The sequence below is a fragment of the Pseudoalteromonas sp. H71 genome (assembly GCF_001468485.1).
Taxonomy (GTDB): Bacteria; Pseudomonadota; Gammaproteobacteria; order Enterobacterales; family Alteromonadaceae; genus Pseudoalteromonas.
Window position 1 is genome coordinate 1 of the sequence record NZ_LODI01000044.1, and the last position, 57,671, is coordinate 57,671.

The 57,671-nt window shown below is 40.2% G+C and carries 49 protein-coding genes, 2 tRNA genes and 3 pseudogenes (1 of these 54 running past the window's edge); 34 read left to right on the top strand and 20 right to left on the bottom strand.

Going from position 1 to position 57,671, the window contains the following annotated elements; all coding sequences use genetic code 11:
- Positions 1–210: pseudogene (locus ATS71_RS18640) on the top strand (IS3 family transposase); the annotation flags it as partial.
- 461 nt (positions 211–671) lie between these two features.
- On the opposite strand, the gene rsmF reads toward ATS71_RS18640, so the two are convergent.
- Positions 672–2,111: a 16S rRNA (cytosine(1407)-C(5))-methyltransferase RsmF gene (gene rsmF, locus ATS71_RS14415; RefSeq protein WP_058405450.1), complete on the bottom strand. Its 1,440-nt coding sequence runs from the start codon at positions 2,109–2,111 to the stop codon at positions 672–674.
- A 266-nt stretch (positions 2,112–2,377) separates the two neighbouring features.
- Here rsmF and ATS71_RS14420 point away from each other — a divergent pair, with 266 nt between their 5' ends.
- The 8 genes from ATS71_RS14420 (at position 2,378) to ATS71_RS14455 (ending at position 15,778) form a co-directional block, all read left to right on the top strand.
- Positions 2,378–3,064: a GntR family transcriptional regulator gene (locus ATS71_RS14420; protein WP_058405451.1), complete on the top strand. Its 687-nt coding sequence runs from the start codon at positions 2,378–2,380 to the stop codon at positions 3,062–3,064.
- A 122-nt stretch (positions 3,065–3,186) separates the two neighbouring features.
- Complete coding sequence (gene prpB, locus ATS71_RS14425) at positions 3,187–4,065, top strand: methylisocitrate lyase (RefSeq protein ID WP_058405452.1); 879 nt, start codon at positions 3,187–3,189, stop codon at positions 4,063–4,065.
- 48 nt (positions 4,066–4,113) lie between these two features.
- Positions 4,114–5,241, top strand: coding sequence for a bifunctional 2-methylcitrate synthase/citrate synthase (gene prpC / locus ATS71_RS14430; protein ID WP_058405453.1), 1,128 nt, complete (start codon positions 4,114–4,116; stop codon positions 5,239–5,241).
- A 77-nt stretch (positions 5,242–5,318) separates the two neighbouring features.
- The gene (gene acnD, locus ATS71_RS14435) at positions 5,319–7,925 is read left to right on the top strand and encodes a Fe/S-dependent 2-methylisocitrate dehydratase AcnD (protein ID WP_058405454.1); all 2,607 of its coding nucleotides are present in this window, start codon (positions 5,319–5,321) and stop codon (positions 7,923–7,925) included.
- Between the two features lie 15 nt (positions 7,926–7,940).
- Positions 7,941–9,107: a 2-methylaconitate cis-trans isomerase PrpF gene (gene prpF, locus ATS71_RS14440; RefSeq protein WP_058405455.1), complete on the top strand. Its 1,167-nt coding sequence runs from the start codon at positions 7,941–7,943 to the stop codon at positions 9,105–9,107.
- A gap of 568 nt (positions 9,108–9,675) precedes the next feature.
- Positions 9,676–12,729, top strand: a complete 3,054-nt coding sequence (locus ATS71_RS14445; protein ID WP_058405456.1) for a hypothetical protein — start codon at positions 9,676–9,678, stop codon at positions 12,727–12,729.
- Positions 12,730–12,793: 64 nt separating this feature from the next.
- Positions 12,794–13,885: a hypothetical protein gene (locus ATS71_RS14450; protein WP_058405457.1), complete on the top strand. Its 1,092-nt coding sequence runs from the start codon at positions 12,794–12,796 to the stop codon at positions 13,883–13,885.
- Between the two features lie 9 nt (positions 13,886–13,894).
- A complete protein-coding gene (locus ATS71_RS14455; RefSeq protein ID WP_058405458.1) occupies positions 13,895–15,778 on the top strand; it encodes a hypothetical protein in 1,884 nt (627 codons plus the stop codon).
- 85 nt (positions 15,779–15,863) lie between these two features.
- Here the strand turns inward: ATS71_RS14455 and moeA are convergent, their stop codons facing one another.
- Entirely contained in the window at positions 15,864–17,078 is a 1,215-nt protein-coding gene (gene moeA / locus ATS71_RS14460) for a molybdopterin molybdotransferase MoeA (protein WP_058405459.1), read from the bottom strand.
- A gap of 42 nt (positions 17,079–17,120) precedes the next feature.
- Here moeA and modA point away from each other — a divergent pair, with 42 nt between their 5' ends.
- The 3 genes from modA to ATS71_RS14475 are packed head-to-tail and all read left to right on the top strand — an operon-like array spanning position 17,121 to position 19,567.
- The gene (modA, locus tag ATS71_RS14465; protein ID WP_058405460.1) at positions 17,121–17,873 is read left to right on the top strand and encodes a molybdate ABC transporter substrate-binding protein; all 753 of its coding nucleotides are present in this window, start codon (positions 17,121–17,123) and stop codon (positions 17,871–17,873) included.
- Positions 17,860–18,537, top strand: coding sequence for a molybdate ABC transporter permease subunit (gene modB / locus ATS71_RS14470; protein WP_058405461.1), 678 nt, complete (start codon positions 17,860–17,862; stop codon positions 18,535–18,537). Before modA ends, modB begins: the two co-directional genes overlap by 14 nt.
- A gap of 1 nt (position 18,538) precedes the next feature.
- Positions 18,539–19,567 carry an ATP-binding cassette domain-containing protein gene (locus ATS71_RS14475; protein WP_058405462.1) on the top strand — a complete coding sequence of 343 codons (1,029 nt, stop codon included), beginning with the start codon at positions 18,539–18,541 and terminating at the stop codon, positions 19,565–19,567.
- 17 nt (positions 19,568–19,584) lie between these two features.
- Here the strand turns inward: ATS71_RS14475 and ATS71_RS14480 are convergent, their stop codons facing one another.
- Positions 19,585–20,343: a HesA/MoeB/ThiF family protein gene (locus ATS71_RS14480; protein WP_058405463.1), complete on the bottom strand. Its 759-nt coding sequence runs from the start codon at positions 20,341–20,343 to the stop codon at positions 19,585–19,587.
- 288 nt (positions 20,344–20,631) lie between these two features.
- Between ATS71_RS14480 and ATS71_RS14485 the strand changes: the two genes are divergently transcribed.
- From ATS71_RS14485 to ATS71_RS14540, 12 genes are all read left to right on the top strand, one after another.
- On the top strand, positions 20,632–22,101 hold the full coding sequence (locus ATS71_RS14485; RefSeq protein WP_058405464.1) for a NarK family nitrate/nitrite MFS transporter: 1,470 nt from the start codon (positions 20,632–20,634) through the stop codon (positions 22,099–22,101).
- 9 nt (positions 22,102–22,110) lie between these two features.
- Positions 22,111–23,850 carry a bifunctional protein-serine/threonine kinase/phosphatase gene (locus ATS71_RS14490; protein WP_058405465.1) on the top strand — a complete coding sequence of 580 codons (1,740 nt, stop codon included), beginning with the start codon at positions 22,111–22,113 and terminating at the stop codon, positions 23,848–23,850.
- A 9-nt stretch (positions 23,851–23,859) separates the two neighbouring features.
- Positions 23,860–25,053, top strand: a complete 1,194-nt coding sequence (locus ATS71_RS14495) for an alginate export family protein (protein WP_058405466.1) — start codon at positions 23,860–23,862, stop codon at positions 25,051–25,053.
- Positions 25,054–25,261: 208 nt separating this feature from the next.
- Positions 25,262–26,788 carry an FAD-dependent oxidoreductase gene (locus tag ATS71_RS14500; RefSeq protein WP_058405467.1) on the top strand — a complete coding sequence of 509 codons (1,527 nt, stop codon included), beginning with the start codon at positions 25,262–25,264 and terminating at the stop codon, positions 26,786–26,788.
- Positions 26,789–26,809: 21 nt separating this feature from the next.
- Positions 26,810–29,500: a nitrate reductase gene (locus tag ATS71_RS14505; RefSeq protein WP_058405468.1), complete on the top strand. Its 2,691-nt coding sequence runs from the start codon at positions 26,810–26,812 to the stop codon at positions 29,498–29,500.
- Between the two features lie 40 nt (positions 29,501–29,540).
- A complete protein-coding gene (gene moaA, locus ATS71_RS14510) occupies positions 29,541–30,512 on the top strand; it encodes a GTP 3',8-cyclase MoaA (RefSeq protein ID WP_058405469.1) in 972 nt (323 codons plus the stop codon).
- A 1-nt stretch (position 30,513) separates the two neighbouring features.
- Positions 30,514–31,140 carry a molybdenum cofactor guanylyltransferase gene (locus ATS71_RS14515; protein WP_058405470.1) on the top strand — a complete coding sequence of 209 codons (627 nt, stop codon included), beginning with the start codon at positions 30,514–30,516 and terminating at the stop codon, positions 31,138–31,140.
- Entirely contained in the window at positions 31,137–31,676 is a 540-nt protein-coding gene (gene moaB, locus ATS71_RS14520) for a molybdenum cofactor biosynthesis protein B (protein WP_058405471.1), read from the top strand. The genes ATS71_RS14515 and moaB overlap by 4 nt, the downstream gene beginning before the upstream one ends.
- Position 31,677: 1 nt before the next feature.
- The gene (gene moaC, locus ATS71_RS14525) at positions 31,678–32,148 is read left to right on the top strand and encodes a cyclic pyranopterin monophosphate synthase MoaC (protein ID WP_058405472.1); all 471 of its coding nucleotides are present in this window, start codon (positions 31,678–31,680) and stop codon (positions 32,146–32,148) included.
- Entirely contained in the window at positions 32,126–32,425 is a 300-nt protein-coding gene (locus ATS71_RS14530) for a MoaD/ThiS family protein (protein WP_058405473.1), read from the top strand. Before moaC ends, ATS71_RS14530 begins: the two co-directional genes overlap by 23 nt.
- Complete coding sequence (gene moaE / locus ATS71_RS14535; RefSeq protein ID WP_058405474.1) at positions 32,425–32,904, top strand: molybdopterin synthase catalytic subunit MoaE; 480 nt, start codon at positions 32,425–32,427, stop codon at positions 32,902–32,904. Before ATS71_RS14530 ends, moaE begins: the two co-directional genes overlap by 1 nt.
- Positions 32,905–33,549, top strand: coding sequence for an MOSC domain-containing protein (locus tag ATS71_RS14540; protein WP_058405475.1), 645 nt, complete (start codon positions 32,905–32,907; stop codon positions 33,547–33,549).
- A 72-nt stretch (positions 33,550–33,621) separates the two neighbouring features.
- Here ATS71_RS14540 and ATS71_RS14545 read toward each other — a convergent pair whose 3' ends face one another.
- The 4 genes from ATS71_RS14545 to nirB all read right to left on the bottom strand — a co-directional run bounded on the left by ATS71_RS14545 (position 33,622) and on the right by nirB (position 38,949).
- On the bottom strand, positions 33,622–34,881 hold the full coding sequence (locus ATS71_RS14545) for a nitrate- and nitrite sensing domain-containing protein (protein WP_058405476.1): 1,260 nt from the start codon (positions 34,879–34,881) through the stop codon (positions 33,622–33,624).
- 271 nt (positions 34,882–35,152) lie between these two features.
- Entirely contained in the window at positions 35,153–36,022 is an 870-nt protein-coding gene (gene cobA / locus ATS71_RS14550) for a uroporphyrinogen-III C-methyltransferase (RefSeq protein WP_058405477.1), read from the bottom strand.
- 10 nt (positions 36,023–36,032) lie between these two features.
- Positions 36,033–36,386 carry a nitrite reductase small subunit NirD gene (nirD, locus tag ATS71_RS14555; protein WP_058405478.1) on the bottom strand — a complete coding sequence of 118 codons (354 nt, stop codon included), beginning with the start codon at positions 36,384–36,386 and terminating at the stop codon, positions 36,033–36,035.
- Positions 36,373–38,949 carry a nitrite reductase large subunit NirB gene (gene nirB / locus ATS71_RS14560; RefSeq protein WP_058405479.1) on the bottom strand — a complete coding sequence of 859 codons (2,577 nt, stop codon included), beginning with the start codon at positions 38,947–38,949 and terminating at the stop codon, positions 36,373–36,375. The genes nirD and nirB overlap by 14 nt, the downstream gene beginning before the upstream one ends.
- Positions 38,950–39,944: 995 nt before the next feature.
- Here nirB and ATS71_RS14570 point away from each other — a divergent pair.
- The 3 genes from ATS71_RS14570 (at position 39,945) to ATS71_RS14580 (ending at position 42,202) form a co-directional block, all read left to right on the top strand.
- Positions 39,945–40,175 carry a DUF4842 domain-containing protein gene (locus ATS71_RS14570; RefSeq protein ID WP_058405481.1) on the top strand — a complete coding sequence of 77 codons (231 nt, stop codon included), beginning with the start codon at positions 39,945–39,947 and terminating at the stop codon, positions 40,173–40,175.
- A 20-nt stretch (positions 40,176–40,195) separates the two neighbouring features.
- Complete coding sequence (locus ATS71_RS19170; protein WP_235591501.1) at positions 40,196–40,339, top strand: hypothetical protein; 144 nt, start codon at positions 40,196–40,198, stop codon at positions 40,337–40,339.
- A 459-nt stretch (positions 40,340–40,798) separates the two neighbouring features.
- Positions 40,799–42,202 (top strand): sigma-54-dependent transcriptional regulator, encoded by a 1,404-nt coding sequence (locus tag ATS71_RS14580; protein ID WP_058405482.1) that lies wholly within the window; start codon positions 40,799–40,801, stop codon positions 42,200–42,202.
- 2 nt (positions 42,203–42,204) lie between these two features.
- Here ATS71_RS14580 and ATS71_RS19175 read toward each other — a convergent pair whose 3' ends face one another.
- The 3 genes from ATS71_RS19175 to ATS71_RS19185 form a co-directional block, all read right to left on the bottom strand.
- Positions 42,205–42,435 carry a glycosyltransferase gene (locus ATS71_RS19175; protein ID WP_327078261.1) on the bottom strand — a complete coding sequence of 77 codons (231 nt, stop codon included), beginning with the start codon at positions 42,433–42,435 and terminating at the stop codon, positions 42,205–42,207.
- 49 nt (positions 42,436–42,484) lie between these two features.
- A complete protein-coding gene (locus ATS71_RS19180) occupies positions 42,485–42,850 on the bottom strand; it encodes a hypothetical protein (protein ID WP_235591502.1) in 366 nt (121 codons plus the stop codon).
- Between the two features lie 80 nt (positions 42,851–42,930).
- Positions 42,931–43,203 (bottom strand): hypothetical protein, encoded by a 273-nt coding sequence (locus tag ATS71_RS19185; RefSeq protein ID WP_235591503.1) that lies wholly within the window; start codon positions 43,201–43,203, stop codon positions 42,931–42,933.
- A 21-nt stretch (positions 43,204–43,224) separates the two neighbouring features.
- On the opposite strand from ATS71_RS19185, the gene ATS71_RS14590 reads away from it, so the two are divergent.
- Positions 43,225–43,557 carry an Hpt domain-containing protein gene (locus ATS71_RS14590; RefSeq protein WP_058405483.1) on the top strand — a complete coding sequence of 111 codons (333 nt, stop codon included), beginning with the start codon at positions 43,225–43,227 and terminating at the stop codon, positions 43,555–43,557.
- Between the two features lie 61 nt (positions 43,558–43,618).
- On the opposite strand, the pseudogene ATS71_RS14595 reads toward ATS71_RS14590, so the two are convergent.
- Positions 43,619–44,341 (bottom strand): annotated as a pseudogene (locus ATS71_RS14595) (gluconeogenesis factor YvcK family protein).
- Between the two features lie 258 nt (positions 44,342–44,599).
- Here ATS71_RS14595 and ATS71_RS14600 point away from each other — a divergent pair.
- Positions 44,600–46,615: a response regulator gene (locus ATS71_RS14600; protein WP_235591504.1), complete on the top strand. Its 2,016-nt coding sequence runs from the start codon at positions 44,600–44,602 to the stop codon at positions 46,613–46,615.
- Positions 46,616–46,706: 91 nt separating this feature from the next.
- Here ATS71_RS14600 and ATS71_RS14605 read toward each other — a convergent pair.
- The 5 genes and pseudogenes from ATS71_RS14605 to ATS71_RS14620 form a co-directional block, all read right to left on the bottom strand.
- Positions 46,707–46,783 (bottom strand) — tRNA-Val (locus ATS71_RS14605).
- A gap of 205 nt (positions 46,784–46,988) precedes the next feature.
- Positions 46,989–47,065 (bottom strand) — tRNA-Val (locus tag ATS71_RS14610).
- Between the two features lie 114 nt (positions 47,066–47,179).
- Positions 47,180–48,241 (bottom strand): DUF3080 family protein, encoded by a 1,062-nt coding sequence (locus tag ATS71_RS14615; protein WP_058405485.1) that lies wholly within the window; start codon positions 48,239–48,241, stop codon positions 47,180–47,182.
- A partial coding sequence (locus ATS71_RS19190; protein ID WP_268801456.1) for an MATE family efflux transporter occupies positions 48,222–48,682 on the bottom strand: 461 nt, incomplete at its 5' end. The genes ATS71_RS19190 and ATS71_RS14615, both read right to left, overlap by 20 nt.
- A 1-nt stretch (position 48,683) precedes the next feature.
- Positions 48,684–49,574, bottom strand: a pseudogene (locus tag ATS71_RS14620) (MATE family efflux transporter); the annotation flags it as partial.
- Positions 49,575–49,702: 128 nt separating this feature from the next.
- Here ATS71_RS14620 and ATS71_RS14625 point away from each other — a divergent pair.
- Positions 49,703–50,329 carry a riboflavin synthase gene (locus ATS71_RS14625; protein WP_058405487.1) on the top strand — a complete coding sequence of 209 codons (627 nt, stop codon included), beginning with the start codon at positions 49,703–49,705 and terminating at the stop codon, positions 50,327–50,329.
- Here ATS71_RS14625 and ATS71_RS14630 read toward each other — a convergent pair.
- Entirely contained in the window at positions 50,326–50,529 is a 204-nt protein-coding gene (locus tag ATS71_RS14630) for a CPXCG motif-containing cysteine-rich protein (RefSeq protein ID WP_058405488.1), read from the bottom strand. The two genes, ATS71_RS14625 and ATS71_RS14630, sit on opposite strands and share 4 nt — an antisense overlap.
- Positions 50,530–50,665: 136 nt before the next feature.
- A complete protein-coding gene (locus ATS71_RS14635) occupies positions 50,666–51,526 on the bottom strand; it encodes a fructosamine kinase family protein (protein ID WP_058405489.1) in 861 nt (286 codons plus the stop codon).
- Between the two features lie 124 nt (positions 51,527–51,650).
- Here ATS71_RS14635 and ATS71_RS14640 point away from each other — a divergent pair, with 124 nt between their 5' ends.
- Positions 51,651–52,343, top strand: coding sequence for a hypothetical protein (locus ATS71_RS14640; protein ID WP_058405490.1), 693 nt, complete (start codon positions 51,651–51,653; stop codon positions 52,341–52,343).
- Between the two features lie 68 nt (positions 52,344–52,411).
- Here ATS71_RS14640 and ATS71_RS14645 read toward each other — a convergent pair whose 3' ends face one another.
- Complete coding sequence (locus ATS71_RS14645; protein ID WP_058405491.1) at positions 52,412–52,774, bottom strand: DUF3718 domain-containing protein; 363 nt, start codon at positions 52,772–52,774, stop codon at positions 52,412–52,414.
- Between the two features lie 251 nt (positions 52,775–53,025).
- Between ATS71_RS14645 and ATS71_RS14650 the strand changes: the two genes are divergently transcribed.
- From ATS71_RS14650 to ATS71_RS14660, 3 genes are all read left to right on the top strand, one after another.
- Positions 53,026–53,811 carry a hypothetical protein gene (locus tag ATS71_RS14650; RefSeq protein ID WP_058405492.1) on the top strand — a complete coding sequence of 262 codons (786 nt, stop codon included), beginning with the start codon at positions 53,026–53,028 and terminating at the stop codon, positions 53,809–53,811.
- A gap of 100 nt (positions 53,812–53,911) precedes the next feature.
- Positions 53,912–55,288, top strand: a complete 1,377-nt coding sequence (locus tag ATS71_RS14655) for an amidohydrolase (RefSeq protein ID WP_058405493.1) — start codon at positions 53,912–53,914, stop codon at positions 55,286–55,288.
- A 12-nt stretch (positions 55,289–55,300) separates the two neighbouring features.
- Positions 55,301–56,542 carry an amidohydrolase family protein gene (locus tag ATS71_RS14660; protein WP_058405494.1) on the top strand — a complete coding sequence of 414 codons (1,242 nt, stop codon included), beginning with the start codon at positions 55,301–55,303 and terminating at the stop codon, positions 56,540–56,542.
- 102 nt (positions 56,543–56,644) lie between these two features.
- Here the strand turns inward: ATS71_RS14660 and ATS71_RS14665 are convergent, their stop codons facing one another.
- Positions 56,645–57,671 carry the final stretch of an NADP-dependent isocitrate dehydrogenase gene (locus ATS71_RS14665; protein ID WP_058405495.1) on the bottom strand. 1,196 nt of this gene lie beyond the right edge of the window, so 1,027 of the gene's 2,223 nt are visible here — the last part of the coding sequence; the start codon falls outside the window, past its right edge — the gene reads right to left on this strand; the stop codon is at positions 56,645–56,647.

Here is a 57,671-nt window from a genome sequence, read left to right on the forward strand (position 1 = left end):
GATGAACATTTACATAGCGGTATTAAGTTTGTCACGCCAAATCAGCGCCATTTAGGCTTAGATAAAGCGATCCTAGCGAAGCGCCATCGGGTTAATGAAATGGCGAAATTACAGAATCCAAGTCGTTGGTCAGGAAAGTCTAGAGATTGGACGATGATCAAGGAAGTAAATTTGAATCCAGAGAAAAAAGAAGAAGTGCGGGCGGCATAAAATTTAACTTGATGCGACAACTAACTTGAAAAACACCGAATATGACCACCGAGAACACAGAGGCGCTGCGCGCTACACAGAGATAAACGTAGTTAAACCCAAATTATTTACCAGCTCTTAGATTACTTCTCCTTGTCTTCTCATTTTCTTCTCGGTGGTGATTAAATTACTTGATTACTAATTAATCACAGAGCGACCCTTTGTGAATTTTTATTTTATTTCACTGGTGTATTTAAGCAGGCAAAAAAATGCCCAGAGTGATTTAGGGAAACTCTGGGCTATAACGGGCTCTTTGGAGCCATGCGCTAACAAAAAACTTTCTAATTCATAGGGAGAAGTTGAAAGTATTTTAAGTATAGCCAAAGCTCTTAAAATTACATATTTTTTGGTTGTTTTTTATACTGCAGCAAATACAGTTACTTAACTATGTTGTGCACATTTTATACGCAATTTATGCTTATTTACTCCCACGTTATTAACTGTGTATTTTGAACCAGATCGCGTGGAAGTGAGTTTTTGATCTTATTTTTTTGCCACTTTCCTAGCCCAATGGGGCAGCCGCATAATGTTAATACTACTTCGCCTAGCTCTTTTGTGGGCTCGGCTAAGCGTACATCTTTACCATTAAAGTAGTCGTTTGCTTGCTCGCTATTAAGCGCGTATGTGTTGGTTTTGCACGCGTTACCTAACACGGTGGCAAATTCGTGGGTTAGCCTTACGCCATTTTTATGAATAATGCCTATTTGAATACCTAAGCGGGCATATTTAATTTTGTTTTGAATGGCATCAAACCCCTGTGGGAATAGCCACAGTTCTTTGTCGCGTTGCATTAATGTGCCGGGTAGGCTTGTTAAACCAAAGTGCTTTTTAAGCTCGCTCATAAACGCGGTTGTTGGTTTTGTATCAAACTCAGTAAACGGAAACGCGCCTTTTTTGACTGTTTGATTTGGATTGTTACAACTTGCATGCTTTTTAAATTTAGCAATAAAAAAGCCTTCGCTGTCGTATGTTTGCGGCCATACGTGCAAATAGCCCTCGGCCGTTGTTGCTTTGTTGGCCCCCGGGAATAGATCGCTGAGTGACTCGGGCGCTATAAATTCGCCAAATTCTTCAAGTAAAAATTCGCATACTTGCTGGTTTTCGAGCGGGGTAAGCGTACAGGTTGAATACACCAGCGTGCCGCCGGGTTTTAACGCGTAAAATGCGCTTTTTATTAAATCTTTTTGTACTTGGGCTATTTGAATATTTGATTCGATTGACCAATTTTTTAGAGCATCGGCGTCTTTACGTACCGTGCCTTCGCCAGAGCAGGGGGCGTCTAGCAAAATACTATCGAAACATTCAAACATGTAATTGCCAAATATAATGCCATCAAAGTGTGAAAGCGCACAGTTACCCACGCCCATGCGTTTTAAGGTGGCACTGAGTACTTTTAAACGCGACGACGAAAGCTCGTTTGCTACTAGCACGCCTTGGTTGTTCATAAGTGCTGCTAGCTGCGATGTTTTAGAACCCGGCGCCGACGCCATATCAAGCACGGTGTTACTTGTTTGTATACTTTGTTTGAGCGCGATTGGCGGTAGCATTGAGCTTGCCTCTTGCACGTACATTGCGCCGCTTAGGTGTAGGTCGGTATTGCCTAGGGCTAGGTTTTGCTCTTCACTAATTGGGCGCTCTAGCCAAAAGCCTTCGCTACACCAAGGAATTGGCGTAAGTTGCCAATTTTTTTGTTCTGCTTTTTTAATAAAGTCTTCTACGGTTATTTTTAATGTATTAACGCGGATAGATTTTCTGAGCGGGCGACGACACGCATTTATAAAGTCATCTAACTTTAGGTGATTTGGTAGGTAGGTTTTTACGTCGTCTATAAAGTGCTCAGGAATAAAAGTATTGGCGTTCACGCGCTAGCTCGTACATTAAAAATAAAGCGCGATATTAGCATTTAAATAACTAAATTTCAGTGATAAAAACACCTCGCTTGATTATATAGCGCTGTCGACACTTTGTGGTTTTCAGGTATTTATAAACTACTTTACTCATACTTTAGAATAATAGTGTCGACAATAAGGGTGTTTTTTAGGCTTTTTGTACAGTTTTAGGGTTGACATGTTTTTTTAATGCGCCCATTATGGCTATACACATTGTCGACAATCTAAAAAATTAACTTATGACAGACTCATTTTTAAACGAAGCGCCTATTACCACAGCATCCGATCAGGTATTTGTAAACATGCGCCGTGAGATTGTTGAAGGCACTATTGCACAAGGTAGTAAAATTTCGGAGCCTGAGCTTGCAAAGCGTTACGGTGTAAGCCGCGCAACCCTGCGTGAGGCGCTAAACCGCCTAGAAAGCTGCTATTTAGTAGAGCGTAAAGCCAATGTAGGCTGCCGTGTAGTTGCCCTTACCGCTGAGCGTTTAATTGAGGTTTACCAAGTACGTAGCTCGCTTGAAGGGCTTGCTTGCCGTTTAGCTGCCGACAATATGGAGCCTGATGAAATTAAAGGCTTAAAACAATTACTAAATCAGCATTTACAAACGCAGCGCGTTAAAGAAGGCGAGTCGTACTACCAAGAGGCGGGCGATTTAGATTTTCATTACCGCATTATTAAGGGCAGTAAAAACGCACATTTGATTCATTTGCTTTGTAACGACCTGTACCAATTAATTCGCATGTACCGCGTGCAAATGGGTATGGCGGGGCCGCGGGTATCAAAAGCGTTTGACGAACATTTAGCGATTATTAACGCGATTGAAAACCACGACGGCGAACTGGCCGAAATGCTAATGAAGCGCCATATCAGTGCGTCGCAAGCCAATATTCAAACCAAATTTGATTTATACCAATCTGAATAACTGTTTATTCATGCAGATTGGTACAAGCCGCTAAAAGCTAAGCAAAATAGTTAAAGCGTCATATACAAAGATTAAAAATATAAGTTACTCCACGTAGCAACCGTTCAAAGAGAGGAAATGACATGTCAGCAGGATATAAATTTAAACAAGCTATTGCTAATAACCGTCCGTTACAAGTGGTGGGTACTATTAATGCCTACACAGCAATGATGGCTGAAAAAATGGGCCACCAAGCTATTTACCTATCGGGTGCGGGTGTTGCTAATGCCTCTTACGGTATGCCCGATTTAGGTATGACCAGCCTTGATAACGTGCTGGAAGATATTCGCCGTATTTCGGGTGCCAGCGATTTACCTTTACTTGTTGACGCCGATACCGGTTGGGGCGGGGCATTTAACATTGCACGTACCGTTAAAGAAATGACTAAAGCGGGTGCGGCGGGTTTTCATATAGAAGATCAAGTAGCGCAAAAGCGTTGTGGCCATCGTCCAAACAAAGAAATTGTTAGCCAAGGCGAAATGGTTGACCGTATTAAAGCGGCGGTAGATGCAAAAACCGATAGCGATTTTTACATTATGGCGCGTACCGATGCGTTTCAAAAAGAAGGGTTAAATGCTGCTATTGACCGAGCAGCAGCCTGTGTTGAAGCCGGCGCTGATGCTATTTTTGCAGAAGCCGTGCACGACCTTGCCGATTACCAAGCGTTTGCCAATGCGCTAAACGTGCCTATTTTGGCCAACATTACTGAGTTTGGCCAAACGCCAATTTATACCAAAGAGCAGTTAAGTGATGTAGGCGTTGAAATGGTGCTTTACCCACTCAGTGCGTTTAGAGCAATGAACAAAGCGGCACTTAATGTGTACTCGGCAATTTTAAATGAAGGCTCGCAGCAAAGCGAAATTGAGAACATGCAAACTCGTGCTGAACTTTACGACTTTTTAGATTACCACACGTACGAAAACACACTTGATAACCTTTTTTCATCAAAATCTGACAAATAATAACTATTAAATTAGATAACACACACAAATTTAAGATAGGAGAAGATCATGGTAGATAAAGCATTAGGCGGCGCAGGTTTACGCGGACAAGTAGCGGGTCAAACAGCATTGTGTACAGTAGGCCAAAGTGGCTCGGGTTTAACGTATTGTGGTTACGATATTAGCGAACTGGCTGAAAAAGCGCAGTTTGAAGAAGTGTCGTTTTTACTTTCACGCGGTGAGTTACCAACTACTAGCGAATTAGCTGAGTACAAAGCCAAATTAAAAAGCTTACGTGGCCTGCCAGATGCACTTAAAACCGTGCTTGAAAATATTCCTAAAGACGCGCACCCAATGGATGTAATGCGTACGGGTTGCTCTATGTTGGGTAACCTTGAAATGGAACTTGATTTTAGCCAAGCAAACGATGCGATTGACCGTATGGTTGCAGTGTTCCCAAGTATTATTTGTTACTGGTACCGTTTTACACACGATGGCGTTCGTATTGAAACACAAACAGACGACGATTCAGTAGGCGCACACTTTTTAACGCTATTACACGACAAAGCGCCAAGCGAGTTATTTGCACAGGTAATGAATGTGTCGCTTATTTTATACGCAGAGCACGAATTTAATGCCTCTACATTTACGGGGCGCGTGTGTGCATCTACTTTGTCTGATATTCATTCGTGTGTAACTGGTGCTATTGGTACGTTACGTGGCCCATTACATGGTGGTGCAAACGAAGCCGCAATGGACATGATTGAAGGTTTTACTAGCGCAGAACACGCTGAGCAAGAAGTCATGGGTATGCTTGAGCGCAAAGATAAAATTATGGGCTTTGGCCATGCTATTTACCGCGAGTCTGACCCACGTAATGTAATTATTAAAAAGTGGTCTGAAAAATTAGCCGCAGAGGTGGGCGATGATGTGCTTTACCCGGTGTCTGTTCGTTGTGAAGAAGTAATGTGGCGTGAGAAAAAGTTATTTTGTAATGCTGATTTTTTCCATGCATCGGCTTATCATTTTATGGATATTCCGACTAAGTTATTTACGCCAATATTTGTAATGAGCCGCGTAACTGGTTGGACAGCACATGTTAAAGAGCAACGTGCTAATAACCGTATTATTCGTCCAAGTGCTGATTACACAGGGCCAGATGCACGCAGCTACACGCCAATTGAATCAAGGGGCTAATTAGTCAGTATGTAAGGTGAGCAACACGCTCACCTTTTTGCCTTTTATTTCCCGTCACTTATTAGCGAATTTTTATTATGACCATTATTAACAATACTCAGTACCGCAAACCGCTTGCGGGCTCAAACGTAGATTACTACGATACCCAAGCCGCTGTTGATGCTATTAAACCCGGTGCTTATGCTACTCTTCCTTACAGCTCGCGTGTATTTGCCGAAAACTTAGTACGCCGCTGCGACCCTGCTATGTTAACCGATGCACTTAGCCAAATAATTGAGCGCAAACAAGATTTAGATTTTCCGTGGTATCCGGCACGTGTGGTGTGCCACGATATTTTAGGCCAAACAGCCCTTGTTGATTTAGCAGGCTTGCGCGACGCTATTGCAGCAAAAGGGGGCGATCCGTCTAAGGTTAACCCTGTGGTACCAACGCAGTTAATTGTTGACCACTCGCTAGCGGTTGAACATGCGGGTTTTGATCCTGACGCGTTTGAAAAAAACCGTGCCATTGAAGACCGCCGCAACGACGACCGTTTTCACTTTATTAATTGGACTAAAACGGCCTTTAAAAATATTGATGTGATCCCGCCTGGTAACGGCATTATGCATCAAATTAACCTTGAAAAAATGTCGCCTGTTATTCAAAACCGCGATGGCATTGCATTCCCCGATACTTTGGTAGGTACCGACAGCCACACCCCGCATGTTGATGCGTTAGGTGTTATTGCTGTAGGTGTGGGCGGGCTTGAGGCAGAAAGCGTAATGCTTGGCCGCGCGTCGTACATTCGTTTACCTGATATTGTGGGCGTAGAGCTTACGGGTACTCGCCAACCAGGTATTACCGCTACCGATATTGTGTTAGCGATTACTGAGTTTTTACGCGAGCAGCGTGTGGTATCTACCTATTTAGAGTTTTACGGTGAAGGCGCCGATGCGCTAACGCTTGGCGACAGAGCGACCATTTCGAACATGACACCAGAATTTGGTGCAACTGCGGCCATGTTTTATATCGACGATAAAACAATAGACTATTTACGTTTAACAGGGCGCGATGAAGAGCAAATAGCGCTTGTAGAAAACTACGCTAAAACAGCCGGCCTTTGGAGCGATAGCTTAAAAACAGCAAAATACGAGCGTGTTTTGACTTTTGATTTATCGAGTGTTGGTCGCAATATTGCGGGGCCTTCTAACCCACATCGTCGTGTTTCAACCAGCGATTTAGCGAAAGAAGGTATTTCGGGTATTGTTGAAAACGAAGACGGTTTAATGCCAGACGGCGCGTGTATTATTGCGGCAATTACCAGCTGTACCAATACCAGTAATCCGCGCAATGTAATTGCGGCAGGTTTGTTAGCGCGAAACGCAAACGCAAAAGGCTTAATGCGTAAACCGTGGGTTAAAACGTCGTTAGCGCCGGGCTCTAAAGCCGTGCAATCGTACCTTGAAGATGCAAAGCTATTACCAGAGCTTGAACAACTTGGTTTTGGTATTGTTGGCTTTGCGTGTACGACTTGTAATGGTATGAGTGGGGCACTTGACCCTGTTATTCAAAAAGAAGTAATAGATCGCGATTTATACACAACGGCTGTGCTTTCGGGTAACCGTAACTTTGACGGGCGTATTCATCCTTATGCAAAACAAGCCTTTTTAGCATCACCGCCTTTGGTTGTGGCTTATGCGATTGCGGGCACGATTCGTTTTGATATTGAAAAAGATATTTTAGGGCAAGACCAACACGGTAATGATGTAACCCTTAAAGATTTATGGCCAACCGATGAAGAAATTGATGCGGTTATTCAGCAAAGCGTTAAACCCGAACAATTTAAAAAAGTGTACGAGCCGATGTTTGACTTAACCGTAGATTACGGTGAAGACAACGACCCTCTTTACGATTGGCGAGCGCAAAGCACCTATATTCGCCGCCCGCCTTATTGGGAAGGAGCACTTGCAGGTGAGCGCACCATGAGTGGTATGCGTGCATTAGCGGTATTGGGTGACAATATTACAACTGATCATTTATCGCCTTCTAACGCGATTATGGCAAGCAGTGCTGCAGGTGAATACCTGACTAAAATGAATGTGCCAGAAGAAGATTTTAACTCATACGCAACGCACCGAGGTGATCATTTAACGGCGCAGCGTGCCACGTTTGCAAACCCTAAATTACTTAACGAAATGGTACTTGATGAAAACGGCGAGGTTAAGCAAGGCTCCTACGCACGCATAGAGCCTGAGGGTAAAAACACGCGTATGTGGGAAGCAATCGAAGCCTACATGGAGCGCAAGCAACCGCTTATTATTGTGGCCGGTGCTGATTACGGGCAAGGCTCGTCGCGCGATTGGGCTGCAAAAGGCGTTAGGCTTGCCGGTGTTCAAGTGATAGCTGCAGAAGGTTTTGAACGTATTCACCGTACTAATTTAATTGGTATGGGGGTTTTACCGCTCGAATTTGCACCAGGCACTACGCGTAAAACATTAAACCTAGATGGTAGTGAAAGTTACGATGTAAAAGGTACTCCAGCACCGGGCGCAACTTTAGAGCTGGTGATCACTCGTAAAAATGGTGAGGTGGTTACTACAGCAATGAAATGCCGATTAGATACGCAAGAAGAGCTTTCTATTTATGCTGCTGGTGGTGTATTACAGCGTTTTGCTCAAGACTTTTTAGAAGCGACAAACGCGTAATAAGGATTTTTTAAAATGTTTAAACCACAAATAAAAGTGCCGGCAACCTATATGCGTGGCGGTACGAGTAAAGGTGTGTTTTTTAATTTAACCGATTTGCCAAAGCCTGCCCAAGTGGCAGGTGAGGCGCGGGATAACTTATTACTTCGTGTTATTGGTAGCCCCGACCCTTACGGAAAACAAACCGATGGCATGGGTGGTGCTACATCAAGCACCAGTAAAACGGTCATTTTAAGTAAAAGTGAGCAAGCCAATCACGATGTAGATTACTTGTTTGGGCAAGTCGCTATTGATAAAGCCTTTGTTGATTGGAGCGGTAACTGCGGTAACTTAACTTCGGCAGTGGGTGCGTTTGCTATTAGTAATGGCTTAGTTGATAAAAACCGCTTGCCCGAAAATGGCATTGCTATTGTGCGTGTGTGGCAGGCCAATATTAAAAAAAGCATTTTAGTGCATGTACCAATGACTAATGGCGAAGTGCAAGAAACAGGGGACTTTGAGCTTGACGGTGTTACGTTCCCAGCGGCTGAGGTAAAGCTTGAGTTTGTAGACCCTGCTGATGGGGATGGGGCTTTATTTCCTACAGGTAATGTTGTTGACGATTTAGAGGTACCAGATGTTGGCACACTAAAGGCGACGATGATTAATGCGGGTATTCCAACTATTTTTATTAATGCTGAAGATATTGGTTATACCGGCACTGAGCTTCAAGACGACATTAACAATGATGACGCTGCGCTTATAAAGCTTGAAACAATACGTGCCTATGGCGCTGTTAAAATGGGCTTAATTACTAATATAAATGAGGCACAAGCACGCCAGCACACACCTAAAGTGGCGTTTGTTGCTAAGCCTGTTGCGTATAATGCATCAAGCGGTAAACACATAGATGCGGGCAATATTAATTTATTAGTTCGTGCTATGTCGATGGGTAAATTACACCATGCCATGATGGGAACAGCCGCAGTTGCTATTGGCACTGCAGCGGCTATAGAAGGTACGTTAGTTAATTTAGCTGCAGGTGGCGGCGCATTGAGTGAGGTGAACTTTGGTCATCCTTCGGGCACGTTAAAAGTAGGCGCTGAGGCTGAAAACAGTAATGGCGACTGGCAAGTTACCAAAGCGAGTATGAGCCGAAGCGCCAGAGTATTAATGGAAGGGCTTGTAAGGGTTCCTTTTTAATCATTTTTTGCTGCATTATTCACTTTTAAAAATCGACTGACCCTTATAGTCAGTTAGGGTTAATTTAACAGTATTAATAATGCAGTAACAATTAAGCAGGATTTTAAAATAAATAATAAACAAGGGATTGGCTTGGTTAGTTCTAAAGATTTGCTTTTTCATTAAAACTAAATGCTTTAGGGTTGATTTCCTTCCATTCTACATTTATTTTTAATGTTCTGTCGCAAATACTTGAAGAAAAAATTTAACAAACTAAATTTAATGTAATAATCAATCAACAAACACGATATATTATAAACCAACATGTTGGTTTTTTGTGGCTCTAACCTAGGTTATTGAATTTAATTAAGGCCTATAAAAATTAAAACATGGCGTTAAACTAAAATTACATCATTTTATATGTATAAATATGTAGCAACAACTCATAGCTTAATGGTACTTTTAAAGTTCTAGTAACAAAGGTTAGATTATTGTGCTTGTTTACATTTTTTGTAAACGGTGAATAAGCTTACCCAAGTTTAACCAAACTTTTTCAGATACTTATTTCATAGCTATCAAGGAGAAATAAATGGCGAAGCGTATGATCAAATTTACACCAATAGCGGCATCAGTTGCACTTACACTCGGCTTAACTGCGTGTGGTTCTGACAACGATGGCAATAACTATGTTGCACCAACACCACCGGCGGAATCTTTTAGCTCAGAAGACACAGCTTTATTTAACGTAGAAGTTACAGGTAAAGCGGTTAAAGGTGCGATGATGAACGCGGTGGTTAGCGTTTCAACATTAGATGCAACAGGTGAAATGGTAGCAGTACCATTTCGTTTAGCAGCCTCAGCTGAAGCTGAAACATTCTCTGCTGAAGAGTCAACTCAAGAAGCTGCAGATGCAGCAGTTGCTGCAAGCATCTTAGCAGCAAACCCAGAAGCCGTTTTAACAAACGAAAGTGGTCGTTACAGCGTTTACTTAGAAAATGACTTTTCAGGTCCTGTATACATCACAGTTAAAACATCAGCTGAAGGTGACGATAGCTACCTACGTTGTGATGCTTACCTAGGTTGTGGTACTTACGACGAAGCACCAGCAGCAGAAGACGATGTTAACGATGGCGATACAGCGATTGAGTTTGGCGAGTGGTACAAAACAGACCTAGAGCTTTCTGTTGTTAAATTTATTCCAGCGGTAGAAGCTGATGCATCTGGTGCAAGTGGTGCTTTAGGCGACGCAAACGTAGCGCGTTCACTTAGAGCAAACGCGACTTTCTTAACAACGCTTGTTTCACAACTTTTAATTGATGCGGGTGAAGGTGTTGATGCTGCTGGTATTGCTAGCTCAAGTGTTGATGTGCTTGTTCAAGTTTTAGGCCCAGATACAGCACTTTTACTAGCTTCTCTGCTAGGTGATGTTTCTAACGGCGGTGCAGTTGATTTAACTGACGTTGACGGCGAAGAAATGCTAGACGATGGTATTTTATCGTTAACTCAAGTTGCTTCATCCATTCAGGGCCTTGCAGATATTAACGGCAACATGACAAAGCTTATTGCTGGTATTAAAGCAGGTAAAGTAACCGGTAGTGACAATGCAGAGATAGCTGCACTAGCCACTGCATTACAACAAGCTGCTACAAATACAGCTAATATTTTCTTTGCAATTGCTACAGGTGAAGAAAGCGATATTGAAGCTGCACTAGCAGCTGCATTTGCTGTAAACAACCCAGATGCGACTGACGCTGAAAAAGCGGCGTTTGCTGCGCAATCTACAGGTATTGCTAAAAAGGCAAAAGCTGCTAAAGATAAAGCTGTTAAAAATGGTGCAGCGAGTGATGCCGGTTTAGCAAAGGCCGCTGAAAAATCTAAAAAAGCACTTGAGAAAATTGGTTGTACTGACGATTGTACAGTAGGCGGTGGCTTTTACATGCAACTTGCAGCTAAAACAACTGCTGCCGTTACTGTTGCAGAAGCTGAGCTAGTGTCAATTCAGGCATCAGTTACTGCTGCGCAGGCTGATTTAGTTGCAGTACAAGCACTAGGTGGTGACACTGTAGTTGACGCAGACACAGCCGTTGCGTTTGCAAATGCGGTTGAGTTACTTGCAAATGAAGCTGAAGTGGCTGATTTAGCCGGTGAATCAAATGCATTATTTGTACAGTCTCAAGGTTTAGTGTCTGTAGCTACTTTACTTGTGGCTAATAATACTGATTACCAACAGATTTTAGATGATGCAGACGCGTTAGTTGTCGGTTCTTCTGCTGAAATTGAAAAAGTTGCTACATTTAATACAGAACTTGAAGTACTTGTAGCTGCTGCAGCGCAAGCACTTGTTGATTTTGATGCAGAAGTTGCAGCAGCAGCTGCTCTTGCTACAGAAACAAATGAATTAGCGCTAGCGGCTGAAACTGCTGCAATGACTGCTGAAACAGCGTCAACAACAGCACTATCTGCTGCTGAAGATGCAATGGTAGACAACGCTGAAAATGCAGCTGAGGCGCTAGTACTTGCAGACGCTGCAATTGTTGCGGCTTCTGACTTTGCTGCAAGTGTTGACGCATTAGAAGTTGCTATTGCACAAGCATTAGCTGCTGCAGAAGCTTACTTAGCTTTAGATGCTGACAGCGCAGATGCACAAGACTTAATTGACGCTGCAGAGGCTATGGCTGTTACAGCGGCTGCTAAAGCAGAGCTTGCATCAGAGCAGTTTGCTACAGCGTATGCTTTACAATTAACAGCGCAAGATGCAGTTGCTAAGTTTGAAGTACTTGTATCTGTTAAAGCAACATCAGAGTCACTAAGTACAATGACTGTACTTACAAGCACTGGTGGTGAAGCGGTTCTTGATGCAGCAGATGTATTAGCTGACGTAATTAACGAACTTGCTGATATGGGCAACTCTGGTGAGGGTACGTCTACTCGTCAACCTAACTGGACTTATGCTTACAGCTTAGACGACCTAACGCTTATGCTTAACAATGAAACCACAGGCGAAATGATCAGCGCTGCTGCATCTTACCAAGGTGAGCAGTTAGTTGTTGCTTGGGGCGCTACGCTAGTTGGTGGTGACGCTACGGTTGAGCTAATGACTGCAGACACGCAAACTAATGCACTTGCAGATTGTGTTGACTTTGCAGCTGGTAATATTGACGAGACTCAAATTGATTCTTGTTTAATATTTACATTTGACGGCGAAGTAGATGCTGACACAGTAGATGACGCTGAAATCGTTAATACTGAGACTTGGAACCACGTTACAATTATGGACGGTGATTCTGGGTTTACTGGTATGTTAAATGTAACTGCTAATGACGCGACTGATATGGGTACTGTTACTCTTGAAGGTATGTCGGGCGACCTAGACTTTAAAGTTATGGGTACGGTTGATGCAAGCGGCGATGAAGATCAAAGCATGTTAGATGTAATGGTTAAAGGTGACGCAGCAATGGGTTACACATTATCTCTTATGGGTGCTGAGTCTACAGGTTACACTGGCGACGTTAAAGCGATGTACGAAGGCATGATGATGTCGTTTGGTACTGCTACTAAAGTTACTAATGGGCTTTCAATAACTTACATTGATGGTGTAACAATGGATTACACTGATGTTGATTTAATTGACTCAAGCAAGTAATTTTTAAACTATTAAAGGGAAAAGCAGTGTGCTTTTCCCTTTTTTTATTGAAAGCGATTAAATTATGAAAAAAAAAATTCTTTTGCTAGGATTTTCATCAGCTCTACTTTCTCCACTTGCATCCGCTAATAATCAGTTTCAAGTTTTTACTCATTTTGACGCAGAAATTTATACCGAAGCGCAACCAGTTCAGGCATTTGTTGATGACTTTGATGCGCCGCTAACATCGGGTGACAGTGCATTTACGTACAATATATTTGAAGTAGGTGTAGGATACGGAAATTTTAAAGTTGGACTGCAAAGTCGCTTTGACTACGTATTAAACTTTGACCCTGATACGGCAAAATATACGCACACTGAAAAAAATGATCTTGCTTTTGAAGATAGATATTACACTTACTTTTTAGACGCCAAACAGGCAACGTCTAACGGTGTTTTTGTGTCTTACGATTTTAAATTTTTAGACAAAAATGCATTAACCATTACCCCAAAATTGTCTGTATTTGCGAGTACGCATTTTCAAGATGGGATAGTTGATGGACGTATTTACAGTGATGAAGTAGAAGGCGATATCTCTGTTGATTATAACTATTCAAAAGATATTTTATTTAAAAAGTTTACTCCCTCAGAAAATCCAGAAGGGCTAGGTTACAGCCTAGATATATTTGCTGATTGGCAAGTAAATGACGAATTACATGTAGGCTTTAGCGTTAAAGACTTACTTTATAAAACAGATTACGAAGACAGTGGTTTTGTAGACGGCCAAACCACAGAGATCCCTTTTAGCCAAAACGACAATGGCGACATAATAACTCAGCCAACGGTATCGTTAAAAACGTCGTCATTTGGTAATACGCAATCTCACGATTTTGATATGAAAATGCGCATGCAAGCGTTTGCTGATTACAGAATTAACGATCGATTTTCTACTCAACTAACTCTTAAACGCTACGATCAAGATACATTTAGTCAGTTAAAAGGGCGAGTTCACTTTTGGGACCATTGGAAAGTACAGGCTGGCTACGAAACTAAAAGTAAAGCTTACTTAGTGGGGATTGAAAGCAAGTATTTTGGTCTTAATTTGCAAACCGATAGTTTAGATTTGGATAAAGCGTATTATGCAAATATAAATTGGTACATGAACATTAAGTTTTAAGGAATGAAGATGTTAAAACAAATTATACCCTTAGGGGTTGCAGTAGCATTAGCGGGTTGTGGTGGATCATCTTCGAGTACTGATAACAATGAAAACGTGGCTTTAACTCAAATTACAACTAATTCAACAGCACGTTTTTTTGTAGCTAATTGGCAGTCGCCGCAGGGTACGCTCAATATTTTAAATAGTGAAGGGGTTATCCAAGAATCAATTGACGTTGATAATATTAATACCTTTAGTGTTACTGTGACACCACTCGCTTATAGCCGTTTTGAATTTATACCTGATAACACGTCGCTCCCATGTCCGCGATTTACCGGTTGTGGTAGAACCGTGCGTGACGACCCTAATGATTTAAACGGCAACCGCTTAGTTGATTTTCAAGAACCGACGGCTGTTACATTAAATTATAAGGCCGATGCGTTTATTGCCCCTGGTGTGAACGCGGTGTATTTTTCTCCATTAAGTACTGCTATTACTGATGCCGGTTTAAGTGCAGCAAAGGCTAGTTTATCGGCCACGCCGTTTTATCATTTAACGCACAGTAACCTTACAGCAAGTGTTGAAGCTGAAATGGTCACAAATGCATTTACGTATGCCGCTATTATTGCAGGCGTAGCCGACAGTACATTTAATGTTGATGCGGCATTTAATGCTTTTTCTAGTAATGATACTGAACAGCAAGCATGGCAAGATTATAGCCAATTAGCTGCTCAATACATTCCCGATAATCTGTTTAATGAACAGGGAAATGGCTTATTACCTAACGTTGCAGGCCAAGTAAACCAGACAATTGCGAGTGTTACTACTTATCAGCAGTGGGAGCCACGTGTAAGCGAAGCACAAAGCTTAGAGTCAAGAGAGCTGCTTGTTGATGTTAGAAACATTATTGGTGTGGCAAGGCTTCAAGAAAAAAGCTACTCAGAAGAACTCGATGCTAAGTTTACTGAACTTGAGGGCGCGTTTGATGAAGATACCCAAGCAACACTGACTGCACTTATTAATGCGCTCAACGAGGTAATAACAAATTATTCACCGTTGGCTGATGATTCAGTGCCTGCTGGGCAGTATTCGCTTAGAGATTTAGACATTGATTACAGTAAATCGCCTTATACTTGGGCAATAACGGGTACCTACGATGACCTACCCATTAGCATAGACTTATCTATTCCTACTTTTAGAGTAAGTGGTGTGTTAGGTAATAAAATTGAGGGGGTAATGACTGCTACGGTAACCAATGGTGCAACGATACTGAGTGTTGATGTTAGCGAGTTACTGATTCAGTTTGATGGTATTGAGGTGGTAAATGAAACAAATCCTGACGCTGATACAGGTATTGCTCAGCTTACTACAGATGTTGTTATTAATAAGGCTAATGGTAAGTTGGCTGGGGATTTGTCGTTAAATTTAAATCGTTTTGTAGACTCATTTGCAGAGGTGTCTAACACGTTATCGTCTTTTAATTTTCAAGGTGATTATGAAAGTGATATTCAAAATACCGCGTTTCATATTACTGCAATTGAATCGTCCCCCTTTATTGGTGAAGAAAATGATGATTTAGCATTTACCTTTGAATTAGATTTTCCGCTAAGTGCTGCCAACGATTTTAAATTTGCTTATGTGGGTGCTGTAGATAATTTAACAGAGCTAACATCAACAGATATATATGTGAGTGCTCAAGGGCAAGCGTTAGATCTTCGTATTCGCGATGTTAATGGCAATATTAGCTTAGTTGCTAAAGGTGAGTACGGTCGCTGGTTAGATGTAAAACAAGCGGGTCGTAATTACAGTGGCGGCTTATACTTTGGTGATACAAAAATTGCTGAGGTTACCGCTGTTCGTGGTATTCCGGGTGTTTTATTTCCAAATGGTGATTTTGAATCGTTGTTTTAAACCCCCTTTAGTTTTATAAACTAATATTAAAAAGCCCAACAAGGTGAACACCTAGTTGGGCTTTTTGTATTATTGCTCGCTGGTATTACAGCAGTTCTATTTCAACGGTTTCGCCTTGTGCAATGTTGCCACTTTGTGCAGGGACTACAATTAAGCAATTTGCTTTACTGAGTGACGACAGTACACCTGAGCCTTGTTTTTCAACAGGTTTAACAACAAGGTTATTGTTTTCATCGTTACTTGCAATACCACGTTGAAAATCTGTACGGCCCGGGCGCTTTTTAATTTGCTGAGTTGTGACTGCTTTTAAACGTAGTGTGGTTTTATGTTCATTGCCCGATAGTTTAGTCAATGCTGGTTTTACAAGTCGCTCAAGCGTCACAGCGGCAGAAACTGGGTTGCCAGGTAAACCAAAAAAGTAGCTGTTAGGCAATTTACCAAAGGCAAAGGGTTTGCCTGGTTTCATGGCTATTTTCCAAAAGTTAATATCGCCAATGTCGTTTAATACTTCTTTTGTGAAGTCGGCTTCACCAACCGATACACCGCCTGAGCTAATAACGGCGTCGGCTTGCTCGTTCGCTTTTAAAAAGGTGTTTTTAATCAAGGTTTTGTCATCAGCAATAATACCAAAATCAATAACTTCTATATTGGGATTATTAAGTTCGCTAATAATAACAGCCCGGTTACTTTCAAAAATAGCGCCTGTAGGTAAGGTATTACCCGGCTCTATTAGTTCGTCACCAGTTGAGAACACGGCTACTTTGAGTGTTTCGTAAACGTTTACTTTATTTATGCCAATAGAGGCTAATAACCCTACATCTACACCTTTAAGCTTTCTGCCTGCTTTTAATACCACACTGTTTACTGCAATATCTTCACCAGCAAAACGGACATTGTTATTGAGCTCAATAGTGCCTGAAAAAGTAATTTCATCGTTATTAACAGTGGCGTTTTCTTGCATAACAACGGCGTTAGCACCAGGTGGCAATGCTGCACCGGTCATAATTCTTACGCATTGGCCAGGATTAAGCGTTTTGTCGAAGGTTTGCCCAGCAAATACACTGCCTACTTGTTTGTAGGTGGTAAGGCCGTCGCTGATACACAGTGCATAACCATCCATTGCCGAGTTATCATGAGCGGGCACATTAATTGTTGATTTAACATCAGTAGCTAAAATGCGGCCAACGCTACTCATTAAAGGTATTGTTTCGGTGAGTTTATTGAAGCTAATTGCGTCCAACATATTACTGATTGCGGTTTGTATGGGTAATAAACCGGGTGCATTGCAAACATCGTTCATATATATTGCTTACTTAAATCATTTTTTAAAACAATACTTATAATGTCAAAGCTTTACAATACATGGCTGGGTTATTTTTTGTTGGGTGTTTGCGTGTTTTCAAGTACGTTAAACGCAAAAGAAACAATACATGTTGCGGTGGCAAGTAATTTTAAAACTGTGCTACAAACCTTGCTACAAGACTCCCCAATACCGGGTATACAAGTAAAAATATCAGCAGCATCGAGTGGGGTTTTATATTCTCAAATTGTGCATGGTGCGCCGTTTGATGTGTTTTTATCGGCTGACAATGTGCGCCCTCAAGCATTAATCAAAGAGGGATTTGCTAGTGAAAGTACATTAGTTACTTATGCGCTCGGTGAACTTGCTGTGTGGCAGCCCAATGCTAATAAACTAAACGAAAAAGTAGCTATAGCTAACCCGCGTTTTTCACCCTATGGGCAAGCGTCTGACTTTTACGCTAATGCCAATTTTAAAAAGCCAATAAGTTATGTATATGGGAATAACATTACGCAAGCCTTTCAGTTTGTTCAAAGTGGTAATGCATCTGTAGGGATAGTGGCTGTTTCTACATTAAAAATGGCGTTTAATACCAGTCAAGATCCTCAATATTTGTCGTATAAGTTAATACCGCCTAGCGAGTATCCTAAAATTATTCAACAGGGGGTGATTATTAAAACGAGTAAAAAAATAGTGAGCGCTCAAAAGCTCATGGATTTTTTAATGACCAGCAACACACAGAAAAAGCTTGTTGAATTGGGGTATAGAACAAAGGATAGCAATGCTTCAAAGTGATTTAACTGCACTGTGGTTAACAATTAAACTAGCCTTTATAACCGCTATATTATTACTCGCTTTTTGTATTCCTGTTGCATACAAACTAGCGGGATACAAAGGTAAATTTAAACCGTTTTTAGAAGCGCTTATTGCAATGCCGTTAGTGTTGCCACCGACCTTGCTTGGTTTTTACTTACTTGTTTTATTTTCACCTACGCATGCAGTTGGGCAATTTTGGTTTTGGCTAACAGGCACGCAGCTGGCGTTTAGTTTTCAGGGGGTGGTTATTGGTTCGCTTTTTTATTCTCTTCCTTTTGTAATGCAGCCCTTAGTTGCAGGGTTTAAGCAAATTAATCAAACCTATAATGAAGCTGCAATAGCACTGGGGTTAAGCCACTTTAAACGCTTTGTTTATTTAATTTTGCCGTTATTAAAACCCAGTATAGGTAGTGCGTTTGCATTGGGTTTTGCGCATACATTGGGTGAGTTTGGCTTAGTACTTATGATTGGTGGCAACATACAAGGAGAAACTCAAGTGGTTTCTATTGCTTTGTACGACCATGTGGAATCGTTGAACTATGCAGCTGCGCATCAGCTTTCGCTTATTTTACTCGCTATTTCGTTTGCCTGTTTAGTGCTCTTATTTAAATTTAATAAAAGCATAGTGGGGGTTAAACAATAACATGATTAAATTAACCCTATTTAAAGCACTTAATCATTTTGATTTAGATATAAAGCTTCACCTTGAATCGTTTTCTATAGCTGGGGTTTTTGGCCCATCAGGTTCAGGAAAGTCGACATTGCTGCGCTGTATTAGTGGGCTTGAGGGCGAGCAGAGTGTTTATATAAATCACCAGCAAGTGGATCACTTACCGACTGAGCAACGCGGGGTAACACTACAGGTTCAGTCTTGCCCATTATTTCCGCATTTAGATGTGGCAGGTAATTTAGCGTTCACACAAACGCATTGTACTAATAGGCATACTGATTTAACCGAGCAAAAAGTAATAGAGGCGCTTGAATTACAACCATTATTAAAGCGCGATGTACATAGTTTGTCGGGCGGAGAGCGCCAACGTGTTGTGTTTGCCCGCACATTATTAGCAGGGCAAAAATTTATTATTTTAGATGAACCATTTAGCGCTCTTGACTGGCCACTGCGCTTTAAAACACTTTCAACAATTAGTGAGCTTGCTGCAGAATATAATATTAAATTTATACTTGTGAGCCACTCTTTAAAGGAGTTGTTGTTTTGTTGCGATACCCTTGTGCAACTTAATAATGGTAAGGTAATTAATCACGGCCCAAGTGCGCTGGTGGCTAAAGCTATTTACGCTAATAATAAACAAACACCACTGAGCCTAATTAACTTTCAAATAATTAAATTTGATGAAAAATACGGCGTGTATCAGCTTAAACTGCACGAAAGCGAACAGCAGCTATTTGCATTACCCAGCGCTGTGGAGCAAGGAAGTAAACTGATATTAGAGTGTGAGAAAATATCTGTCAGTGCCGATAGGCCAGTAAATGTAAATAACAGTAATGTGTTAGTGGGGGTGCTTGTTAATGCAGAACTTATTAACGGCTCATGGCAGCTTGCGTTAAATATTGATGGGCAAACCTTGTATTGTTTGCACTCTAAAAGGCTACGGGAGCAAAGTAGCTACAAATTAGGCGATACACTTTACGCCGCTATTCATAACTTGGAGTAAAATAATCAAAACCCGAGTTATTGACTACATGTGGGGCACTGGCTATTTTTAGGGATTTTAAAGCGGTTAAACTCCATGCTGAGCCCATCCACCAGCAATAAGTGTTTACTCAAGCCGCTTGGTAAACCCGCAAGCATTTTTAGTGCCTCTGTTGCTTGAATACTGCCAATTAGCCCTACAATCGGCGAGAGTATCCCTGATTCTGAGCAGCTTTGTGTTTGATCAGACATAAACTGCGATAAGCACGCGTAACAGTGGCTATTTTCCTGCATTGTAAAACAGGCAACTTGGCCTTCCATTCTAATTGCAGAGCCTGAAACTAGCGGTGTTTTTGTTTTATAACAGGCGTTATTGAGTAAGTTACGTGTGGGCAAGTTATCAGAGCAATCGATTACTATATCAATATTATTTAATAACTCGTCAAGCGTTGACTGCTCATCTAAAAATGCATCGATTGTATGTATATCTATTTCATCATTTAGACTCGCTAACTGTGCTTTAGCCGCGTGTGTTTTTAAGCACCCTACGTCTGTTTGTTTATAAAGTACCTGCCTTTGCAAGTTAGTCGCATCGACTACATCGTTATCTAAAAGCGTTAAGGTTCCTACTCCTGATGCTGCTAAGTACTGTGCAACCGGGCAGCCTAAACCACCTAAGCCTACTATGAGCGCATGAGACTGCCATATTTTTTCTTGCCCCTCTATATCTAATTTAGGCAGCATTATATGACGCGAGTAGCGCAGTTGTTGTTGGTAAGTCAGGGCTGGTTTAGTCATTAGCGGCTTCTCATTATTTTTATACACAATAGCAATTTTTAGAATATGTGGGCAAGAACGGGGTTAAAAGTAATTGCACTGTTAGTGCTCACATTGATTACCTTAACAGTGCAAATGAAAATTATAACGAATTAGAAAAAATATAAGTCAATGATTTCTAATAAAATAAATTATTGGCTCACTAATTGCTCAGAATGGTTAACGTGAAATTAACAAATGCAGCAGTGTAATTAATAATAAAGTAGTAACTGCTATAAATAACTACAAACGTAACTAAGGAAAAATAACATGCAACCGAGTACTGGGTTTAATCTCATATCGTTTAGCGGAAAAATGAAAATACTGCATTTAAGCTGGATGGTGTTTTTTATCTCATTTTTTGTCTGGTTTAACCATGCGCCATTATTAGGCGCTATAGCGGGTTCGCTGGGTATTACTATGGCACAAGTAAAAACGCTGCTTATTTTAAATGTGGCACTAACCATTCCTGCGCGTGTTGTGGTGGGTATGCTTACCGATAAATTTGGGCCGCGTATTGTTTATGCGGCTTTACTCATTACGTGTAGTATTCCGTGTTTTATGTTTGCATTGGCCACTACGTTTGAGCAAGCCGCTATCGCGCGTTTTGCACTTGGCTTTATTGGTGCGGGTTTTGTTGTTGGTATTCGCATGGTGAGCGAGTGGTTCCCGGCAGATGAGTTGGGTACAGCCGAGGGTATTTACGGTGGCTGGGGTAACTTTGGTTCGGCGGCGGCTGCTATGTTGTTACCAGTACTCGCGCTTATGTTTGGCGGTGATGATGGTTGGCGCTACGCGATTGGCTTGACGGGTGTGTTAAGTGTAATTTTTGGTGTTATATGGTACGTAAACGTAACTGACACGCCAAAAGGTGGCACTTACTTTAAGCCTAAAAAAGTAGGAGCAATGGAAGTAACGAGTAAAGGCGACTTTGTACTACTTCTTATAATGAAGCTACCTATGTACGGTGCTTTAGCACTACTTACTTGGAAATTATCGCCTACTGGCGCAAACTTACTTTCAGAAAATTTTGTTATTGGTACATATGTATTTTTGGTGCTGCTTTATCTTTACGAAGTTTATAAAACGTACGACATAAACGGCCATATTTTTAAGCAACCTGTTCCTGAATCACACCGTTACGAATTTAAACAAGTGGCAGTTTTAAATATTCTTTATTTTACAACATTTGGCTCAGAGCTTGCCGTTGTATCTATGTTGCCATTATTTTTTAGTGAGGTGTTTGGCCTTGATATGGTGTACGCAGGTTTACTTGCATCAGCCTATGCATTTATGAACTTAGCCTCTCGCCCGGGTGGTGGTTGGATCTCAGATAGAATGGGTCGTCGTAAAACGCTTATTGTACTTACCACAGGCTTAGCTGTAGGTTATTTTGTTATGGGCTTAGTTGACGCTAGCTGGCCGCTTTGGCTTGCAGTTGCAGCTGCCATGGCGTGTTCGTTTTTTGTGCAAGCAGGGGAAGGCGCTGTATTTGCGGCTGTGCCGCTTATCAAACGCCGTTTAACTGGACAAATTGCAGGTATGACGGGAGCCTACGGTAATGTAGGGGCTGTTGTATATTTAACGGCGCTCTCGTTAGTTGATTACCAAACCTTCTTTATGATTATCGCTGCCAGTGCATTGTTAGGTTTAGGTGCATTATTTTTCATGAAAGAACCAGATGGCCACATCACAGAAGTAAACGAAGATGGCACCGTTGAACTTATTTCTGTGACTTGAGGCATATTTATGTTTGATGAAACCCAAAAAGCCAGCGCACTTACAAACGAACTTAACGTTGAGTTTGGTGGGCACAGTAGCAAAGGTATAAAAACCGAAAACCAAGATGCGTTTGCTGCTCTTAATACTCAAGCGCAAGAAAAAGAGTCAAAAGGGGTTATTGCCTGCTTGGCCGATGGATGTTCATCAGCAAAAAATGCTAAACAGGCGTCACAGTTATCGGTAACGCACTTTATAAATGAGTATTTAAATACACCGCCAAGTTGGGCCGTTAAAAAGTCGGTATCTAAGGTATTGGCCAGTTTAAATCAGTGGCTGTATTCGCAATCGGTTAACTATAATCACCTTGGCCAGCGCCAAGCAGATTGGATGACCACGTTTACAGCGCTTATTTTAAAATCGGCCACGGGTTATATTTTTCATTTAGGTGATACCCGAATTACGCGTTTACGTGCAAAAAGTATGGAGGCGATAACACGCGACCATAAAGTAAACGATACCCTAACGCGAGCTTTAGGCGCACAACTTCATCAAGAAATTGATGTATACGAAGTTGAACTTAAAGCGGATGATATTTACATACTTACCTGCGATGGTGTACACGATGTGTTGCCATACAGTGATATACAAAAGCTAATTGATGAGCATACTAATTTAGAGCACGCAGCAAAAGCAGTGACAGAGCTTGCCATAGCAAGAGGCAGTGACGACAACGTAAGCTGCCTACTTGTAAAAGTGAATAGTATTGCAAAACAAAATTTAGACGAGTTATATCACTCTTTAACTAGGCGAAAAATTCCGCCACCGTTAAAGGTTGGCCAAAAAATTGATGACTTTACTGTTATCCGCGAATTACACGCTAGTAGCCGCTCGCACATTTATTTAGTGCAACAAACGCCCGATACGCCGCCTGTTGTATTAAAAGCGCCTTCGGTAAATTTTGAAGATGATGTGCACTACCTTCAAGGCTTCATAAGAGAAGGCTGGGTGGGGCAACGTATTAATCACCCCAATGTAATGAAAGTTTTAAATACGCAATCGCAAAGCCGATTTTTATATCATATTTGCGAATACATGGACGGGCAAACACTAAGTGATTGGAAGCATGATGTGCCGCACCCAGAAATTACCCAAGTGCGCAGTATTATTGAACAAATAGTACAAGCACTTAGAGCGTTTCAGCGCTTGGATATGGTGCACCGCGATTTAAAACTCGATAACGTGATGATAGACGCTCACGGCAAAGTAACATTAATCGATTACGGCACGGTAAGTGTTGCGGCAATGGATGAGTCGGTAAAGCAAATTGCTGATGATTGCCCGCAAGGTACGGTAGATTACACCGCACCAGAGACGCTTATTACTATGCATGCCGATTTTAAAAGTGATTTATTTTCGCTAGGCGTTGTTGCGTACGAATTATTATGTTCAAAATTGCCGTATCAGCCACTTGCGCATAATCATGTACCAAAAGATTACAGTCACTGGCAATACACAAGTATTCGTAAACACAGAGCAGATATCCCGTTTTGGTTAGATCAGGCTTTAATGAAAGCATTGGCTCCCAAACCCGAATTCAGATACCACGCATTTTCTGAATTTATAAGTGATATCAATAAACCTAATCCACATTTAAAAAGTACCGCCCCGAAAGACTCAATAATGAAACGCGATCCGGTTTTAGTCTGGAAAAGTATTTCGTTGTGTTTGTTTATAGCCTTGGTGTGTGTACTCATAATTAAAAATTAAGAGATAAACATGTTAAATCATAAAAAAAACTTACCTATTATTTTTATACTGGGTAGCTTAACTGCGTCTTCAATAAGTCAAGCGGCGCAAACCGATCTTAACTTTAGACTGCGTTTTGAAAGTGCAGAGCAAGATAACGCGTTAAAAGATGCAAGTAGCTTAACGCTGCGTACACGCCTTACTCATAAGACAGATGAAGTGAATGGTTTTTCTGCACTTATTGAAGTTGAAGACAGCCGAAGCCTGTTAGGTGCAGACGATTACAACAATACATTGGGTAAAAATACTAATTACTCAGTAATAGCCGACCCAGAAATCACAGAAGTGGATCAAGGTTTTATAAAATACGCGAAAAATGCTTTATCAATTAAATTGGGTAGGCAAGTAATAGCGCTTGATGGACAACGATTTGTGGGCCACGTTGGCTTTAGGCAAGACAGACAGACCTTTGATGCTGCAACAGTAAATTACACGTTTAATGATATTAACTTGCACTATAGCTACATAAATAAGCGCAACCGTATATTTGCTGATAGCAAAGATATTGATTCATCAGATCACCTAATTAATGCAAGTTATAAAACAAGCGTAGGTAAGGTAGTTTTATACAGTTACCTATTAAGTAACGACGCAGTAGATGATGACAGCCTAGATACCTACGGTATTTCTTTTAATGGTAATAAAACGCTCAGCGACATTAAATTTTACTACAAAGCAGAGTACGCCACGCAATCTGCATCAACGAGCACGAGTGATTTTGACGCTGATTATTATGCCTTTGAAGGCGGTATTGATTTAGACGGTTTAGGCATTGAAACCGTAACATTAAAAGCCGGTGTTGAATCACTGGGTTCTGATAATGGCGATTATGGTTTTGCTACGCCACTTGCCACAATGCATAAATTTAATGGTTGGGCTGATAGTTTTTTAGCAACCCCAGCACAAGGACTTGATGACACTTATGTTAGCTTAAATGGTAAAGCCTTTGACGGTAAATGGTTAGTGGCTTATCACAACTTTGATGCAAGCGACAGCGTCAATGGGGTTGATGATTTAGGCTCAGAGCTCAATGTGCAATACGTTAAGCCTATTAATAAAACCTATGCCGTAGGCGCTAAATATGCCGATTATTCAGCAGGCGATAGCGCGGCAGGCAAAGTCGATACCCAAAAGCTATGGGTGTGGGTAAGCGCTAAATTTTAGCCCTCATAATTTAAAGCGTTACAAGTTGGTGCAATAGCGCCAACTTGTGGTGCTTTCACTTCTTTTTCACAGCACCAATTTGGTTAAGTTACTGAAATATAATATTTATATATCTGGCTTGCATATTGCTATAACAACTACATAACAAATTATACGTTTAAAGTACTCATTTATGCATTGAGTACTTTAAATCAAACAGGTGATTTTAATGCCAAGTAAGCAGCGTGTTGTCGTCGTAGGAAACGGAATGGTCGGGCATCATTTTGTACAGCAGCTAGTATCGCAACAAGGTGATAGTAAAAATGTTGATATTACCGTGCTCAGTGGTGAAGATCGCCTCGCTTATGACCGCGTACAACTCTCGTCATTTTTTAAAGGTAAAACCGAAGACGATTTAGCTCTTACCTGCAGTAAAACCTATCAAGATTGGCAAGTTAGTTTTCATACACATTCTAAAGTGGTTGATATAAACCGCGATGCAAAAACGGTGACTACCTCTAAAGGCGAGTCATTTGCGTACGACAAGCTAATACTGGCAACGGGCTCATTTGCATTTGTGCCACCCATTCCTGGTAAAGAACGTGAGCATTGCCTAGTTTATAGAACCATTAACGATTTACACGCCATAAAAAAATCAGCACAAGGTAGTAAAGTAGGCGTGGTTATTGGTGGTGGTTTATTAGGGCTAGAAGCTGCCAACGCCTTAAAGCAGCTTGGCTTACAAACCCATGTCATAGAATTTGCGCCACAACTTATGGGTGTGCAAATAGACGGTGCTGGTGGGCGATTACTTAAAAATAAAATTACCGAGCTCGGCGTGACAGTGCATACCTCAGTGGCGACAGAGCAAATTATTGAGGGTGAAAATAGCCGTTATAAAATGTGCTTTAAAGGTGGTCAAACCTTAGAAACCGACATGATTGTATTTTCAGCCGGCATTCGCCCATACGATAATTTAGCTCGCGAGTTTAATTTAGAAATAGGTGAGCGCGGCGGCATTGTAATAAACAACCATTGCCAAACGAGTGATAAAAACATATACGCAATAGGCGAATGCGCCCTTTGGAATAACTTTATTTTTGGCCTTGTAGCACCGGGCTACGCGATGGCAAAAGTAGCGGCGGGGCATGTTTTAAAACAGCTTTCTTCAAGTGCAGCTTCAAACACACCTTTAAGCAACTATTCAAACAATACTGATGAATTTAGCGGCGCGGATATGAGCACTAAGCTTAAATTAATGGGTGTTGAAGTGGGCTCAATTGGTGATGCCCATGCACGCAGTGAAGGCGCAATTAGCTATTACTTTGAAGATCAGCCAAACGGTATTTACAAAAAAGTTGTCACTAATGAGCAAGGCAACAAACTTATAGGTGCTGTACTTGTTGGCGATACCAGCGAATACGATAACTTATTGCAGTATCACTTAAATAGTATAGAGCTTAGTGTGCCCGCAGAGTCTTTAATAATGCCGCTTGCAGGAGATACTGGTGAGCTAAGTGCTGATGATTTACCAAGTGATGCCATTATTTGTGCGTGCCACAAGGTTACAAAACACACCATTGAACACGCTGTTATGCGAGGTTGCAGCGATTTAAGTGATGTGCAGCAAGTCACTAAAGCAAGTACTGGCTGTGGAGGCTGTGAAAAATTAGTGCAAAGCGTTATCAGTAGCGCACTTAATAATAAAATAGCCACCCTTATCCCTGTAGATGAACCTGTATCACAGAGCGCTTAACGCTAAAAATATGAGAGCAGTATGGAAACTTTAAACACTTGTTCAAACACGCCTTTGCTTAAACAAACTACCTGCGCTTATTGTGGTGTAGGGTGCGGGGTTGATATTTCATTATTAAATAATACCCCAACAAAACTTGAAGGCACGCGCGAGCACCCCGCTAATTTTGGCCGCTTGTGTGTTAAAGGCACGCATTTGCTTGACACCACCGGCAGTGATAATCGCTTAACGTCGCCTCTTATTGATAACGAGCCTGCCAGTTGGGATGCTGCAACAAAATACGTTGCGAATAGGTTTAGCGCCATTATTAAAGAGCATGGGCCGGAATCGGTTGCGTTTTATGTATCGGGGCAGTTACTCACTGAGGATTACTACGTTGCCAATAAATTAATGAAAGGTTACATAGGCTCAGGTAATATAGATACAAACTCAAGGCTGTGTATGTCATCGGCGGTTGCCGGTTATAAACGTGCGTTTGGTGAGGACGTAGTGCCATGTACTTACGAAGATTTAGAGCAAACTGAGCTACTTATTTTAATTGGCTCGAATGCGGCTTGGACTCACCCGGTTCTATACCAGCGTATGGAACGCGCAAAAAAGCTTAATCCAAACATGAAAGTAGTGGTTATCGACCCGCGAAAAACCGATACAGCCGAACTTGCCGATACCTTTTTAAATATAAAACCAGGCAGCGACGGGGCACTTTATAACGGCCTACTTAATTATTTAAGTGAACATAACTATTTAGATACGCAATTTATTAACGAGCATACAAATGGCTTCGAAACAGCGCTTGCCCAGGCGAAAAAGTGGAGTGTAAAAGCGGTAAGTGACTTTTGTGATATCGACGAGCAGCTAGTCAGTGACTTTTACGCCTTATTTGCAAAAAGTCCAACCGCCATTAGTTTTTATTCAATGGGTATTAACCAATCAAGCTCAGGGGTTGATAAGTGTAATGCGATTATAAATGCGCATTTAGCGTCGGGCAAATTGTTAAAACCTGGCTGTGGCCCGTTTTCAATAACTGGGCAACCTAATGCAATGGGGGGGCGTGAAGTAGGTGGCTTAGCAAATCAATTAGCAGCACATTTAGACATTGAAAACGAAGCGCATCAACAGTTAGTGCAGCGTTTTTGGCAATCACCAACAATAGCTAAAAAAGCAGGGTGTAATGCTATTGATATGTTTGATGAAATCGCCAAAGGAAAAATAAAAGCTATTTGGGTAATGGCAACCAACCCTATGGTGAGCCTACCTAATAACGCAGCAATACAAAATGCACTTGAGCAATGTGAGCTGGTGGTTGTGTCTGACTGTATTGCCAAAAGTGATACGCTAAAATTTGCTAATGTGGCGTTTCCATCAACCGGATGGGGAGAAAAAAACGGCACAGTGACTAACTCAGAACGTAGAATATCAAGGCAACGCCCACTAGTTGAGCCTTTCTCAGGAGCTAAAAACGATTGGCAAATAATGTGCTTAGTTGCCAAAAAAATGGGCTTTGAAGGATTTGATTTTACAGACCCAAGTGGCATTTTTGAAGAATGGGCGCAACTTACTGATTTTGAAAATAATGGTGATAGGCTATTAAATTTATCAGCCTTAGTAGGGCTTTCGCAGCAGCAATACGATAACTTAAAACCCGTTATGTGGCCGGTACTAAAAAATGAGCCATATAAAAACGGGCAGGTTTTTGTTAATAAACAATTTAGCACAGCAGATAAAAAAGCCCGCTTTATACCTATAACGCCCAAACTTCCTGTGCAGCAAACATCAAGCGATTACCCTTTTGTAATGAACTCAGGGCGAATACGCGACCAATGGCATACAATGAGCCGCACCGGAAAAAGTACAGCGCTTTCTACTCATATAACCCGCCCATACATTGAAATAAACCCCATTGATGCCAGCAGACTAAATATAAAAGCAAACGATTTAATAACTGCCAATGCTAAAACTGGGCAGGTTACAGCTCATGCCAAAATAACGGATGCCGTGCGTAAAAGTGAGTGTTTTATGCCTATCCACTGGAACAAGCAATTTGCCTCATCCGCTACGGTAAGTGGGCTTTATCAATCGGTTGTAGACCCTATTTCGGGCCAAGCTGAATGCAAACATGGTGCCGTTGATTTAGTTAAAGCGCAGTTTGCTCAGTACATGCAAATTTTTAGCAAAACAGAGCTTAAAATAACCAGTGATTTTTGGCTTAAAGTTAACGCAAGTAATAGTGTTAACTACCAGTTAGCACTTAATGAAACACAAAATGACTTACTTTATTATTGCCAAACCCTTACAGGGTTACAAGGGCAGTGGTCGGCAATGGGCAGTGCAAAAGCAATGCATATTCAATGTATTCAAAACGAGCAGTTAGTGTTTGTTGCGGTTGTTTCGTCAGCTCAAAAAGACATATCACTTGAGTGGATAAATCATTTATTTGCAGAGCCTTTAATAACCTTTAGCCAATTACAGTCATTGCTGTATGCCACGCCCGATGAAGAGTTTACCCAAGGCGCACAAGTATGTAGCTGCTTTAAAGTACGTGAGCAGCCGATTATAAATGCCATTAAAAGTGGTGCAAATACAGTGGATCAATTGGGGTCTAAATTAAAATGCGGCACTAACTGTGGTTCGTGTAAAACGCAGTTAAGCCAATTAATAAAGCAACATGGTACAAAAAACGCTAACAGTATTGATGTTGCGGTTGTCATTTAAAGTGCTATTTAGAAAAATAATATAAACACCAAGGAAGCATATGCTTAATGATCAATTTGGTCGGCAGTTTAATTATTTGCGCCTCTCAATTACCGATGTGTGTAACTTTAGTTGCACCTATTGTTTACCAAACGGGTATCAGTGCGATACCCCGCGTAACTTTTTAAATAAAAGCGAAATAAACACCTTAGTAAATGCGTTTGCGCAACTTGGCACAAAAAAAGTGCGTATTACAGGTGGCGAACCGTGTTTACGCAGTGATTTAACCGACATTATAAAGCTATGTAAAAAAACGCCAGGTATAGAAAAAGTAGCCATAACAACGAATGGTTTTAACTTATTTAATAAAATTGATGAGTTTTATAGTGCAGGCTTAGATGCGCTCAACATTAGTATTGATAGCTTAAACCCGAGCATGTTTAAATTAATTACAGGACATGACAAGCTAACACATATATTAAAAGGGATAGACCGGGCAATTGAGCTGGGCATAAAAGATATAAAAATAAATGCAGTGCTTGCTAAGCAGTTTAACAAAAACCAATTGAAGGATTTTTTAGACTGGGTGAAGCATAAAAAAGTAACGGTACGCTTTATCGAATTAATGGAAACAGGTAATGGTGCCACCTTTTTTGAACAAAACCATTTAAGCGGGCAAAGTGTTAAAACGCAGCTTTTAGCACAAGGCTGGTTACAGGTAGTGAGAGGTAAATTAAACGGCCCTGCAGAGGAGTTTTGTCACCCCGATTTTGAGGGCCGCATTGGCTTAATTATGCCTTACAGTAAAGATTTTTGTAAAAGCTGTAACCGGTTAAGAGTATCGTCATTAGGCAAGCTACATTTATGTTTATTTGCTGAGCAGGGAATAGACTTACGCCCGTATTTAAATGAGCAAGATACGCCAGCCACTGTAAACGCTATTCAAGCAGCAATGGGCAATAAAACGATTAGCCATGAGCTTGATAAGCGCTTAACGGGTGCCACAACCCATTTAGCTATGCTGGGCGGCTAAAATGAGCAATAAACCAGTATTTACGGGGGTTGTACTCGCCGGAGGGCAATCATCAAGAATGGGTAGCGATAAAGCCAATCTCATTTTAAAAAATAAAACATTACTACAAAATGCCTGTGAATTATTAAAAGCAGCAGGAGCAAGTAATGTACTTATAAGTCGTAATGTAAAAAGTGCTAATGGGCAATATATACCTGACATATACCCAGATTCTGGCCCGCTTGGCGGGATTTATTCAACCTTAATGGCAACAGAGCAAGATATACTTGTAACCGCTGTTGATATGCCATTGCTTACTTGCACGTTATTATCGCAAATTGCATCTGCAGGGAGCGATAATTCCCACTTTCAAACAAATCAGCCACAAATACATGCGTGGCACTTTGAAAATGAACCGTTACCCCTGTATATTCGTAACACCCAAAGCGTTAAACGTCATTTAAAACAATTACTCATAAACGCAAATAGTCATAAATCAATTAAACAGTTTACCCGTAGTATTGGTGTGCAAACGCTAAAATGTAATAAAGCGCACGCACTTGTTAATACCAATACACCGGCGCAATTTAAAGCTGTTAACGAGCAATTTGACCCACACAAATCTAATTTACTGAGAAGAACCCTATGAGCCACACAACTGAGTCACAAATAGCATTAAACATTGCCGTAATGACAGTAAGCGATACACGCGATGAAATTACGGATACCTCAGGCCATTATTTAATTAAAGCGCTAACTGAGGCAGGCCATCACTTAGCGGATAAAGACATCGTTAAAGATGATGTTTATCAAATGCGAGCAGTTGCATCGCAGTGGATTGCCGATGACACCATTCACGCTATTTTAGTAACCGGTGGTACGGGTTTTACCGAGCGCGACTCAACACCAGAGGCATTTTCACCGTTGTTTGATAAAAGCGTAGATGGATTTGGAGAACTATTTAGACATATTTCGTACGGCGAAATAGGTAACTCAACTATTCAATCGCGTGCGTTGGCAGGCCTTGCCAATAACACCGTTATTTTTTGTATGCCTGGCTCTACGGGCGCATGTAAAACAGCCTGGACAGGTATTATAAAAGATCAGTTAGACTCAATGCACAAGCCATGTAACTTTGCCCCGCATATTACTATTGGTAAAAAATGCGAATCGCGAGAGCAATAATATGCTGAGCCACGTAGACGAAAATGGCCAAGCAAACATGGTTGATGTATCGCTAAAAGAGGTTACTCTGCGCGATGCATCTGCCGAGGCCTATATTAAAATGAGCAAACACGCTTTTGAGCAAGTGTTGCTTAATCAAAATAAAAAAGGTGACGTGCTAGGCGTTGCCCGCATTGCAGGTATTCAGGGCGCCAAAAAGTGCGCCGATTTAATTCCGCTTTGTCACCCGCTGGCACTGAGTAAAGTAGCTGTTGATTTTGAGCTTGATGAAGCAAATAGCCAAATTAAAGTCACCAGCTACTGTAAATTGGCGGGTAAAACGGGCGTTGAAATGGAAGCACTCACCGCTGTATCTGTGGCGACTCTAACATTATTTGATATGTGTAAAGCCGCCGATCCGCTCATGGAAATACACGGTATACGTGTAACGCAAAAAGCAGGAGGCAAGCATGGCAGCTGGCAGCGAGACTAATTTAAATAATACGAATGCAGCTTCAGGGCACGTAAACGTACTGTTTTTTGGCCAACTTAAAGAACGCCTAAAGTGCGATAAGTTAACCGTAGATATAGCGTACTCCCTTAGCATTAAATCGTTTAAACACATGCTGGTTGAGCAAAACCCGCATTGGCAGGCATGGCTTGAAGAGCGTGATGTATTGTGTGCGCTTAATCAAACTATGTCATCAAGCGATGAGCTTGTGAAAGCGGGGGATGAACTTGCTTTTTTTCCACCTGTTACAGGTGGCTAATGAGTATAAGCATTAAAGTACAAACGATGGATTTTTCAGTAGGCGAGCAACATGGCGCACTTTGTAGTAATAACAAAAGTGATGGTGCCGTAGTGACGTTTACAGGGCTGGTTCGAGAATTTAGTAGCGGCGATAACGTAATCGCCCTTGAGCTTGAGCACTACCCAGGAATGACTGAGCAACTACTGCGATCTATAGCCGAACAAGCGCAAACACGCTGGCAACTTGCCCGCATAAGCATTATTCATCGAGTCGGTTATTTAGCCCTTGGTGAGCAGATTGTATTTGTTGGCGTAACCAGCCGCCACCGCCAAGCCGCGTTTGAAGGCGCACAATTTATAATGGATTACTTAAAAAACCACGCTACGTTTTGGAAAAAAGAGCATTTTAAAGATTCATCTAACTGGGTTGAGTTTAAACAAAGCGACAAGCAAGCACTGAGTAAATGGCAAAGTATCGAACAGGATGCAATTAAATAAATGCATATAATATCTACCAATGTCTCTAAAATAAAAACGGTTGTGCATAACGGAAAAGAGGTCAAAACCGGTATTTTTAAAACGCCAACCAATGAGCCTGTTGTCATTGAAAAGCTAAATATAATAGGTGATGAACAAGCCGATTTAGTCAATCACGGCGGTATTGATAAGGCGGTTTATGCGTTTTCGCACAATCATTATGCTTATTGGAAACACACACTTGAGAATGATGATTTAGCAGTAGGTGCCTTTGGTGAAAACTTTACAATATCAGACCTTGATGAGCAAAATATTCATATAGGGGATCGTATTCGCGTTGGCAGCGCACTGCTTGAAGTAAGCCAGCCCCGTGTGCCATGCTTTAAATTGGCTATAGCCCTTAATAATAAACAAAGCCTAAAACTGTTTACTCAGTATTATCACACGGGTGTTTATTTTAGAGTGCTTGAGCAAGGTATTGCTAAAACAGGGGATGCAGTTACTATTGAGCATAAAGCTGAGCATAATATTTCAGTAAAAACCTTGTTTCAGGCGTTTTTTGATAAACACTACCCAGATTATGAAAGCTTATTATTAGCCGCACTTGAACTCCCTGAGCTTGCACTTGAGTGGCAAACTAAGATTAAAAAAAAGCTGTCAACTTAGGTTTAAGGCAGTTTTAATGTTCATGGCTGTGGTTAATCGCTAGCCACTCCCATTTATTTCTATAACCCGTCTTTAATTAGCATTATTAAGTTCAATTATTTTGTTCGCGACCGCATAAATTGAACTATGTGAATCCATAGCTTGTTTTTGAAGTTGCTTATGAGCATGCTCCTCACTTATTTTTAGTTGCTCTATTAATATATATTTTGCTTGGTGAATCACTTTTTGCTCGGTGATCACTCGTTTTGCATCAACCAGTGCTTGGTTAATTTGTTTAATATGTTGGCTTTGCTCTAAAATTAAGTCGTACATGGTTTTATTACTATTGAGCTTACTTGCCGCTTTATTAGTAGGTTCATTGTTTTTAAGCGCTAGCTGCCCGTCGGTTGCAGGCATATATTGTTGCTCTAAGGTATTGAGTATTTGTTTGTTGGAATTTAATTTTCGTTGTGCACATGCGATTTGCATTGCAGCAGAGTCGATTAAATGATCGCTAATGTTTTGCTCTATTTTATGCATAATATCAATACGCGTTGTGGTTACTTCGTACCACACTTCGCTAAGCTGCGATAAAGGCTGTGCATTTTCGTCATCAAGTTTTTGTAGCAAACTTCTTAGCTGATCTACTTGTTTATTTACAGGGTGCTCTATCAATGAGGTATAGCATTTGAGTAAATGATCGTCTGCGTACTCATTAAAAAACGAAAAACTATGGCTTTGCTCTTGGACAAAATGAGCGAGTTGCGTTTTTTGATCTTCTGTAAATTTACTCGCAGCAAACGCTTGTGCTCCGCAGGCGCGCTCTTGGCCAGCGTATTCTTTACCTTGCATGAAATTAAAATAAGCAACTAATAGGCGAGTAACATGTGGATCGCTTGCACCATCAGCAGCTTCTAAAATAATATTTAATAAGCTAGCTATAAGTTGAGTAAATGATTGAGTTGCATGTACAGGCGTTACGTTTTGTCTGCCTATTTGGTGGCGCAAAGCGGGTAGCACGTCTAGTGCCTGTAAGCTGTAAGTAATTAAATTATATAACCTTGAATGACCCGGGTCGGCATTATCCGATATAAAGGTTGTTTTAAGAGAATGATAAAACGTATCTTGAGCGCTTTGTGTAATGGGTATTTGCTGTGTGAGCTCATTGCTAAAACGTAAGCTTTTTGAGGCCAAAAAGATGTTGCTCATAGCACGTTCTTTTTGTAACTGGTGCACAAAATCACCTAGCTTAGTGAGCGAGGCACAGCTATTTTGCAGTTGCTTTAAAGCGTGAATTTCTTGGTACTTTGCCGCCAGTAAAAACTGTTTTGTGAGAGGATTGCTTGTCTGCATAGGTGTTGTTCCGCACTTTTTTGTTTTTAAAGTGCAACCCTTGTTCCAATCATGAAAAAAATTAACTATTGATTTTAAAATCAATCTAAAACAGCCGCTTGTGGTTATATTTTTATTTTAAAAGTATTAATTACTTTATTTTAAGCACACAAATTTACCCTTTTTGGTGCATAAAAAGGGAATATTGCACTGCTAACATTGTATTTCAAAAAGCACGCTTACCCCTGGGGAGGAAATAAGCGCGAAAAGTGCATTATGTATTAAATTTGCATTAAGTATTGACCGTTTGAACTAAAAGCTCAGGGGTAATAGCCATTTTATGGTTTATTACTTCTCCAACAATTATAAGAGTAGGGCCTTGCAGGTTATGACTAAGGTGATCATTTACTATATTTTCTAATGTACTGGTAATTACTTTTTGCTTACTCGTTGTGGCGTTTTCGATAAGTGATATTGGCGTAGTACTTGGCCAATTTACCGATTGAAGGCCGCTACTTAGCTCTTTTAATCGTCCTAAGCCCATATAAACCACTAAAGTTGGATTATTGTTACCTTGCACAAAGGCGTAATTGCTCCAGTTAGGCAGTTTTTTAGGATCTGCAAATTGGGCAGTTAAAAACGTGACGCTTCGCGCTACATCACGTGCTGTAAGCGGAATGCCTGTATAGGCAGAGGTCGCACATGCAGTGGTAACACCAGGTACAATCGCAAAGTTAATATTATGCTTTGTAAGCGCATCAGCCTCTTCGTTTATGCGAGCAAATATACTCGGATCGCCCCCTTTTAAGCGTACTACGTTTAACCCTTGTTGAGCATATTTAACGAGTAGGGCGCAAATATTGGCCTGTGTCATTGAATGCATACAGGCTCGTTTGCCTACAAATACACGCTGCGCTGTTTTAGGTAATGTTTTTAGTAAATCTTCGCTTACAAGCCAGTCATATAAAACGACGTCGGCTGTTTGTATTAAACGCTGCGCTTTTACGGTAATTAGCTCAGCATCGCCCGGGCCAGCACCAATAATATAAACATGGCCGTTTTTGCCCCCTTTGCGAGTATGCTTAACGCCATTAGTGAGTTTATTTACAAATTTGTTTAACCAACCATTTTCAATACCCGAAAAATAAAAAAGCACGCTCATAATAATCTCCTTAAGCAACCGCTTTAATTACTTTCGGCTCGGCGCTTATAAGTACGTTACCGTCTTCAATTTTTGCATCAAAAACCGGTAAATGTATTGTTTCGGCCTCTAGGCACTCGCCTGTTGCTAAACAAAAATGCTGTTTATATAACGGAGAAGCCACAACCAGTTTTCCCTCTATAGAGCCAATAATACCGCGCGATAATACGTTCGCTTTTCCAATTGGGTCGTAGTTACTAATGGCAAACACGCTTTGTGTGTTTTGTGGTACATAAAAAATAGCCACTTGCTGATTATTAACTAATGCGCATACACCACTGTTAGCAACTAGGTCGTCGATTGTTCCAATATTATGCCAAGACATCAGCTTGCTCCTCTTCAAGTTCCACTACCGGAATACGGTTTTGAGTAATTAGTTGTTCGCGTTTTTCAGCATCTGTAGCTGGGCGAATTTGATTACGCTCTTGTACAAATAAAATATTGTCATCGGGATTAGGGCTATTAACAAACTGGCGAAAACGCTTAGAAGCTTCAGGGCTTTCTACTGCTTTTTTCCACTCACACGCGTATGTTTGAGTAATAAGTTCCATTTGTTCTTCAAGCTCTTGGCAAATACCTAAACTGTCGTCTATTACTACACTTTTAAGGTAGTCTAGACCGCCTTCAAGGTTTTCCATCCATACAGACGTACGCTGTAATTTGTCGGCGGTTTTTATGTAAAACATTAAAACGCGGTCTATGTATTTAATAAGTGTGGCTGTATCTAAATCGGTAGCAAATAAATCGGCGTGACGAGGGCGCATTCCGCCATTACCACACACATATAAGTTCCAACCGTTTTCGGTGGCAATAATACCTATATCTTTACTTTGTGCTTCGGCGCATTCGCGGGTACAACCCGACACGGCCATTTTAAATTTATGTGGTGAGCGTAACCCTTTATAGCGGTTTTCAATTTCTATTGCGTGGCCAACACTGTCTTGTACGCCATAACGACACCAAGTACTTCCCACACATGACTTAACCGTTCTAAGAGACTTACCATAAGCGTGACCTGTCTCAAAGCCAGCTTCAATGAGTCTTCCCCAAATAACGGGTAGCTCTTCTAAACGTGCGCCAAATAAATCGATGCGCTGCCCGCCAGTCACTTTACAATACAGGTTAAAGTCTTTTGCTACTTGGCCAATGACAATGAGTTTGTCGGGTGTTATTTCGCCGCCTGCAATACGAGGTACTACAGAGTACGAACCGTCTTTTTGCATATTAGCAAGGTAAGTGTCGTTAGTATCTTGCAGGCCAACATGGGCAGGTTCTAAAATAAAGTCATTCCACGTTGAGGCTAAAATAGAGGCGATAGCAGGTTTACATATTTCACAACCATGCTGTCCACTACCGTGTTTAGCTAATAAATCATCAAAGGTTTTAATGCTTTCTACTTTAACCATATGAATTAGCTCTTGGCGCGAATACGCGAAGTGCTCGCACACATGGTTGTTCACTTCAACACCACGACTCGCTAGCTCATCATCTACTACCGATTTAAGTAAAGCGGCACAGCCACCACAACCACTGGCCGCTTTTGTACACGATTTAACAGCGGCTAAATCGCATGAGCCACCATCAATAGCACCCACAATGTCGCCTTTACTCACGTTATGACACGAGCAAATGGTGGCGGTATCGGGTAGGGCGCTGCCCGCTAATGAAGGTGCGCCAGCGCTGTCTGGTAAAATTAAACACTCAGGATGTTCTGGTAAGGCCATGTCGTTTAACATGTACTGCAGTAGCGTATCGTAATCGCTGGTATCGCCAACAAGTACTGCACCAAGCAGCTTATCGCCGGTTTCATTTAGAATGATTTTTTTATAGCAGTCTCTAATTGGATCTTGGTAAATAAGCTCTTTGCAGTTGGGTGTTTTTGCATGGGCGTCGCCAATAGATCCTACTTCAACACCGAGCAGTTTTAATTTAGTGCTCATATCGGCACCTGAAAATTCAAGTTTGCCGCCACTTAGCTGGCTTGCTGCAACGCGGGCCATGTTGTAGCCAGGTGCCACTAAACCAAATAGTTTTTTGTCCCACAAGGCACATTCGCCAATAGCTAAAATATCAGGGTCTGAAGTTTGGCACTGGTTATTAATAATAATGCCGCCACGCTCGCCAAGTTCTAGCTCAGCCACTTTGCCCAGTTGATCATAAGGGCGAATACCGGCAGAGAACAAAATTAAGTCTGTTTCTAAAAACGTACCGTCTGAAAAGTTTAATCTAAAGCGGCTAGTTTCACCTTTAACTATTTCGCTGGTTGCTTTTGAGGTATGAACAGTAACGCCTAGTTTTTCTATTTTATTTTTTAATAGCGTGCCGCCTTGCTCGTCGAGCTGTACAGCCATAAGCTGCGGTGCAAACTCAACAACATGCGTATCAAGCCCTAATTGTTTAATGGCGTTTGCGGCTTCAAGTCCTAATAAACCACCACCAATTACTACACCATTTTTACTGGCTGCGGCACTGGCTTTTATTTGCTCTAAATCCTCTAGTGTGCGATAAACTAAACAATGGGGTTGATCGTTCCCCTTAATTGGCGGCACAAACGGGAACGAGCCCGTAGCAAGTACAAGCTTATCGTACGGGTATTGATCGCCAGTTTGAGTGGTTACTACTTTATTTACTCTATCAATGCCTTCAACCCACTGTTTAGTATGCACATTAATATTAAGTTGTTGATAGTTGTCTAAAGTTGTTAGTGCTAAATCGGCGGCTGTTTTGCCATCAAACACGCTTGATAAATAAACGCGGTCGTATGCAAGATTTGCTTCTCCACAAAGTACTGTAATATTTGCTTTGTCATCGCTTTGACGCATTTGCTCAACAAAATGATGTCCGACCATACCATTGCCGATAATAAGTATTTTTTGCGAGGTTTGCATTAGGCATTCCTTAATGTGACGGTTTAAATTTTAAAAACAAAAAAGCCCGCCTCAGATACAAATACATGTAACTGCGAGCGGGCTTCTTTGCCTGTGGTCATAACAACCTAAATGTATGCCGTTAAAATAACGGACTTGTATTTTATTAAAGCAATAACCTAGCCATAAAAATAAGTTACTGATTAATAAGGTTATTAATGTTTTTTGTAAATAGTAGAATCAAATATAGTGCTTTTTTGGTGCAGGGTTTGTATTAATTAGTGCAGTTTAAATGTATCTGGGACTAATAATGCACAAGTTACTTAATAGAGGACCGTATAGGTGGGAGTTTGAAGGTTAAGCTAAAACTACGTTGCATACAGCGCACATTACATGAGTGTTAAGAACCCAAGTTAGGGCTAGTGATTTCAGATTTTATCACTAAGTTATTGATTATTTATATAGACAAAAAGAGTAATCAAAGCTAAATGAAAACTAACGCCCAGAATAATAATTGATATGACTTTATTTGACTTACCTTTTTTAAAACTAGCAAAATCCTTAAATTGCATTTTATAACTACCGAAAGTGACTCCCTTTAGCACGAGGCAGCCGGTTGAATAAAATAAAAAACCAAAGGCCGTATCAATTACTAGCCATAAAAACATATCGAACATAATGCTCATATTAATTCCTTATATCACGTTGAGTTTTAGATTAAATCGCACAGACTAACACCCCAGTTAGTTGTTTTAGTCTTAAAAATAGTTGTCACTGCTTTCAATATAATCATTTTATTAAAGCATATTCATTAAACAAAGCCAGAGCATGAAGTATAAGTAAACATAAAAACCTCTCTTCTACACGCGCTTGTGTATTTTGCAAAATGCAACTGAATCTATTGCAAGATGCGTGAATCTTAAGTTGTTTATATTTTACATATTGATTTTCAATAGCTTTAGTTTTGGAACGGACCCTGCAATGGTTTAAATACTAAATTCATTAGGGGCTAAATTATGAAACTAAACAAATTTGCAACCGCGTGCTTACTTGCATTTCCATGCGCAGTGCTTAGTCAACCATTCGAATCGTGTCCTAGCCAAGCACCGACAGAAGCGTTTGATACTTCACTATACAGCGTAACAAATGCAGACGATGCCAGTGTGCAAGGCAATGGTTTGTATTTTCTTAACGAAAATGGCTTGCCGTTTGCGTGTTTAGCGCCTCTAATAAAGGCATGGCAATAGAGTACTGGGCCGGTGTGCTAGTGAAAGTATTTACAATAGTATTTGCCATTAGCTGGTGGTTAATCCGATTTTCGCATTTTAGTTTAGTGCGAATGGGCATAATGATTTCGGGTATTTTGGTTGCTGTGGCTGCGTTAATTAACAAAATGAATGGCATTGGTTAGGTTGAGGGAACACGTGTCACTATTTCTCGTGAGTATCGCTCGCAATTAGGAGACCCTAACGATCTATTGTTAGTGTTGATGTTTCCAGTGTCCTTTTTGGCAGCAGAACTGTTTGATAAAGGTGCGAATAAATGTCGTCCTATATTTGCAGCCGTAGGTTTGTTGTTAGCTATTTCTGGCGTTATAGTCACACAGAGCCGAGGCGGCTTACTGGGTATTACCGCTATTTTAAGTTTCTTTTTATATCAAAGGTGGAATTATTCTTCAAGGTTGTCAAACGTCTGAGGAATTTGCACATTGTTTATGGAGAAACTCACAAGTTACCCTTTCTAAAGAAATTGATGACGCCTCATTAATTATAATTAACTGAATTTGCATTACGTGGGACTTTATAGCTATATTATAAGCATACATTCTATCTTATTGAATTAACAGCTACTCGCCAACTGAGACTTCTTTATGCTACCCACAGTTTTAATCGTTGAAGATACGCAGTCTTTAGCAATGATGTACCAATCTTATTTACTATCAACCGGTGTTAACACCCTTGTGGCAAGTGACGGCCAAACAGCCATAGACATCATAAATAAAGTTCACCCAGACCTTATAGTGCTGGATGTTATGCTACCAGATATGAATGGGCTTGATATTTTAGCGACGTTAGAACCCGATAATTCGCCTCAAGTTGTTGTATTAACTGGGAATGCAACAAAAGAAATAGCCATTCAGGCAATAAAACTAGGCGCGAGCGACTTTTTAGAAAAACCAATAGAAGCAGAGCGCTTTAGAATAACGGTTAACAACGCACTGAAAATTAAAAACTTAAAGCAAACCGTTACACAATATAAAAACAAATACGAAAACGGAAAATACTTTGATTTGATTGGCAGCTCAAAGCAAATGCAGACCGTTTATAAAATTATAAGCTCGGCGTCTGCCTGCAAGGCCACTATTTTCATAACAGGTGAAAGTGGTACGGGTAAAGAGTTGTGCGCACGAGCTGTTCACCAAGCGTCTAATCGAGCTAATCAACCCTTTGTCGCCTTAAATTGTGCCGCAATACCAAAGGATTTAATTGAAAGTGAAATTTTTGGACATCTAAAGGGAGCGTTTACTGGCGCTATTGCCAATAGAGTGGGTGCTGCAGGGCAGGCCAACGGGGGAACGCTGTTTTTAGATGAATTGTGTGAGATGGATATTAATTTGCAAAGTAAACTTCTGCGATTTATACAAACAGGGAGTTACCAGCAAGTTGGCAGTGAAAAAGAAGTAAAAGTTGACGTTAGATTTGTTTGTGCAACTAATAAAGATCCTCTTATTGAAGTAGAAAACGGCCGTTTTAGAGAAGATTTATATTACCGACTCCATGTTATTCCGATAGAGCTGCCACCACTTAGAGAGCGCGGAGCCGATATTATCGAAATTGCCGAAGCCTTGTTTGAAAAACTCGCATTGGAAGAAAATCATCCTTATAAAAGTATTTCGGAGGGGGTAAAGCAGCTGATTATGCAGTACAGTTGGCCAGGTAATGTAAGGCAGCTCGAAAATGTGATCCGTAATGTCTTAGTACTTCACCCTGAGCAATATATTGATACTGATATGATACCCGCATTACCGGTCAGCTCAAAAAGTCAGACGCAACAAACACCAATCACCAACACGCAATCGTCAAATATTGAAACAGCAGCGTTTGATATGGCAACGTCTCAAGGCGAAGTTAAGCCGCTATGGCTTGCAGAAAAAGAATACATTGAGCACGTTATAAAACTATGTATATCGAATGTGCCTAAAGCGGCATCACTGCTCGATGTGAGCCCTTCAACATTGTACAGAAAAATTAAAAGCTGGGATGAGCTCGAATAAACTTATGTACCAGTATTCGCTTGCCTGAGTAGTTTAAATTGCTGTTTACCAGAAAAACGTTCCTCTAGCGTCCTGTAAGCGTTATTGATAATAGTATTGGTGTGATCTTCGGATTGTGAGAGCAGTTTTTCTACCTGTTGCTCAAAGTGTTGTGTATTTGTTTCTTGTATTAAAAACCCTGTAATTCCGTGTTTAATAATACAGGGGATAGCACCTACGGCGCTGCTAATTATAAATTTTTTCTGATATGGCTTCTAGTAGTGCCATTGGTAGTCCTTCTTCTCATGAGCGAATAAGTAATACATCAATTTTTTTCCATATGGTATTACGCTCAACTAGTCCGTGGTACTCAAGGTTATGTAAGTTTGGTAGTTCGTCTTTTATAGGGCGATCACCAAAAATGTGAAACTTAACGTTTAAATCTTGTTGCATATTTCCGGCTAACCTGCAAAACATATCAGGTTCTTTTTCAAATGATAACCGACCAACAAAAACAATGTTAACGCCTGTTTTAAATTTTTTACTATGACTTTGGGATTTATTAATAGCGATAAAATTTTCGAGTAACTGTGCATTTTTAATTGAATGCTTTATTTGTTTAGAGACGGCGAAGTTTATTGATAAAGGGGAAAGTAGTTTATCTAACATGTTGTAAAGTTTTAGTTTACCTGTATCAGCTTCACCAGCATAGTAGGTACTAATACAGCGATGCCTAGTTATTTTACATACTAAACGGCCTTATAACCATGAGTATGAATAACGGTGTTTGAATCTAAGCTTTTTAATTGTTTTAGTAGGCTACTTAGGTTTCCTTTTAAAAATTCATACCTTATATTTTCTTGGTTAAGCAAATCATAAAATTCTTGATTTTTGTGATCCTGGTAAAACATAATGTAGCTGCAAATGTGGTTGTTAGTGAGTAGCTTTGACAGTTCAACTAGGTGTGTTTCCATACCACCAAGCATCGAAGAGTCTACAAATAAAACAACGTTGAATTTCATAACTAACCCCAAAAGATATATATGATTAATTGCTCAATAATTGAACAGCTTAAAAGTGATGTTGGTAACGAACTAGCAGTAGAGCTGCTAAAAACGTTTATTAACGAGTCAAAAAAAACAGTTGAAATCTTGGTTAATACACAGGATGTCAGTGAGATAGAAATTAGCGCACATAGCCTTAAAAGCAGTGCCTATAGTTTTGGTGCTATCAGCTTGGGAGGTACCTGTAACTCAATAGAGTCACTCGTAAAAGTTGAACATACTCCACAACAGCTCGATTTATTATTAAAAACAGCAGAACAACAAAGCACAGAAACCTTTAAAGAACTAGAAGCTGTTATCCAAAACATTTAAAAATGATTACTTAATTGTATGGGCATTTTAAGCAACCCAGTAAACACATTGTTTAGCTCATCTATGTCGTGTAAATGGCTCTGTTTTTTAGGATAGTTTTACTACCCTGTAATATTTCTTTAATTGCAGAAGGCGGAATATTTAAATCGTATAATTTAAAACTTAGTTGTTCTGCAAGCCAATCAACACCCGGTGTTGAAGTGTTTTTCATGACGCTTTTTTCTGTTTTTGAGTTTTCGATAAAAATACGACACGCCGATGTTTTTTGAATAGCTGCCGCTATTTCTTCCACTAAAAACGCAGGTAAAATACTCGTAATAATGCTCCGTGGGCCAATAATGATTAAATCGGCTTCTAAAATGACCTTTACACAGCCCGGGCCTGCAGGGACATCTTCAGATAGTGATACACTTTTAGGCAAAGAGGTTAGTGAATCAATTTCACATTAGCCAATTACTTTTTCATTATTGTTTAGTTCATCGACAAGGTCGGTGGGTACTTCTGTCATGGGCAAAAAAGTTTCTGAATTACCGAGCATAATATTAAAATGAGCAATGGCTTTTGTTGCAGATCCGGTCAGCTCCATTAATCCAAGCAGTGTTAAATTACCTAAACAATGTTCAGCAAGTTGCCCTTGTGTGAATCTGTGTTCGTAAATTGCGTTAAACGTAGATTTTTTATCAGCAAGCTGCAAACAGCAGCGACGTATATTTCCAAGCGCAATGGTTTCTTGTGAAGCTCTAATTTTACCTCTGCTACCACCAAATATCTGTGGTTGCGACAATAGCGGTTATATGACTACTCATCAGCCTAATAGCGCTTAAAACCTGAGCTAATCCGTGTCCGTCTCCAATACACACTATTTTCATTTTTGAGCCTTTGTGTTTTTGTTTATTTCACATGTAGAGTGCATTTATTCCAAATGTTTTATAACAATTAACATGATGATTTATATTGTTTTTTAATCTATATTTAATTGAGAAAAGCTAGTTTTAAAATTACTTTTTGCAAAACGCGATGCATATTGATGAGGAAAATGAGTGTGAAAAAAACAGAACATCTGTGTGTATCTGATTTACAAAAACATTTAATAGATTTAGCTAATTGTGAACACGGTGCTGATTTGTTGGATTTGCTTAGAGCGGTATTTGAGTCACGGCTTAAATATACTGACTGTATTATCATCAATAGGTATAAATATAGATATTACGAGACGATAGCGACGACTAATGATCAGTTTAGTGACAAAATGTGGTCCGAGTGTTCTTTGTTTACACAAACGGCTGAACACGGTTATGCCATATGCCGATACCCTCAACAAATTGAAGAACTCGAATTTTCGATTACATATTCAATTCAAACCTTAAAACTAAAAAACTCTTTATTATTTAGTGTGAACACACACTTTGATAAAGGCATAATTATTTTTACAAATGTAGATGCACAGCAATGTGAGCAATTTATTAATTCAGACACAATTAAAATATTCTTGCAGCAGGCGTTTTATACATTAATTAATCACGTTAAGTTAGCTAAACAAACCAATAAAGCTTTATCGCTTACACATAGATTTACGACACTCTCTAACCTATTTAAAGAGTATGGGTCAGAGTGGTTTTGGCGATTAAACCCGCTAATGGTATTTGAAAGTATTAATAATATTGAAACTATTGGGAATGTGTACGATCAGCTTTTTATTGGTCATAAAATTGAACACATCATTACAGATAATGAAAAGCAAAATACAGAAAAATGGCAGCAATTTAACCAGCTAATTGATGACCGTAACGACTTTCATGATTTTGAATTTGAGGTTGAAGCCGACAAAAATTTTTGGGTCATTTTAACAGGTAAACCTCTTTACGATAAGTTAGGCAATTTTTTAGGTTACATGGGGCTTGCTAAAAATATTACGACGTCTAAACAGCGAGAGTTTGCTCTTCAGGCGCAAACATTAAGGGCTGAAGAGGCAAGCCAAACAAAATCAAAATTTTTGAGAGTGATGTCTCATGAAATCAGAACGCCTATTCATGCCGTTATGGGGATGATTGAGTTATTGCTTGATACAGAGCTCAGCCCCGAGCAACAGCAACTTGTTAATTATGCTAACTCAAGCACCGAAATTTTATACGGTTTAATCACCGATGTGCTCGATTTTTCAAAAATTGAGTCAGGCACGGTTTCATGTCTAAAAAAACCATTTGATATAAAGCTGTTAACTGAAAATATAGTAGGGCAGTTAAATATTGTTGAAAAGTCAGATGACATTCTTTTTACCACCCACATCGATACGCAAATTCCCCAATATGTTGTTGGTGACGAATACAGATTAGGCCAAGTATTATTTAATGTAATTAGTAACGCGTTTAAGTACACAGTAAATGGTCAAATAAATTTAAACGTAGTTTTACAGAATGAGCAGCTTGTTTTTGAGGTAAAAGACTCGGGTATTGGTATAGCTAAAAAGCATTTAGATTTAATCTTTAAGCCATTTAGTCAGGTAAATGACAGTATAAACCGTAAAAGTGAAGGGGTTGGATTAGGATTAAGTATTTCAAAAAACTTATTAGGCATAATGAGAGGAGACATAACAGTAGATACCCAACTGGGTTTAGGCAGTACGTTTACCATTTCAATACCATTTGAAGAGGCCCATGTTAGTGATATTGTTGATAATGTAATACATAAACAATCGGCGCTAACAATTTTGGTGGCCGAGGACAACAAAACGAATCAAGTACTGATCAAGGCGTATTTAGAAAAGCTGAATCATAAAGTCACTTTGGCTAATCATGGGCACGAGGCTATTGACTTATTTTCGCGTAAAAAGTTTGATTTAGTATTAATGGATATCATGATGCCTGAAATGGATGGTTTAACTGCTGCAGAATATATAAGAGATGAATTAGTAAGCGATGTACCAATTTACGCATTAACCGCTAATGCAGAAAAAGATAATAAAGCGTCATGCTTTAAAGTGGGTATGAACAAAGTACTCACAAAGCCGATTAAATTTCAAGAACTCGAAGCCGCCTTGAAAGGGCTATTCCCACGATAAAATACAGCCCCAGTTATCTTATTAATTGATTTTAGGCTAATTGGTTAAGGGTTGGGAGAAATTTGCTTTTAAGTATTTATACTTTTTGGATTGGTACGACTGAGTGGATTCGAACCACCGACCCCTACCATGTCAAGGTAGTGCTCTAACCAACTGAGCTACAGTCGTACAATTTTTTTAGGGTTCTTAAATGTTGGTACGACTGAGTGGATTCGAGTTACTGACCCTTTGGCCAAGAGTAGGTAGTGCTCTTTCCTTCAATTATACGTTTCATTAATGTTGGTACGACTAAGGGATTCGAGTTACTGAGCCTTGAGCCGGGTGGCCAAGAGTAAGTAGTGCTCTTTCCTTTAATTATACGTTTCATTAATATTGGTACGACTGAGTGGATTCGAACCACCGACCCCTACCATGTCAAGGTAGTGCTCTAACCAACTGAGCTACAGTCGTATTTTACATTTAGTAAGCTTATGAAAATAATCACCAGCGGTCGCTAATATATAGCGTGGGGGAGGTCGAATCAAGCACGTTTCGTATTTTTAAGTTTATTTGCCGTTTTTTTATTCATATTGGGCTGATTTCACACGTTTTATAAAATTCTTGCCACCAAATAACATGCTGTTTAGCTGAGCTTTTTAACTGATTTAATAAATTTGTTTTAGAGTGAGGTGCAAGTAGCTCATTAATAGCATCTGTTGTTACTGGCTCTTTATACCAAACCTGGTTTAATAAAGGCTGAAGTACTTCAAGAAAACCAATAAGTTGTGCCTGATATGGCTGTATTTGCGACAAATAATATTTTTGAAAAATATTATTCATAATTTTCGCTTTATCTTTGTTTTTATTTTTAGGGCAAAGAGTATTTAGCTCTATATTTTCAACTAAATTAGTGGCAGATTGATTTAGTCGAACTTGTTGCCTTACAGATTTGATTAAGGACTGATTAAACCTGTATTTGTTAAGCGTTTCGAGTGCTTGATATATTGCATCTGCGTTTATTTCGTCAAATTGAGACTGTGCTAATTGAGCTTTAATAGCAGTCAGTTTTTGCATAGCCTCTATTGTATCGCTAAAGCCCGCGGGTTCTTTATTTAACTCGGAAGCGGTTAGCGACCATGTGCGGTTTAGCTCCGACTCTTCCAAAAGAGCTGCATTAAAGTAATAAAGTAAATTAGTTTGTTTTTGATTTTTTGCTTCACTAATTTTTTTATACGTTGCTGAGGATTCTTCGAGCGAGGCTAAGCAGCTATTGGCGTTTTGAATAAAGTCTATTTGATATTTTAAACGCCCTGCAGCGGTGGCTGTCTTACCCAGTTGATTGTTGTGCTCACTTATCACCACATTTAAGTTACAACTACTGATCCCCGCAAGCTCAACTATACCCAGTGTTATTTTATTGTTTTTGAGTTTGGTTAACGGCTTTAACTTTAGTGAATTTAGCGATGGCAGGTCTTCAGATTTTTTATCGGTTACATTTTCAAGGCGTTCTATGTAAGTGCTGTTTATATTACTAGGAGCTTCTGTACAAGCTGTAAGCACAGTAGTGGCTAGTATCAGTAATATACATACTGATACTAACTGCTTTATATAATGTAAATTGAGTGTGTTAGCTAATAAATGGTTCATGTTTAAAGCGCTTACTAACGGTTAGCATTAAGAGTATGGCTGCGACGGTGAGCCCGACAATTATACCAATCCAAAACCCGTGCGGCCCCATTGCTGGTACTATTATGTCTGTTCTTGCTAATACGTAGCCTAAGCTAAAGCCGATTAACCAATATGAAATAAACGTGATGTAAGAAATAGGGGCCGTGTGTTTTAACCCTCTTAAAATGCCATTTGCTGCAACTTGTAGGGCATCGGGCAATTGGTAAATACAGGCTAAAACCATAATTGAAGTGGCAAGGGCAATAACAGCAGGGCTCTCTGTGTATAGCTCACTGATTACATCACGGCCTATAAACGTTATAAACGCCAAAAACAGTGCGATGAATACAGCCAGTAGATAACTTGTCGATACAGCTATTTTTAACTGTTCATACTTGTTTTGGCCGTACAAGTTACCAANCCGAATACTAATGGCAATAGAGAGGCTCAGCGGCATCATAAACAGTAATGCGGTAACACTCGCTGCAATTTGATGCCCTGAAACAGCAACCGCGCCTAAATGAGCAATAAATAGTGGAATACACGCAAAGAGTGTGACTTCAAAAAAAGTAGCCAAAGAGATAGGAATACCTAATTTTGTAATAGTGGCGATAGTCGTTATATTTGGTTTTTCAAACGGTGTGAGCAGCCCTTTGGCATCTATTTTTTTACTCATTTGGCAATAAGTGACCTGTGCGAATGCCATCACCGTTAAAACAATGGCGGTTGCTATACCGCAGCCAGCCCCCCCATAGACAGGAAGGCCAAATAAACCATTTATAAAAATGTAGTTGGCAGGAATATTAACGGCTAATCCGAGTAAGCTAATATAAAAGGCCGGTTTTGTCATACCCATGCCTTCGGTCATATTTCTGTAGGTGGTAAAGAATAAAAATCCAAATACCCCCCATTTAACAAAATGAATATAGTCGTAGGCTAAGTTAGCAATAGCTGGGCTTGTATCTAGCTGTAATATAATAATGTTGGCCAAGTAGGCAATACTAAAACCTGCAATGCACAGTAAAACGGTTAGGTATAAAGCTTGTTGAAAATAGTGGCTTATGCCTTTTTTGTCATTCGCGCCGGCAAACTGCGCAATAATGCCAGTAAGTGCTAATAAAATACCTTGCAGCGCTAAAAGTAGCGGGTTCCAAATACCTGTCGCAATAGACAGGGCTGCCAGATCGGTAGGGCTGACTTGACCTGCCATTATAGTGTCGACGACCGACATCAATATAAGGGTAACTTGTGCTAAAAAAACAGGTAACGCGAGAGAAAGTAAACGCTTCGCTTCCCAATTACAAAAGGTCATAAAAACAGCTATTTAATGAGTAAGACTGTAATTGTAATCTATTGTCTTTGAAATAAAAATCTCAGGAGTGAATGATTTTATAATTCGATACGTTAAACTATAACTTTGTCATAATTTAACGAGATTTTATGTTTACAGGTATAGTGCAAACTCAGGCTACTGTGGTGTCTAAAACCCATAATGAAGGAGTGTTACGTTTAGTGGTGTCGGTGAGCGATGATTACGTTAAGCACTTAGATTTAGGAGCCAGTATTGCTATTAATGGGTGTTGTTTAACGGTTGTAAAAGTTGAGCTAAGTAATCAAGATGTGGTGGCGCAAGTTCACTTTGATGTGATTGACGAAACACTTAAATTAACTAACCTAGGGCTTCTTGAACTAGGCAGTTTAGTAAATTACGAGCGCTCTGTTACTTTTGGCACTGAGCTGGGTGGGCACATTGTATCGGGACATATTCACTGTGCGGCTAAAATAAATCAAATAATCAATACCCAAAGTAACTGCAAAATTCAGATAAGCTTACCTGTAAAGTGGCAAAAATATGTCCTGTATAAAGGCTTTGTCGCCATTAATGGTGCCAGCTTAACAGTAGGCGAGATTGACGAGCAGGGCTTTTGGTTGCACCTAATCCCAGAAACACTCACCATTACAAATTTAGGTAAAGCGCAAGTGGGTGATGAGCTTAATATAGAGGTGGATCAGCAAACTTACACTATTGTTAACACCGTTGAAAACTACCTGCGTCATCAGGGTTAAAAAATTTGTTCGTCGTCACTGTCTACGTGTAGCTCTAACTTATTGTTTGCATAATCTATATGCATATTTAAATGAATTGGGTTACAACAGGCAGTGCAGTCTTCAATGTAGTCCTGATCGCCCATGCTTGCATCTAAATCTAAATGAATGTGGTTTCCGCAAAACGGGCAGCTGATACGTTGTGATAAAAAGTCTTTCATAATCACTCCAATTACAGATAACTTAAGCAGAGCTTGGAATGTTTCTATTCTAAACACGGCTTAGCGACGTAAAACTCAACTCCTTAGAACCCTTTAAATATAGTCTGTTTGGCGTGTTATGACAGTTTATTTACACTTATTGTATAAGCTTATTTATATGTTGTTTAGCTTCAGTAAGATAGTGGCCAGCATATATATTTGCATGGTTTAAAATAGGATATAGCTGGTAGATGAGTTTACGTTTTTGGTAGCTTGGCAAAAGTGGATATTGCGTATTGTAGGCAACATAAAATGCGTCGGGTAGTGGGGCAAATAGCTCGCTCATGGCGATATCTACTTCTCGATCACCATAATAACAAGCTGGGTTAAACACCGTTGGTTGCTCTTTCAAAAAACCTAGGTTGCCTCGCCAAAAATCACCGTGTAACAAAGATGGGCTCACAACATGACTATGCAGTTGCGCTTTAACTTCATGAATTATGTGCTCAGGATCAGCAAATTGAATGCCTTTTTCAGCTAATAGTTGTAATTGCCAGCCAATGCGTTCTTCGGCGTAAAATACATCCCATTTTTTATGCCAACGATTAGGTTGAACGGTTGTGGCTAAGTGATTATCTATATCAAAACCAAACATTGCTTGGTCATGCTTTTGATGCATTTGAGCAAGTTGGGTACCCATTTTTTGCCATTGATTATGGGGTTGCTTATCAAGGACTAACCACGAAAGTACAATAAATGAGTATTCAATGTTAGCACCTGTTGTAATGCAGCGAGGCACAGTAAAAAAGCTATTATTAGCGAGCAACTCTAAGCCTCTCGATTCACTCTCTAGCCGCTCAAACTCGCTTTTGAGTGCAATTTTAACAAAGTAGCTTTGCGTGCCATTGCCTATATGAAAATATTTATCGGATGTAGTGCTTTGCAGTTGTCGCTTTTGTGTGTGTTTAAACTCAGTATTTGTTGCTTGGCTAATGTGCTCGTTAATTGCTTTCCACATAACAATTGCTCGTATTTTATACAGACACTTAAACTATGGCAAAAAGGGATTAATATAACAAACTAAACGTTGTAAAATTAACAAGTGTGTCGCACAAAGTGATGCGGATTGTAATGGAGCAAAAATGAACAAAAGTTTTATAACCAATTTACTAGCAAGTATTTGTGTAGCTGCAGGGTTTATGTTTGATCAACCAGTGGTTTTGTCGGTGGGATTATTTGCGCTGTCTGGCGCAGTGACCAATTTACTGGCTATTCATATGTTATTTGAAAAGGTTCCGTTTTTATATGGCTCTGGCGTTATTGCGCTTAAGTTTGAGAGCTTTAAAGTTGCTATACGGAACCTGATACTTACAGAGTTTTTCTCCGAGCAAAAAATTAATAATTTACTTAATAAGGCGCAGCCTAATATCGACTTTGAACCGATAATTAGCCATGTTGATCTAAACCCTGCGTTCGATAATTTACTCGAGGTAATAGAGCAATCGCAATTTGGTAGCATGCTGGGTATGTTTGGAGGCACCGCTGCAATAGAGCCAATGCGTGAAAAATTTATAGAAAAAATGCAACTTTCGTTGGCACAAATTTCTCAAACAGAGGACTTTAAAGCGTTAGTAACGCAAACGCTTTCACAAGGAAATAGTGCTAAAGGATTACACAGCACAGTACTTAAACTGGTTGATGAACGCCTTGATGAATTAACCCCTAAAATGGTGAAAGAAATCATTCAAACAATGATACGAGAGCACCTAGGTTGGCTGGTTGTATGGGGTGGAGTATTTGGCGGTTTATTTGGTTTACTAGCGGGTGTTCTTTGAGCGATTAGGTAAACAATAAAACTAAGCAGGTTACAGTAATGCCTGCTTAGCTATAAAGTTCAAGCATGCTACTGCGGAGATGAAATAACAACGACGTCCGGTAACGACACATTTGCCAAATCTTTAATTGAAGTGCGTGTATTGCTTTCAATATTTAAATAGTTAGCACTTTTATCTAAATTATAACGCGCTACAAAATCACCCATTGGCAGGTTGATGCACGTTAGTTTATTGCTAATAATACTTTTTTTAACGTTAAGCGATTGCTGTGCTTTGCGAAGTACATACGCTTTGTTAGACGCTACAGCCATACAAATTTGCGTACCTGGCGTTGAGTCGGCTGCTACAAATTGTGCAGCTGATACAGGTGCTGCTAACGCTGCACTGCCAATAACAAGTGTTGTACATAATGCCTTTTTAACTGTGTTCATTTTACTTTCCTCATTGTTTGCGGTTGCATGCTAATTATTGACTAACTAATTAAAAAAGCTGTTAATCAAACGCAACAAGCTGTAAGCAAGTATGTGTAATGTACACACTTATATTTAGGCTCATGAAAACACATGTTTTTAAGTGTGTTTTTTGACACACTTTTATAAAAATAATTTTATTGATACTGACATATTCTTTAAGGCTGGTATTATCGCCTCATAAATAAACGTGAAGATTTTTAGGATAAACAGTGAGTAAAGCGTTAGCCAGTTATTACCAGCAAGCCTATGCATGCGAACAACAACATTTTAACCAGTGTTTTTATTGTGGCTGCGAAGCAACTGAGCGAGATCATTGTCCACCTCTTCACATGTTGCAAAGTATTATTGACTTAGGCGAGGATGCCGACTTTATTTCAATTCCTGCTTGTTATGAGTGCTATGCGTTGTTACATAATGAACGACTTATGTCTATTGATGAGCGCTTTACAAAAATTAAAAAAAAGTTGTCTAACAAATACGCTAAAGCACTGCGTGTTTACAACATGTGGGAAGAAAACGAATTAAGTGACATGAGTGATGAATTTGCTCACAGTATTCAGGCCGGAATGAAATTAGGAAAAGAAGCCGCTGAGCGATTAGCGTTTACAGGTTTTAGTTACGCCACTGAAGAGGCCCGTGTCACAGTACGCGAAAAAACCAAAGAGTTTGATGTAGAAGGAAAGGTGTTTTCCGATTTTAAAGACGCACTGAATTACTGCATTACTGTTTTAAATGTGCAAAAAAGTGACTTTTATAAAATTTTAGTTGAAGACTACAACGGCGATTTTAACAAAGCCCTTAGTCAGTACCGTCACCGCCACGACAAAGTAACCGCGGCTAAAGATGGGAATACCCTTATTAAAGATTTTTCTAAATTGCATAAGCAAAATTCAGATTTTGTAACCCGCACGGTTAAGCATTTTATCAGTAAAGATCCGTCACTCACCACGCAGGGCGCGCTAGAAAAGCTCTATAACAATTATATAAAAAAATAATCACGTAAATTCATCTTAATTTACCGCGTTTTCACCTGTTTTTTTAGCTTTATGCCCAAGCATTCGCTAAAGTATTAAAAAAACAGGAGAACCCAAAAACATGAATAAATTTGCTCCCTCTTTATTAGCCGTTGGCCTAGCCGCTGCACTTGTAGGCTGCCAAGAAAATGGCCCGCAAGATGATAAGATTACAATCAATAAAAATCCTTACCCAAGCACTTACACGCCAATTTCAACATCAAGTACACTCATTACAAACGCGACTGTTTTGACCGGGACTGGCGAACGTTTAGATGACGCTGATGTATTATTAGTTGATGGTAAAGTACTACAAGTGGGTAAAGACTTAGCTGCAAAAGCAGACACGACGATTGACGCACAAGGTAAATGGGTAACACCAGGTATTATTGATGTACATTCTCATTTAGGTGCGTATCCAAATCCATCGGTAGAATCACACCAAGATGGCAACGAAATGACTAGCCCAAATACAGCTGAAGTTTGGGTAGAGCATTCTGTTTGGCCACAAGACCCAGGATTTAACCGTGCACGTGAAGGCGGTATTACGTCACTTCAAATTTTACCGGGCTCTGCTAATTTATTTGGCGGACGTGGTGTAACACTTAAAAACGTGCCTGCGCATACAATGCAAGGAATGAAATTTCCTGATGCACCGTATGGACTAAAAATGGCATGTGGTGAAAACCCAAAACGCGTATACGGCCGTAAGGGCGTATTGCCTTCAACACGTATGGGTAATATGGCTGGTTCGGCTTGGATTGGTGCTCAAGAATATAAACGAGCCTGGGATAAGTACGATGCAGAATACGCCGCAGGTAAAAATCCAGATGTACCTAATCGCGATATAAAGTACGACACATTACGTGGCGTGCTTGAAGGCGAAGTGATGATACACAATCACTGTTACAAAGCTGAAGAAATGGCAATGATGATTGACCTTTCAAAAGAATTTAACTATCACGCAGGTACTTTTCATCACGGTATTGAAGCATACAAAATTGCCGATTTATTAGCTGATAATGGTTCGTGTGCTGCATTGTGGCCAGACTGGTGGGGCTTTAAAATGGAAGCTTACGACATGGTTCAAGAAAACGTTGCCATTGTGGATGCGGTTAAAAACTCGTGTGCCGTAGTTCACTCAGATTCAGACACAACTATTCAACGCTTAAATCAAGAAGCGGCTAAAGTGATGTATCGCGCCAATGAAAATGGCTTTGATATTTCAGAAGAGCATGCAATTAAGTGGATCACCACTAACGCTGCGAAATCATTGGGTATTGACGATAAAACAGGCTCGCTTGAAGCAGGTAAACAAGGCGATGTGGTTATTTGGAACCAAAGCCCGTTTAGCGTTTACGCAAAAGCTGAGCAAGTGTTTGTTGATGGTGCAAAGGTTTACGATAGAAACGATAGCACTTATCAAGCAACCAGTGATTTCATGTTAGGTCAAAAATAAGGAGCACCCAGAATGAAAAATTTATCACGTTCGTTTTCGCTATCTCTGGTTGCTGCCGGATTATTCGCCTCTGGTGCTGTAAATGCTCAGTCACTGGCAATTATTAATGCAACTATTCATACATCAACAGAGCAAGGCGTATTAGAAGGCGCAAGCATTGTTATGGACAACGGTAAAATTACTGCTATTAACCCAGCACAAGTAAACGCCGATGAAATTATTGATGCGAATGGCAAAATTGTTACCCCTGGATTCATTGCAAGCAACAACCAACTAGGCTTAGTTGAAGTAGGTGCGGTTGCAGGCTCTCGCGATGCGGGTGACGACAAAGCCGGTATAGATTTTGATGTAAGCCTTGCTTACAACGCACATTCAAGCTTAATACCTTATGCACGTAAAGGTGGCGTTACAAGAGATGTAATTACCCCTTATGGCGGCGATAGTATTTTTGCTGGTTTGGCAAGTGTGGTTGATTTGAGTGGTAGCCTTGAAAGTAACATTCAAAAACAAGCGGCGTTAGTTGTACATTTAGGTGAGCGCAGAAAAGGCTCGCGAGCTTTTACACTGCAAACATTAATTAACAAGCTAGATGCACATCAAACTAAATTGAGCAAAAAAGATAAAAAAGACGACGATAAACCAAGTACTGAAGATAAAGTAATGGCTAAAGTACTTTCTGGCGATATGCCATTGGTAATAAGCGTATCGCGTGCTTCAGATATTGTTGAGCTTATTAAAGTAAAAGAACAATTTGGTGTTAACTTAGTACTCAGTGGAGCACAAGATGCCGTTGTTGTTAAAGAGCAAATTGCTAAAGCGAATATTCCCGTAATTATTAGCGCTATGGATAATTTGCCGGGTAGTTTTGATTCATTACATGCTAATTTAAACAATGCTGGTTTACTTGAAAAAGCCGGTGTTAAGGTACTTTTAACGGTTGGCGGAGACGCAAGCCACAACATTTATCAGCTTCGCTTTGACGCAGGTAACGCTGTATCTTATGGCATGAGCCAGCAAGGTGCACTGAAAGCTGTTACATCAAATGTTGCTGATGTATTTGGTATTAATGCGGGCAGTATTGAAGTAGGTAAAGCTGCAGATGTAGTGATGTGGACTAATGATCCGTTTGAAATAAGCAGTAACGTAAGCCGTATGTTTATAAATGGCACTGAGGTGTCTACACAGTCTCGTCAAGATAAACTACGTGACCGTTATACTACTGATTCAAATATGCCAAGAGCATACACTAAGTAATGAGTGAACGTTAATTTAAATAGGCCGCATTGAGCGGCCTTTTTTATAGACGTAAAAAAACCGCTTATTTTTAAAAGTAAGCGGTTTTATTTTTACTTTTTATTACACTAATTTAGCAAGGATATCGTTAAATGTAGTGCTTGGACGCATTGCTTCAAAAGCGGCTGCGTCGTTAGGCTGGAAGTAACCACCTAGTTCAACTGCAGGGCCTTGAGCATCGTTTAATTCGCTTACGATGGTATCTTTATTTGATTCTAAATCGCTCGCAATTTGCGTGAACTGCGCTTTAAGTTCGCTATCGTCATTTTGCTTAGCAAGCTCTTGAGCCCAAAATAAAGATAAGAAGAAATGAGAACCACGGTTATCAATTTCTTTAACTTTACGTGAAGGCGATTTGTTTTCAGCAAGGAAAGTGCCCGTCGCTTTATCAAGCGTATCAGCAAGCACTTGTGCCTTGTTATTACCTGTAGTTACGCTTAAATGTTCTAGTGAAGCTGCAAGTGCTAAAAACTCACCTAAAGAATCCCAACGTAAGTGGTTTTCTTTTTCAAACTGCTGAACGTGCTTAGGTGCAGAACCACCTGCGCCAGTTTCAAATAAGCCACCACCATTCATAAGTGGAACAATTGAAAGCATTTTAGCGCTTGTACCCAGCTCTAAAATTGGGAATAAATCTGTTAGGTAATCACGTAATACGTTACCTGTTACAGAAATAGTGTCTTTACCTTCTTTAATGCGAGCTAAAGAGAATAAAGTGGCTTCAAGCGGTGCTAAAATTTGAATATCTAGGCCAGCTGTATCGTGATCTGGTAGGTATTTATTTACTTTTTTGATTAGCTGAGCATCGTGTGCACGGTTTTCATCTAACCAAAAAATAGCAGGAACGCCTGTAGCACGTGCACGGTTAACTGCAAGTTTAACCCAATCTTGAATTGGTGCATCTTTAACTTGACACATACGCCAGATATCACCTTGCTCAACACTGTGCTCAAGTAATGTAACACCCGCTGTATCAACTACACGAATAGTACCGGCAGCTTTAGCTTCAAACGTTTTGTCGTGCGAACCGTATTCTTCTGCTTTTTGAGCCATAAGGCCAACGTTTGGAACGCTACCCATTGTCGTTGGA

What these genes read in the sequence shown, in the direction of transcription:
- ATS71_RS14485 (WP_058405464.1), top strand. Translation starts at nt 20,632, where the DNA reads ATGCAACCGAGTACTGGGTTTAATCTCATATCGTTTAGCGGAAAAATG.
- moaB (WP_058405471.1), top strand. Translation starts at nt 31,137, where the DNA reads ATGAGCCACACAACTGAGTCACAAATAGCATTAAACATTGCCGTAATG.
- ATS71_RS14540 (WP_058405475.1), top strand. Translation starts at nt 32,905, where the DNA reads ATGCATATAATATCTACCAATGTCTCTAAAATAAAAACGGTTGTGCAT.
- ATS71_RS14640 (WP_058405490.1), top strand. Translation starts at nt 51,651, where the DNA reads ATGAACAAAAGTTTTATAACCAATTTACTAGCAAGTATTTGTGTAGCT.
- modB (WP_058405461.1), top strand. Translation starts at nt 17,860, where the DNA reads ATGCTTCAAAGTGATTTAACTGCACTGTGGTTAACAATTAAACTAGCC.
- ATS71_RS14500 (WP_058405467.1), top strand. Translation starts at nt 25,262, where the DNA reads ATGCCAAGTAAGCAGCGTGTTGTCGTCGTAGGAAACGGAATGGTCGGG.
- ATS71_RS14515 (WP_058405470.1), top strand. Translation starts at nt 30,514, where the DNA reads ATGAGCAATAAACCAGTATTTACGGGGGTTGTACTCGCCGGAGGGCAA.
- nirB (WP_058405479.1), bottom strand. Translation starts at nt 38,949, where the DNA reads ATGCAAACCTCGCAAAAAATACTTATTATCGGCAATGGTATGGTCGGA.
- ATS71_RS14530 (WP_058405473.1), top strand. Translation starts at nt 32,126, where the DNA reads ATGGCAGCTGGCAGCGAGACTAATTTAAATAATACGAATGCAGCTTCA.
- acnD (WP_058405454.1), top strand. Translation starts at nt 5,319, where the DNA reads ATGACCATTATTAACAATACTCAGTACCGCAAACCGCTTGCGGGCTCA.
- ATS71_RS14475 (WP_058405462.1), top strand. Translation starts at nt 18,539, where the DNA reads ATGATTAAATTAACCCTATTTAAAGCACTTAATCATTTTGATTTAGAT.
- moeA (WP_058405459.1), bottom strand. Translation starts at nt 17,078, where the DNA reads ATGAACGATGTTTGCAATGCACCCGGTTTATTACCCATACAAACCGCA.
- moaC (WP_058405472.1), top strand. Translation starts at nt 31,678, where the DNA reads ATGCTGAGCCACGTAGACGAAAATGGCCAAGCAAACATGGTTGATGTA.
- ATS71_RS19180 (WP_235591502.1), bottom strand. Translation starts at nt 42,850, where the DNA reads ATGTTAGATAAACTACTTTCCCCTTTATCAATAAACTTCGCCGTCTCT.
- ATS71_RS14655 (WP_058405493.1), top strand. Translation starts at nt 53,912, where the DNA reads ATGAATAAATTTGCTCCCTCTTTATTAGCCGTTGGCCTAGCCGCTGCA.
- ATS71_RS14505 (WP_058405468.1), top strand. Translation starts at nt 26,810, where the DNA reads ATGGAAACTTTAAACACTTGTTCAAACACGCCTTTGCTTAAACAAACT.
- ATS71_RS14660 (WP_058405494.1), top strand. Translation starts at nt 55,301, where the DNA reads ATGAAAAATTTATCACGTTCGTTTTCGCTATCTCTGGTTGCTGCCGGA.
- prpC (WP_058405453.1), top strand. Translation starts at nt 4,114, where the DNA reads ATGGTAGATAAAGCATTAGGCGGCGCAGGTTTACGCGGACAAGTAGCG.
- ATS71_RS14545 (WP_058405476.1), bottom strand. Translation starts at nt 34,881, where the DNA reads ATGCAGACAAGCAATCCTCTCACAAAACAGTTTTTACTGGCGGCAAAG.
- moaA (WP_058405469.1), top strand. Translation starts at nt 29,541, where the DNA reads ATGCTTAATGATCAATTTGGTCGGCAGTTTAATTATTTGCGCCTCTCA.
- ATS71_RS14480 (WP_058405463.1), bottom strand. Translation starts at nt 20,343, where the DNA reads ATGACTAAACCAGCCCTGACTTACCAACAACAACTGCGCTACTCGCGT.
- ATS71_RS14455 (WP_058405458.1), top strand. Translation starts at nt 13,895, where the DNA reads ATGTTAAAACAAATTATACCCTTAGGGGTTGCAGTAGCATTAGCGGGT.
- ATS71_RS14645 (WP_058405491.1), bottom strand. Translation starts at nt 52,774, where the DNA reads ATGAACACAGTTAAAAAGGCATTATGTACAACACTTGTTATTGGCAGT.
- ATS71_RS14445 (WP_058405456.1), top strand. Translation starts at nt 9,676, where the DNA reads ATGGCGAAGCGTATGATCAAATTTACACCAATAGCGGCATCAGTTGCA.
- ATS71_RS14615 (WP_058405485.1), bottom strand. Translation starts at nt 48,241, where the DNA reads ATGAACCATTTATTAGCTAACACACTCAATTTACATTATATAAAGCAG.
- ATS71_RS14580 (WP_058405482.1), top strand. Translation starts at nt 40,799, where the DNA reads ATGCTACCCACAGTTTTAATCGTTGAAGATACGCAGTCTTTAGCAATG.
- moaE (WP_058405474.1), top strand. Translation starts at nt 32,425, where the DNA reads ATGAGTATAAGCATTAAAGTACAAACGATGGATTTTTCAGTAGGCGAG.
- ATS71_RS14490 (WP_058405465.1), top strand. Translation starts at nt 22,111, where the DNA reads ATGTTTGATGAAACCCAAAAAGCCAGCGCACTTACAAACGAACTTAAC.
- modA (WP_058405460.1), top strand. Translation starts at nt 17,121, where the DNA reads ATGTCAAAGCTTTACAATACATGGCTGGGTTATTTTTTGTTGGGTGTT.
- ATS71_RS14420 (WP_058405451.1), top strand. Translation starts at nt 2,378, where the DNA reads ATGACAGACTCATTTTTAAACGAAGCGCCTATTACCACAGCATCCGAT.
- ATS71_RS14570 (WP_058405481.1), top strand. Translation starts at nt 39,945, where the DNA reads ATGAAACTAAACAAATTTGCAACCGCGTGCTTACTTGCATTTCCATGC.
- prpF (WP_058405455.1), top strand. Translation starts at nt 7,941, where the DNA reads ATGTTTAAACCACAAATAAAAGTGCCGGCAACCTATATGCGTGGCGGT.
- prpB (WP_058405452.1), top strand. Translation starts at nt 3,187, where the DNA reads ATGTCAGCAGGATATAAATTTAAACAAGCTATTGCTAATAACCGTCCG.
- ATS71_RS14590 (WP_058405483.1), top strand. Translation starts at nt 43,225, where the DNA reads ATGATTAATTGCTCAATAATTGAACAGCTTAAAAGTGATGTTGGTAAC.
- cobA (WP_058405477.1), bottom strand. Translation starts at nt 36,022, where the DNA reads ATGAGCGTGCTTTTTTATTTTTCGGGTATTGAAAATGGTTGGTTAAAC.
- ATS71_RS14450 (WP_058405457.1), top strand. Translation starts at nt 12,794, where the DNA reads ATGAAAAAAAAAATTCTTTTGCTAGGATTTTCATCAGCTCTACTTTCT.
- ATS71_RS19185 (WP_235591503.1), bottom strand. Translation starts at nt 43,203, where the DNA reads ATGAAATTCAACGTTGTTTTATTTGTAGACTCTTCGATGCTTGGTGGT.
- ATS71_RS14630 (WP_058405488.1), bottom strand. Translation starts at nt 50,529, where the DNA reads ATGAAAGACTTTTTATCACAACGTATCAGCTGCCCGTTTTGCGGAAAC.
- ATS71_RS14625 (WP_058405487.1), top strand. Translation starts at nt 49,703, where the DNA reads ATGTTTACAGGTATAGTGCAAACTCAGGCTACTGTGGTGTCTAAAACC.
- ATS71_RS14495 (WP_058405466.1), top strand. Translation starts at nt 23,860, where the DNA reads ATGTTAAATCATAAAAAAAACTTACCTATTATTTTTATACTGGGTAGC.
- nirD (WP_058405478.1), bottom strand. Translation starts at nt 36,386, where the DNA reads ATGTCTTGGCATAATATTGGAACAATCGACGACCTAGTTGCTAACAGT.
- ATS71_RS14635 (WP_058405489.1), bottom strand. Translation starts at nt 51,526, where the DNA reads ATGTGGAAAGCAATTAACGAGCACATTAGCCAAGCAACAAATACTGAG.